The following is a 56,417-nucleotide window of genomic DNA, read 5'->3' as shown; positions in this document are numbered from 1 at the left end:
CCCTTCGAAGACCTCGCCAAGACAGCTCGCGCGCTCGCTGAGGTCATTGCCGCCAAGGCGCCGATCGGCCTGCGCATGGCGAAAGAAGCCCTCAACAAGGTCGAATTCATGCAGACCGAGGACGGCTATCAGCTCGAACAGAGCTATTCCACCACATTGATGGCGACCGACGACGCACGCGAAGCCACGCGCGCCGTGGTCGAGAAGCGTCCGCCGGTATGGGTAGGCCGCTGATCATGGAAGGCACATTCGTCCGCGACGGCGTGGCGCTGAACTACCGGATCGACAAGGCCGATCCGGCGGCGCCCTGGCTCGTGTTCGGCAACTCGCTGATGACCGACCTGTCGATCTGGGACGAACAAGTGGCGGCGCTTGCGAGCGCATGGAACATCCTGCGTTACGACCAGCGCGGGCATGGCCGATCCGGCGTGCCGCAGGCGGCTCTCGATATCCCGACGCTGGCTGAGGATCTGCTTGCGCTGATCGACTTCGTCGGTATCGGGCGCTGCACCTATGTCGGGCTCTCCATGGGCGTTCCGACCGGGCTTACCGCCGTCGGCGCGCGCCCTGCTCTTTTCGAACGCCTCATTCTGATCGACGGCCAGGCTCGCAGCGCGGCAACCGGACGCGCTTTTTGGGAAGAGCGGATCGCCTTTGCGCGCGAGCACGGCATGGCAGCACTTGCCGAGCAGACGGTGAAGCGCTGGCTTCGGCCGGCGCGTCATGCCTCCGCGCAGGCTGAACGGCTCCAGGACATGATCGCCACCACCCCGCTTGAGGGTTTTGTGGCCTGTGCCTCTGCCCTGCGAGAGTACGACCAGTCCGCCGTGCTGCCGCGGCTCGACATTCCCGTTCGGCTGATTGCCGGCGCCGAGGACGGCGCCATGCCGGCAACGATGAAAACGATGGCCGGGCAGATTGCAGACGCTGCGGTCGAAGCCCTACCGGATGCCGGCCACGTGCCCAACTTCGAGAAGCCGGCGGAGTTCAACGCCGCGCTCGCTGCGGCGTTGCGATGAGGACGCCCGAATGAAGCTTCTCTGGTCGCCGAAATCGCCTTTCGTCCGCAAGGTCATGATCGTCATCCACGAACTCGGGCTGGTGGACAGGATCGAGTTGGTGCGCGCTGTCGCGATGCCGCGCGGCGAGCCAAATCCCGTCATCCTGAAAGAAAACCCGCTCGGAAAAATCCCGACGCTTCTGGTGCCGGGCCTGCCGCCGATCTTCGATTCCGCCGTCATCTGCGATTGGCTCGCGAACCTTTCCGCCGACGGCGAAAGACTGATCCCGCGCGCCGGCGAACCGAGGCTCAGGCAACTGCGCTGGCAGGCATTGGGCGACGGGTTGACCGAGAATCTGCTGCTCTGGCGCATCGAGTGCCTAGGAGCAGACGGCGGCGATGCCGAGGTGATTGCATCCTATCGCGCGAAGGTGCGGGCAGCCCTTGCCGCGCTGGAAAATGAAGCAGGCGATCTCGCCTCCGCGTCATTCGGCATCGGCCAGATCGCCATCCTCTGCGCGCTCGGCCAACTCGACTTCCGCTTTTCGCAAAGCAGGTGGCGTGGCGCGCACCCGAAACTGACGGCGTGGAGCGAACTGCAAGCCGACCGGCCGTCAGTCGCCGCCACCGTCATCGTCAACGACCAGGGGGCGGACGAAGGCCCCATCATGAATCTTACTTTCGGAGAGGACTGACCTTTGGCCGGACCACTTTCACATATCCGCGTGCTCGATTTGAGCCGCATCATGGCAGGGCCCTGGTCTGGTCAGATCCTGGCCGACCTGGGTGCTGACGTCATCAAGGTGGAACGCACCAGCGAAGGCGACGACACCCGCAAATGGGGGCCGCCCTATCTGACCGGCAGCGATGGAAAGCCGACGAAGGAGTCGGGCTATTACCTGTCCGTCAATCGCGGCAAGCGTTCCGTCGAAGTGGATATCTCGACCGAACAGGGTCAGGCGGTCATCCGCGAGATCGCCAAGACTTCCGACATCGTTCTGGAGAATTTCAAGTCGGGCACGCTCGATCGTTACGGCCTGGGTTACGAGCATCTCAAGGCCGAGAATCCGCGCATCATCTATGCCTCCATCACCGGTTTCGGCACCACCGGGCCCAAGCGTGAGGATGTCGCCTACGACTTCATGGTCCAGGCCATGGGCGGGTTGATGAGCGTGACCGGCGAGCGCGACGATCTGCCGGGCGGCGGCCCGCAGAAGGTCGGCATCCCGATCATCGACATCATGACCGGCATGTACACGACGGTCGCCGTTCTTGCGGCACTCGCCAACCGCGACCAGACCGGCAAGGGCGACTATATCGACGTTTCCATGCTGGACGTCTCGGTGGCGATGCTGGCCAACCAGGCGATGAATTTCCTGGTGTCAGGCAAAACGCCAAAGCGTGGCGGAAACCGGCATCCGAACATCCAGCCGCAGGATGTCTTTGCGGTGGCCGACGGCCACATCGTGCTTGCCGTCGGCAATGACGAGCAGTTCCGACGCTTCGCCTCCGTCCTTGGCGCGCCGGAGTGGGCCGACGACGAGCGCTTTGCGACCAACGCCGCGCGGGTGACCAATCTGTCGATCCTGCATCCGATGATCTGCGAGCGTTTCGCGCGCGAGCCTCTGCAACACTGGCTGGCTAAGCTTGGCGCGGCGAAGGTTCCTTGCGGCCCCATCAACACCATCCCTATGGTTTTCGAAGAGCCGCAGGTGCAGCACCGCGAAATGCTGAGGGAACTGCCTCATCCGCTGGCGGGTTCCGTCAAGCAGGTGGTGAGCCCGATGCGCTTTACCGAAGCACCCCTTTCCTTCGATCGGCCGCCCCCGCTTCTGGGGCAGCATACCGACGAAATCCTCGCCTGTTTGGGCCTGACCGACGGAGCAACGACCTGATGTCCCAGCATACCCAGAACACATCGGCCGCACGGATTTCGCTTCCCGACACCGACGGCATGACGCCGGAGCAGCGCCGCGTCTTCGACGGCATCGTCACCGGACGCCGCGGCGAACTCGTGGGACCTTTGCGCGCGGCACTCCACAATCCGGAGCTTGCTGAACGGTGGAGCAAGCTGGGCGAAACGCTGCGTTACTGCACGCGCCTCCCGCCTCGCCTCTCCGAACTGGCAGTGCTGGTGACTGCGCGCGTCTGGAACAGCGAACTCGAATGGACCATTCACCGCCGTGCGGCAGAGGCGGCCGGGCTGGAAGCCGACATCATCGACGCCATCCGCGACGGCAAGGCTCCGCGCCTGATCAAGGAAGAAGACTGCGAAGTCTATCGCTTCGCCGCGGACATGCTCTCGACAGGCACCGTCTCCGACCGTGTCTATGAGGCGGTACTGGCGCGTTGGGACGAGGCCGGAACGGTCGAGCTTACCGCATTGGTGGGCTACTACTGCATGGTGGCGCTGACGCTCAACGTGCATCGCATCCCTCTGCCCGCTTCGATACGGCCGGACCTGCTTGGCGGAGGCACCCCGCCCGAAGGCCTAAGCCCGATCCCACAACTCGTGGATGCATGAGGCCGAGGACTTGGAAAGGCGGACAAAAACAGACATATGCTAGCATATAGCATTTTCACTCGGCTCGAAGGGCCCAGCGAAGGAGAACGTCTTTGTCTGCTTCTACCCAGGGAAACACAGCCGAAGCGCTGAAAAAGAGTGCGATTTCGCGGTATATCCAGCTCGCTTCCCTGTTCAAGCGGCGTATCGAGACCGGTGAGTGGGCGGTTGGCGGGCAAATTCCGACCGTTGAGATGCTGGCGAAGGAATGCGGCGTTGCGGCCATGACGATCCGCCATGCGCTCAACATCCTCGAAGCTGACGGCATGATCGAGCGATATCGTGCCAAGGGCACGTTCGTGAAGCAGCGTCCGGTCAACGACATGTGGTGCCAGGTCCAGACAGACTGGAGCGGCATGCTGCTTGCACGCGAGAATGCCAAAATCGAAGTACTGTCCGACGAGCGCAATGTTTCCCTGCCGGCACGCAGTTTCAAGATCGGCAAGCCGGCGCCTGCCTACCGGCATCTCCAGCGTCGCCACACGCGCGACGGCGAGGCCTTCCTGCTCGCCGATGTTTATGTCGCCGAGCGTATTGCATCCCAGATTCCCGAAGACGACTACAGCACCAAGACAGCCCTGAGGCTCGTTGCCGACGTGCCCGGGCTGGTCATCACCGACGCAACCCAGACGCTCACCATCGACAGTGCGGATCTCTATATCTCCGAGAAGCTCGACATCCCCATCAGCAACCCGGTGGCACGGGTGGAGCGCTGTGCGGTGGACAGCAACGGAGAGCTGGTTCTCGTCGCCGACGGCACCTATCGAGGCGACCGGGTGCGCATCGATTTCAAGCTCCGGTGACGTAAAGTATAAAAACATATATTATTGACTTATAGGGTTTCGCATGCGATGCCGTCGTCGCCTGCGCATGGCCGGCGGGAGGAGAAGAGCTTGCAATACGTTCAGTTGGGCCGCACCGGTACGCGCGTCTCGAACATCTGCTTCGGCACGATGTCGTTCGGCTCCTACAGCGACGCATCCACAGCCAGGGCGATGTACGACCACTGCCGGGAACTCGGCATCAACTTCTTCGATTGCGCTAATTCCTATGCCGGAGGCGGCAAGGCAGAAGCCATTCTCGGCGACCTGCTAGGCTCCGATCGCGACCGCGTGGTCATCACCACCAAGGTCTGCCGGCCAATGTCGCAGGACACCAACGGGTCCGGCCTGTCGCGGCGTCACATCATGCAGGAGGTCGAAAACAGCCTGCGCCGCCTGAAGACCGACCGCATCGACGTCTATTTCGCTCATCACTATGACCCTTACACACCGCCCGAAGAGACCCTGCGCGCCTTCGACGACCTGCAGCGCCAGGGCAAGATCATTTATGCCGGCGTTTCCAATTGGGCCGCCTGGCGCATAGCCGACGCCATCGGCATCTCCCGGCGCGAGGCGCTGGCGCGGTTCGACGTCGTGCAGCCGATGTACAATCTGGTGAAGCGCCAGGCCGAGTTCGAGCTGTTTCCGCTCGCCCAGGTCATGGGCCTCTCCGTCATGGTGTTCTCGCCCCTCGCCTCCGGCCTTCTGACCCGCGCGAACGCCAATACATCCGGCCAGCGCAGCGGCCGGCTTGCCGAAGCCCGCTATCTCAAGCGCTACGAGGACCAGCGCAATTTCGAGATCGCCGCCGAATTCTGCGCGATCGCGGATGAGGTGGGGGTCGATCCCGCCATGCTGGCGGTCGCCTGGGCTGCCTCGCACCCGGCCGTCACCGTTCCCATTATCGGCGCCGAAAGCGTCGAGCAGGTCGGCAACTATGTCGAGGCGGTGAATTTTGCCATGACCCCGGAACTGCGGCAGAGGATTTCCGACCTCTCCCCGCTCCCGACCTACGAAATCGAACGCACCATCGACTGATGGCGAAGGACGAGACGACCATGCAGACTTCCTCCCCAATCACCCTCGACCACCTGATCGGCAACAAGGATGTGACCTCGTCCTCCTATGCCGAACTGCGCGACCCGGGACGGCTCACCGATATCGTCGGCCTGATCGCGCAGGGGGATGCGGCGACCGTCGACGCAGCCGTTCGCGCCGCGCACGAGGCCTTCCAGAGCTGGAAGAAGACGAGCTATGAGGAACGCGCCGCACTTCTGCGCGCCGCCGCCGACCTGCTTGAGGTAGAGGCTAACGCGGTCGTCGAGATCATGGCGCGCGAGTCCGGCATGCTGGTCGGCACCAACAAGGCCGAGATCGGCATGGCGGCGAATATCGTGCGCGACAATGCCGAGGCGGGTGAAGAATTTCTCAAGCCGATGGAAGTGTCGGACGCCGAAAGCTGGGTCAGCGTCGAGAAGCGCCCCATCGGCGTGATTGCCGACATCGTTCCCTGGAATGCGCCGATCATCCTGACCATGCGCAAGGTTGCGCCGGCACTGGTCTGCGGCAACACGGTCGTGATCAAGCCCGCGCCGACGGCCCCCATCGGCCTGACCATGCTGCTCAAGAAAATGGCCGCGCTCTTCCCTGCCGGCGTGATCAACGTCGTGCATGGCGGTGGCGATGTCGGGCATACGCTCTCCGTCCATCCGCTGGTGCGCAAGGTTTCCTTCACCGGCGGTGGAGCCGTTGCACGGCAGATCATGAAGGCGGCGGCCGATGGCCTCAAGGGCGTGCAGTTCGAGCTGGGAGGCAACGATCCCTCCATCCTGTTGCCGGACGCAAATTTCGACGACGCCATTCCAAAAATCCTTGGCGGGGCGTTCCGCCGTTCGGGACAATTCTGCTTCGCAGTGAAGCGCGTCTACGTTCCTTCGGAGGCCTATGCCGATGTCGTTGCGCGCCTTGAGGCCGAAACCGACAAGTTCCGCATCGGCCATCCGCTCGATCAGGGCGTGACCTTCGGCCCGATAAACAATCGCGGCCAGTTCGACTTCCTCAAGGGCTTGCTCGAACGCACGCGCGCCAGCGGTGCGACAGTTCGGGAACTCGGCACGGTTGCCGATCCGGCGGGCTGGGACAACGGCTATTACATGCGCCCCGCGATCGTCTCCGACATCGCCATGGATGCGGAACTGGTCCAGATCGAGCAGTTCGGTCCAATCCTGCCGGTGGTGAAATACGATTCCCTCGACGAGGTCATCGAGAGCGTGAATGCGGGCGAACTGGGTCTCGGCTCAAGCCTGTGGACGCGCGACTTCGACGAGGCGCTGAAGATCGCGCGCCGTATCGAAGCCGGGATGACCTTCATCAACAATGTCGGGACATCGCGGCTCGGCCAGAAGAACATCCCCTTCGGCGGCGTCAAGCAGAGCGGCATCGGACGCGAAAGCTCACCCATCGGGCTTCGCGAATATGTCGAATACCACGCCCTCAACTATCACAAGTGAGGACTGCGCGATGACCTCTACGAAAACCCTCACCATCGACAATTTCATCGCCGGCAAATGGGAAGGCGGCGCTGACCGCTTCGAAGTCCGCGATCCCGGCCGCACCGCCGACATCGTCGCAACTGTTGCCGTCGCCGACGCAGGCGCGGTCGACCGCGCGGTGAATGCAGCACATGCCGCCCTCAAGCCCTGGTCCAACGTTTCCGTCGCAGAGCGCGCCGAAGCCGTGCTGCGCGCCGCCGACCTGATCGAGGCTGAGGCCGGCAAAGGTCTCGACGGTCTCGTCGGCGTTGTGGTTCGCGAAACCGGCATGCTGCCGGCAGAGATCACGATGGAGTTCCGCGGTGCCGCCTTCGCATCCCGCGACAATGTCGAGGCCGCCAGGATCGCGCTTGAACCCAGGATCATCGAGGACGAAGCCTCGATCGTGCGCATCGAGCACAAGCCCATCGGCGTGGTGGCGGCAATCGTGCCGTGGAACGCGCCCATCGTGCTGCTGATCCGCAAATTCGCGCCGGCATTGGTTGCCGGCGACACGCTGGTCATCAAGACGCCGCCGACCGCGCCAGCAGGTATCGCGCTGCTGATGGAAAAGCTTGCACCGCTCTTCCCCGAGGGTGTCATCAACGTGGTGCATGGAGGCGCGGAAACGGGTGCCGCACTGGCCGCCCATCCCAAGGTTCGCCTGGTGTCCTTCACCGGCGGCGGCGTGGCCGCCAAGGCCATCATGAAGACCGCTGCCGAGACGCTGAAGAACGTACAGTTCGAACTCGGCGGCAACGACGCGGCAATCGTGCTCGACGATTTCGACCTGGACGGGCAAATCCCGACGCTTGCGGCCGGCGCATTCCACCGGTCGGGCCAGTTCTGCTTCGCCATCAAGCGGCTCTATGTGCCGGATTCGATCTATGACGCGTTCTTCGACAAGCTCGCCGCCCATCTCGACAAGGTGCGCATCGGCCATCCGCTGCATCCCGAGACGACCTTCGGCCCGATCAACAATGGGGCTCAACTGAGCTATCTCAAGGGCCTTATCGAAAAGACGAAGCAAGCGGGCGGCGAACTGATCGAGCTTGGCACGCCCGTCTCTCCTGAGACCTGGGACGAAGGCAACTATCTGCGCCCGGTTCTGGTGAAGGATCCCGGCCCCGATTTCGACATCGTCACCTGCGAGCAGTTCGGACCTGTCCTGCCGGTTATGCGCTACACGGACGAGGACGCCGTGGTGGAACTGGCCAATGGCACCGACTACGGCCTCGGTTCTTCGGTGTGGACATCGAATTTCGAGCGCGGCGTCGCTTTTGGGCGGCGGCTTGAGGCCGGCATGACCTTCATCAACAAGAACGCTCAATCACGCCTCGGTCGTCGGCACATGCCGTTCGGCGGCATCAAGCAGAGCGGCATCGGCACCGAAAACTCGGAACTCGGCCTGGCCGAATTCACCGAGATCCACGCGATGAATTTTCACAAGGTGTGACGATGGCTCTGCCTGATTTTCCGACCAACCTGACTCCATCCCTTCTCGCCGGCAAGACTGCGCTAGTCACCGGCGGCGTCTCCGGCATCGGCCAGGCCATCGCCTCGCTGTTTGCGGCAAGCGGCGCGAAGGTCATCATTGCTGATCTCTCCCTGCCCGAGAGCGATGCGCCCGCCGATTGCGGAGTGGGTCCGGGCTGGCGCTGCGACGTCTCTGATGAAGCAAGCGTGGCGGTGCTGGCCGAGCGCATTGCGCGCGCGGAAAAGAAGCTCGACCTGCTGGTCAATTGCGCCGGCGTTCCGCAGTCAGCGACCCCGATCGACACGATGACGGTCGACGGCTGGGATCGCATCATGAACGTCAATGTGCGTTCGCTTTTCCTCACCACGAAACATTTCCTGCCCTTGCTCAAGACGGGCGGAAACGCGGCGATCGTCAACATCTGCTCGGTCGTCGGCGTGCGGCCGAAGGCTGGCCTCGCGGCCTATAGCGCCTCGAAGGCCGCAGCCATCGCGACCACCCAGTCGCTTGCGCTCGAACTGGCCAAGGACGGCATCCGTGTGAACGGCATCAATCCCGGCGCCACCGAAACGCCGATGCTTTCGGGTTTCACCCATGGGCAGCAGGTGCATGAGGTCGTCGGCAGCTTCGCCAGCCAGATTCCGATGGGCGAGATCATCCGGCCGAGCGATGTGGCTGGTGCAGCACTCTACCTGGCATCGGACCTCGCCAGGCTCGTCACGGGTGCGGTCATTAACGTCGACGGCGGCCGTTGCGTTTAACTGCCACGGCAGCCACCCGCCGGCGCTGACCCTTGCGCAAAAAGCCCCGCCACCCTTTCGGCGTAGACGGCTGATCGATCAGGGCTATGAGATCGGGCCTGTTGCCCGACTTTCCGCTGCGGTATCCTTGGAGGATGAAACTCAGCCAGAGCATACGGTTCTGCACCTCTGTCGACGGCACTCGGATTGCCGTCGCGTCGTGTGGAGAGGGACCGGTGATCCTGCGGGCGGCGCACTGGCTGAGCCATGTCGACTACGATCTCGAAAGCCCCGTGTGGCGGCCATGGCTCCAGGCGCTTTCGGCCCGCAACCGGTTTGTGCGTTACGATCCACGCGGCTGCGGCCTGTCGGACAGGCATGTCGCCGATCTGTCGATTGAAGCGTGGCATGCGGATCTGGAGTCCGTAGCCGCATCGATCGAGGAGCCGCGCTTCGTCCTCCTCGGTCTTTCGCAGGGCGGCGCCCTCGGCATCGCATATGCACTAAGGCATCCCGAGCGCGTGTCGCATCTGGTGCTGCTGAACGCCTATGGTCAAGGCGGGCGGGTTCGAGCGCAGACGGAAGCCGAGCGGCTGGAGGCAGAGACCCTTGTCAACTTCATTCGCATCGGCTGGGGTCGCGACAGTCCCGCGTTCTGCCAGTTCTTCACCAACCTCTTCATACCCGACGGGACGCCCGAACAGCATCGCTGGTGGGGCGATCTTGAGCGCGTAACGGCAACCGCCGACGTCGCAGCACAACTGCTTTCGCAGATGCAGGGGATCGACGTGCTGGACCTTGCAGCGAAGATCCGCGTCCCGACATTGATTGCGCATAGCCGCGGCGACATGCGTGTGCCGTTCAACGAAGGCTGCAAGCTGGCGGCCGCGATCCTGGGCGCGCGCTTCGTTCCGCTTGAGAGCAAGAACCATGTGCTTTTGCCGGACGAGCCGGCCTGGGCTGTGTTCCAGGCCGAACTTGCTGCGTTTCTCGGGCAGGATCGGCCATCGCCGCCGCGCGCGGTCCGTGAGGCTGGTCTCACGCCCGCCGAGGCAGCGCTTCTCGACCTCGTTGCAGAGGGGCTCGACAACCGTGCGATCGCAGAACGTCTCGGCAAGAGCGTGAAGACCGTGCGCAACCAGTTGTCGGTGATCTTCAGCAAACTTGGCGTGCACAGCCGCTCGCAAGCGATCGTCATGACGCTGTCTAAGTAGCCGACGGATCGCAGCGGTCTCCCGCCCTTTCCCGGCACGGATCGGGACATCTGTCCTCTCCGTTGCCTGATTTCCTCACCTGTTCGGGACAGCCGCCTCATGCTCACCGGCACGACTGGTCTCATCCTTGCACTGACGGAGGGGCAACATGCCGTCCGAAGGAGGAACCATGACACAACTCAACGAAACCACCCTCAATGAACTCGTGGGCCGCGTCCTTGGCGACCTTGGCGGAGCAGTCAGCGTGCCGCTGGTGAGGATCGGAGACGCGCTCGACCTGTACAAGACCCTGAAGGAGATCGGGCCGGCCAATGCCGACGAGCTTGCCGATGCCGCGGGATGCGCGACCCGCTACGTGCGCGAGTGGCTGTCAGCGCAGGCGGCCTCGGGCTATGTGCACTACGAGAACGGACGGTTCTCGCTGACGCCCGAGCAGTCGTTCGTGTTTGCAGAGCCCGACAGCCCGGTTAATCTGATCGGCGCGTTCGATACCGCTGCTGCGATGGTCGAGAACCAGCGGAAGGTGCAGGCGGCCTTCAAGACCGGCCGCGGCGTTGCCTGGGGTGATCAGGCCGGCTGCATGTTCTGCGCCGTGGCGCGGCTGTTCCGGCCCGGCTACGTGAATGCCCTGGTGCAGGAATGGCTGCCGGCGCTCGATGGAGTGATCGACAAGTTGAAGGCCGGTGCCACGGTGGCCGACGTAGGGTGTGGCCACGGACTGTCGACGGTCCTGATGGCGCAGGCGTTCCCAAATTCCCGGTTTACCGGCTACGACTTCCATCCGGCGTCTATTGCCGCCGCGACCGCGCACGCCCGAGCGCACGGCATGACGAACCTGCACTTCGAGGTTGGCCGGGCGCAGGACTTCGCAGGGCGTGACTTCGATCTGATCACCTGCTTCGACTGCCTGCACGACATGGGCGATCCCAAGACCGCGGCAGCGCACATCAGAAAGGCGTTGAAACAGGGCGGCACGTGGATGGTGGTCGAGCCCATGGCCGGCGATACGCTGGAAGACAACATCAATCCGGTTGGAAGGCTCTATTACTCGGCATCGACGATGATCTGCGTTCCCACCTCGCTGGCGCAGGAGACGGGGCTCGCGCTTGGCGCGCAAGCGGGTGAAAAACGGCTGGCCGAGGTGATCCGGTCAGGTGGTTTCACGCATGTCCGGCGGGCGGCCCAGACCCCACTCAACATGGTGCTGGAAGCGACCTGACGGCAAATGACGGCGCCCGTGTTCGACACCCGGGCGTCACTATTTGACCGGATAGAAGCGTAGATCGAATTTCCCGGCCTTGCATTGCAGGCTGTAACAAAGGTTGAGTGCCAAGGTCGCCGCACAGGACCGCACTTTAACCTTCGATTGACTCTTGGCCTTCATATCTCGTTCATGGATGACGAGCAGAAAACAGCCTCTGATTGGCGCGCGACGGTACTATGCTTGGTTCACGTCGCGATTTTGTTCGCCCCCATCGCGATCGCGCTGGGCGTGCTGGTGGGGCTGTCTACCAGCCAAGAGCGATTTGCCGGCAAACCGGACCCGATCGTCACGAGCACAATTCGGCAAAGATAGAGTCCACCCATCTGGGAGTTTCCGCGTCCAGAAGCAGGTACTAATATCGTGAGATACTGCGCCCTGACCAAGTGAGCTGAAACCTTCAGGAGGAAGTCCGTGGACAAAACCTCTCTAATCGCCGAGTTGAGCTGGCTGGCAGCACTTCCGTTTCTGGTGATCGCAATCCGGCTTCACGAATTCCTGGCCAGGACGGCCACTCCCTCGCCGGTAATTCGCCGATAAAGCCACTCCATGAAAAGGCGGCTCCTCAGAACCGCCCTTTGCTCGATTGACCTGCCGTCCGGTGTTAGCGACCGGCGGCGATGCCTGCGATGATACCGGTCGCCATTGAGATCAGCAGATAGTCGTTGTCGACCTTCACCCACTGCTGACCCCTGCCAGGACGCTTCAATCCGTAGCGGTGATAATCGCGGACATGCTGCTTTCGCTTCCAGTCGCTCATTCGGCTGCCCTTCGACCACCGCTGCTTCCCGGCGAACGGCTTGCGCGCCTCGTGCTTCTTGTTGAAATGCGACGGTCCACTTTGCTGCTGCATGCCCTGCGGAGGCCGATGGTACTGCTGTGCCTGAGCCATCGGAACTGCAAGCATGGAGATCGCCACTGCTGCGAGAACAATTCGTTTCATTGGGAGGGGTCCTTCTCATTCACGCCTGACTTCTACGTGTCGAAGGGTGAACCGGATATGAACACCAGCATTAACAATCCGTAATGTTTTCAATTACTTGTCATATGATTTTAATACGCGCTCACTACAATTCAGCGGCGGCGCACGCTTTCCTCTCCGCAGTGAGTGCCGCCGCAGATATCGCCGGGCCCCGCAGCGGTTGCAGCGTCGTGAATTTGCATGACGGCGTTTCGGCGGTTACCTTGCCGCCCTCACGGAGTGAAGCATGGATTATCGAACAGCCACTACCGCCGACCTTACCGCCATCTTTCGAGACCTCGCCAATCGAATGGCTGACCAGTATGCGACGGCCGGCCTGAATATCGACGAGGTGAAGGACGAATTCATGATGGCCCTGAGAGAGGGCCGCGGCCATACCTTGCTCGAGGATGGGAAACCGGTCGCAATAATCGCGTGGCGGGAGATCAATCACGCAGCTCAAACGGCTTTTGCAGCCCACGAGAGCTTCTTTTCCAGGTCTTCAGTCCGCTTCTGCAAAAAACACATCAGGCGCATCCAGGCACTCTGCGGGAACCTTCCAATCCATTCCTACAGCTGGTCGGACCGGCCGGAAGTCGCGAAGTGGTTCCGCATTCTCGGATTCAGGGAAGTGGAGCGCGGGAAAGGCTTCGTTATCTTCGAACTCGACCCTGAATGATCGTTCTACGTCTCAGATCGCCGTTGGCTACGCGAAGGAGATGCCCCAGATTATGCCGCCGAACTACTGGCTGCGCACGAGCCGGGGATTGATGATGCTCTAGCTATCTCACCAGAGGCTCGAGCGGAGCAATCGAGCGTGCGGATCGGCATCCGCCAGATTCCACCGCCTTAATCGCACAAAATTGCCTGGCGGTTTGCTCGGAAGAACTCGATTGGCAGCCAGAAACAAAGAAGCCAATTGCGAGCGTTGTGCAGATCGAAAGCCATTGCATTTGCGATACTCCACGTATGTTCTGCGCGAAGTCTATCACCGAGTGCCGGCAAGTCTAGAAAACAACCTGTGATCGGCGCTCTCATCTTGTCGGTATTGGCTGTGGATCTGGCCCCGGATCGGGCATTGGTCCCGGTGGCGTCGGGGGCATCGGGTCAGGCACTGGCCGCGGCGGTGTTGCTGCTTGTCTCGGTGGCACCCTCACCTCGTCGGGATTCGGTAGCGGCTCCTCGTCGGGCAACCTGTCTGGCTCCGGCTCCTCTATCGGGGGCTGTGCCGGCATCGGGTTCGGCAATTCTTCGTCGTCGTTTGGCCGTTTCGGTCCTGCCATGGTTTTCTCCATTCATGTCGAAGGACAACCCGGCTGCAGGCAGCATTGTTCCATAGCTAAATCGCCTGGATTGCTCTCACCCTGAAACGATCACATCGATACCGGCAGCGGAAAGAGCAGCCTGTATCGTGTCGCCAGGAGGGACATCGGTCACGAGAGTGTTTATGCGGGCAAGCGGCACGACCTCGAAGACTGCGCGGCGATCGAACTTGCTGTGGTCGGCAAGCACCGTCACACGGTCAGCCCGCTCGATCATGGCTTTTGCCACTTCGGCCTCCTGCAGGTCGAAATCCATGACGCAGTTTGCGTCGATCGCGCCGATTGTGATGACTGCATGGCGGACACGGAACTTGCCGATCTGCTCAAGGGCGAGAGGGCCGAGGCTTTCGCCGGCATCCGAGCCGTAGGCGCCGCCGATCAGAAAGACCTTGTGGCTGGGGTTGCTTGCCGCCGTCGCCGCGATCCGTGGTGAATTTGTGATGATGACGAGCGCCTCGAGCCCCACCAGCGCCTCGGCCATCGCAACCGTGGTGCTGCCCGTGTCGATAAAGAGCGAGTCATCAGCCTGGAAGAGACGGGCTGCTGCCTGAGCGATCTTTCTCTTGGCTTCGGCATTCTGCGCCAGCCGCAGGGCGTATGGCCCCTCCATTTCCATGGCCGATGTGGATATGGTCATCACACGCGCGCCGCCATGAAATTTTCGGACCTTACCTCGTGCGTCGAGACGGGTAAGGTCACGGCGGATCGTCTCGCGCGAAACCGCCAGCGCCTCCGCCAGTTCGTCCACCGTCATTTCACTTGCGCGGCCAAGCATCGCAACGATTTGATCCTGGCGTTCGGATGGCTGCATTTTGGTGCCTTCTGTCAGCGCGAATCGAGGCGAAGCCGCAATCTGCTACACAAACAGCGATATAGCGAAGAGACCGTTCGGTCAATATTTCCGACACAGCGTGACTGTTCGGTCAAATTTGGAAGAAAATATCGATCGTTCGGTCATATTTTTGAAAGTTTGGTCTTCACTTCCCTCAAAAACCGGCTAGAGTGCTCGCAGATGCGAGAAAGAGGCAAACTCGCGCGCATCTGTCGTTGAGGGCGATGCAAGGGGAACAACAATGACTGCTTTTCAGAAACGCTTCGTATTGCCGTAGCGGCGCTTAGCCGGCGGGATACTGCATCGCACCCAAGTGCGGCTGCACGTTTGTCGGCAAACCATCGGGTGAATTGAACGGACTCGGCCTGGCCGGCTCCGAATGATTTTTTGCGCCCAGATCTATGGCTGGCTTCCGCCGATAGGGCCATTGGCAAAGCCGACGGGGCAGCGTTCGCAAAGCGGGGAACGGAGTGGACATGAAACCAAAGAACATGAAACAGCCGATGGGAGAACGCCATTGCATCCGCTGATTGCCGGTTATGTCCGCTGGACGGATCGGATATCCGATTATGTCGGCTACCTCGCCGCGTCGCTCATCTTTTTCATGGGCGGTACGCTGATCTTCGATGCAATCACCCGCAATCTCCTCAAGATGCCCGTTCACTGGGCGGTAGAACTCACGCAGTTCACCCTTGCTGCCTATTATTTCATGGGCGGCCCGATCACGCTCAAGAACAACGATCACGTCCGCATGGACCTCTGGTATTCGGGGCTCTCCGAACGCGGCAAGGCCAAGGTCGATCTCGCCACCATCGGCTGCATGATCTTCTATCTCGGCGTGTTGCTCGCGGGCTCCATCTCCAGCCTGCAATACGCGCTAACCACCAATGAGCGGCGCTTCTCGATCTGGAATCCTTCGGTGATTCCCATCAAGTCGCTGATGGTGGTCTGTCTCGTGCTGATGCTGATGCAGGCGGTATCGCTTGTCTTCAAGCACATCGCCACCCTGCGCGGAGAGGACCTGCGATGAGCTACGAGATGATCGCACTTCTCATGTTCGCGTCGATGGTGATCCTGCTCGTATCCGGGCAGCGTGTCTTTGCCGCCATCGGTTTCGTGGCGGCCGGCGCGGCGTTGCTGCTTTATGGTCCAGGTGCTGCCGACCTGCCGTTCAACCAGGTGTTCAAGCTGTTCAACTGGTACGCGATGCTGACGCTGCCCATGTTCATCTACATGGGCTACATCTTGTCGGAGTCCGGCATCGCCGAAGACCTCTACAAGATGCTGCACGTCTGGTTCGGGCGCTTGCGCGGCGGCCTGGCCATCGGCACGATCTTCCTGATGGTGATCATCTCGGCGATGAACGGGCTCTCGGTCGCCGGCATGGCAATCGGCGCCACGATCGCGCTGCCGGAGATGTTGCGGCGCGGCTACGACAAGGTGCTGATTTCCGGCGTCATACAGGGTGGGTCGTCCCTCGGCATCCTGATTCCGCCATCGGTCGTGATGGTGCTTTACGGCATGATCGCCCGTCAGCCGGTGTCGAAGCTGTGGTTCGCCGGGCTTATCCCGGGCCTGCTCATGGCCGGACTTTTCGTCCTCTATGTCGTCATCCGCGCCAGGCTCAACCCGAAGCTTGCCCCGACTGTCGCCGACGAAGAGCTGAACATGCCGCTTGGCGAGAAGCTCAAGCTGGCGCGGGCGGGCATCGTCCCCTTTGCCATCTTCTTCTTCATGACCGGGCTGTTCGTGTTCGGCTACACCAGCCTGGTCGAAAGCTCCGCGGTCGGCGCGTCGGCGGCCACGCTGGCGGCCATTCTCAAAGGCCGGTTCACCTGGCGGCTGGTGCGCGAGACGTCGATGAAAACCCTCGCCGTCTCCTGCATGTTCCTGTGGCTCATCCTCGCCGCCCTCGCCTTCGGCGCGGTGTTCGACGGCCTGGGTGCGGTGAAGGCGATCGAAAGCGTCTTCATTCACCAGTGGGACCTCAATCCCTGGACCATCATCATCATGATGCAGGTCAGCTTCATCATCATGGGGATGTTCCTCGACGACACAGCCATGCTGGTCATCGTGGCACCCCTCTATATCCCGCTGGTAAAGCTGCTCGACCTCGGCTTCGACAACCAGCTGATCTGGTTCGGCGTGCTTTACACGATCACCTGCCAGATCGCCTACATCACCCCGCCCTTCGGGTACAATTTGTTCCTGATGCGCTCGCTGGCGCCGAAGGAAATCACCCTGATCGACATCTACAAGTCCATCTGGCCCTTCGCCCTGATCATGATGCTCACCATCGCACTGGTGATGATCTTCCCCGGGCTCGCGCTATGGCTTCCGGAACAAATGAGAGTGAAAGGCTGATCGCCAAGTCGGCCAGGAGTGTCCTTAAAAAACCAGAGGAGAACAAAGTGACCGAAGAAACGAAAAAACAAAGTGCTTCCCAGAAGATACTTTCCACGCGCCGTCATTTCCTGACCAACGCAGGGCTGGGCGTAGGCGCTGCGGTGGCGGGCTCGACGCTCGCCGCGCCTTATGTCAACGCCCAGAGCGGTCCGATCAAGTGGCGGCTCCAGACCTATTCGGGAGCACCGCTCGGCGCACATGTCATCAAGCCGCAAATCGATGCCTTCAACAAGGCCGCCAACGGCGAGATGGAGATCGAACTCTATTACGCCGATCAGCTCGTTCCTACCTCCGACCTCTTCCGCGCCCTTCAGAGCGGGACGATCGACGCCGTGCAATCGGACGAGGCCACAATGGCCTCGCCGGTCGATATCGCCGTGTTCGGCGGCTACTTCCCCTTTGCTACGCGCTACAGTCTCGATGTGCCGGCCCTGTTCCGCTACTACGGCCTGAAGGAGATCTGGGAAGAAGCCTATGCGGAAGTTCCCAACGTCACCTGGCTTTCCGCCGGCGCCTGGGATCCGCTGCAGATCTTTACCGTGGACAAGCCGATCCGCAGCCTGGCCGACATGCAGGGCCTGCGCGTGTTCGGGGTGCCGACCGCCGGCAAGTTCCTCTCGCGTTACGGCCTGGTGCCGGTCACCATTCCGTGGGACAATGTCGAAGTGTCGCTGCAGACGGGCGAGCTCGACGGTGTCGCATGGTGCGGCTTCACCGAAGCCTACGAGGTGGGCTGGGCCGATGTCTGCAAATACGCGCTCACCAACTCCCTCACCGGCGCGTGGTTCGGCAGCTATTTCGCCAATACGGCAAGCTGGGAAAAGGTGCCGCCGCATCTGCAGGAACTTTTCCGCATCACCATCGACCAGTCGCATTATTACCGCGATGTCTGGTACTGGGGCGGCGAGGCGAAGCTGCGCGTCGAGGGCGAAAAGATGGAGCTGACCTCGCTGCCTGCCGACGAATGGAACCAGGTGGCCAAGGATGCGGAAAGCTTCTGGGACGAGACCGCCTCATCCAGCCCGCGCGCCGGCAAGGTCGTCGCGGCTTTCAAGAAGTACAGCGAGACGATGCAGAAGGCCGGGTACCCGTACCGCTGATCGCGCATCGTAGAACCCAGAACGCTCCGCCCTCGAAGGGGCGGAGCAGGTGGTCGCGGGTGCCAGCACATCGCCCTCCAATTTGGGCGATCTTCCCTGCCGCGTGCCGTTCCGGCCTCCAGACATGACCATGAAAGGGAGCCGCCGATGCTCCAAACCCCACACCCGGAATTGTACGACGTCGCCATCATAGGCGCGGGCGTTGTCGGTTGTGCTGTTGCGCGGCGCTTCGCGCTCGCCGGGGCAAAAGTGGTGCTGATCGAAAAAGGCGCGGACATACTGTCCGGCGCATCCAAGGCCAACAGCGCCATTCTTCACACAGGTTTCGATGCGCCACCCGACAGTCTCGAACTTGAACTCATACGGGCGGGTCGCGAGGAATATCTTGAGATACGCGAAAGCCTGAACCTCGCACTGGTCAAAACCGGTGCGCTCGTCTGCGCATGGAGCGGCGAGGACGCGGAAAAGCTCGAAGAAATCGAGAAGCAAGGCCGGGTGAACGGCGTGTCTGAACTCAGGCTGCTTTCCGCATCCTCGGCGCGCGAGACAATGCCGGGACTGGCCGGCCGGCTCGTCGCCGCGCTTGAGGTGGAGGGCGAGCACATCATCGACCCATGGTCCGCCCCGCTCGCCTATCTTACCCAGGCCGTAGCCTTGGGTACCCATTTTCTGCGGGGAGCGGAACTTCTCAAAGGTACGTTCGGTGACGGCTGGACGCTCGAGACAACGAATGGTGCTGTCCGCGCCTCGGCCGTCGTCAACGCCGCCGGACTTTACGGGGACGTTGTGGATCAGCGACTTGGCTTTGCGGCCGAATTCCGGATCAAACCCCGGAAAGGTCAGTTCGTCGTGCTCGACAAGGCTGCCTGCCGCCATGTCCCACGCATCGTGCTGCCCGTTCCCACCGCAACCACCAAGGGCATCGTTGTCTGCCCCACGGCATTCGGCAATGTGCTGATCGGCCCCACGGCTGAAGAACAGGAGGACCGGGTTCGCGCGACCGTAGAAACCGGAACCTTGCAGACCCTGCTGCAGCGAGGCGCGGAAATCGTACCCGCACTTGCCGATATTCCCGTGACGGCCGTCTATGCCGGCCTGCGGCCGGCGACGGAAGAGAAGGCATATCGCATTTTTGCCAGGCCAGAAAAACGCGCCATCACGCTGGGCGGCATCCGCTCCACTGGTCTCAGCGCAGCGCTCGGACTTGCCCAGCACGCGATGAAACTCCATGCAGCCTTCGGTGAAAAGTTCGAAGCGCCGCCGTTGATCCCGGAAGTATCCGTACCCAACCTCACGGAAACCCTGGAGCGCGACTGGCAGCGTCCAGACCATGGCGAAATCGTCTGTCACTGCGAGTTGGTCACCATGCGTGAGATCGAAGCAGCGATGGCGAGCCCGGTTCCACCCGGCGATTTCGGCGGCCTGCGGCGGCGTACACGTGCCGGAATGGGCCATTGCCAGGGCTTCTACTGCAATGCGCGCCTTGCCGCCATGACGAAAGGGCAGCTTGTGACTTCCCTCGCCACTGGGGAGCAGGGCAAACAATGAGCACCGTCGCGGATGTGATCGTTGTCGGTGGCGGGCCAGCGGGCGTTGCCGCAGCCGTCGAATTGCGCCGGCGTGGCGTGAAGCATGTCACCATTGTCGACCGGGAACCGCATCTCGGCGGGGCAACACGGCATTGCAGCCATTCGCCCTTCGGCATGCGGGAATTCGGACGCCTCTATTTCGGCGCCGCCTATGGCCGCCGGCTCGAAAGATCGGCCGCTGCGGCTGGTGTCGAAGTGTTGACGGGACATTCGGTCGTCTCCCTTGGAGAGCAAGGCGCGTTGACGGTTACCTCCCCGCGCGGCGTTGAAACGATGAGCGCGAAGCGCGTGGTGATCGCCACCGGCGCGCGGGAAACGCCGCGTTCGGCCCGTTTCATCTCCGGCGACCGCCCGGTCGGGGTCGTTACGACAGGAACGCTGCAATCCTATGCGGCTTTCCATGGCCTGATGCCCTTCCGTCGCCCGCTGATCGTCGGGTCGGAGCTCGTCTCCTACTCAGCGCTGCTCACCTGCCTTGCGCATGGGGCAAGGCCGGTAGCGATGGTCGAGCCGAATCCTTACGCGCTGGCACGGGCACCCTTCACCTGGTTTCCGCGTCTTGCGGGTATCCCGTTTCATCGCGGCGCAGAGCTGATCGATATCGTGGGCCAGAACCGTGTCGAGGCGGCCACGATCAGGCTCGAAGATGGCACGGTGCAAACACTCGCCTGCGACGGCATCCTGCTGACCGGATGTTTTACGCCCGAATCAGCGCTCTTGCTGCGCTCTTCGCCGGGTGTCGCTCCGGGAAGCGCAGGGCCAGCCATCGACCAAGACGGACGGATGCAGAACCCGGCCTACTTTGCGGGCGGCAATGTGCTGCGCGCGGTGGAGACGGCTGGCTGGTCTTTCCGCGAGGGGCGCAGGGTCGGCGCAGCCGTCGCTGAAGATCTCGCTAGGGGCACCGTGGGAGAAGCACCCGTGACGGTAGGCTTCGACAGCCCCATAAAACTGGTAGTTCCGGGCCTTCTGCGCCGCAGCGGACTTGCCATTCCGGCTTTCCACGATTTCCAGCTGCGTTTCCAGCGCCGTGTCCGCGGTTGTCTTTCGCTCGAAATCGACGGACGGGAGGTGTGGAGCCGTAAAGCGCTCTGGTTGCCAGAGCGGCGCATTCTCGTGCCGATCCCGCCCGCGGCATTCAATGCGGGAAGCGTCCATTTCCGTTTCACGGAGGAAAGCTGATGCGTGTTGCGGCCGTCGATCAAGGCACGACCTCAACCCGCTGCCTAGTTGTCGAGGACGGCGGAAAGGCAAGGGTCGCCGCGAGCATTCGCCATGAGCAGCATCACCCCGCGCCGGGCCGGGTGGAGCACGACCCCGAAGAGCTTTTGCGAAATATCCGCTCCGTGCTCGATGCTGACGGTCCCGTCGATGCCATCGCCATTGCAAACCAGGGCGAAAGCTGCCTCGCCTGGGACGCCGAGACCGGCAAGGCGCTGCATCCGGTCATCGTCTGGCAGGATGCGCGAACGGCCAGGGAACTCGAAGCCTTAGGAGCGGCAGCTGAAGCGCGCTCGAAAGCCGTTTGCGGACTGCCGCTCGATCCATATTTCTCCGCGAGCAAGATGGCATGGCTGCTGAAGAATGTGCCCGCCGTGTCGGAAGCACACACCCAGGGCCGCCTGCGTCTCGGAACAACCGACGCCTTCTTCCTCGACCGCCTGTGCGGCTCGTTCAGAACCGATCTCGCGACCGCATCGCGCACTGGCCTGCTCGATCTCGCAAAGGGAGGCTGGAGCGCCGAGATGTGCGAGCTTCACGGCGTGCCGCGCGAATGCCTGCCGGAAATCGCTGCGGTCGATGGTGGCTTCGGCCTGCTCGGCGGCACACCGGTCAAGGTTTCCATTGTCGACCAGCAGGCCGCTCTCTACGGCCATGGTTGCCGTATGCCCGGCGACTGCAAGATCACCTTCGGCACAGGCGCTTTTCTGCTGGCCGTGAGCGGCAATGAACGCCCCGCGGTCGAAGGCCTCCTACCTACGATCGCCTGGAAAGAGCAAGGCAAGCCGGCAGTTTTTGCGATCGAGGGCGGGGTCTACGATGCGGGAGCTGCACTTGAATGGGCACGGTCAGCCGGCTTTTTCGCAGATGTCGGCGAGCTCGACGCCTTTGACGGGCCTTCCGCACTCAGCCGGGATCTTGTCTTCGTGCCCGCGCTCTCCGGGCTCGCCGCTCCTTATTGGGACCGCGAGGCAGCGCCACTTCTCATCGGGATGGATCACGCAACGAGCAGGCGTGATCTCGCGCGAGCGGTGCTCGAAGGCATCGCAATGCTGACGGTCGGCCTTATCGACGAAGCCGCCCGGTCGGCTGGCGTCGGCAAAACCATCTCCATTGACGGCGGCATTTCGCAAAGCGCCTATTTCGCCCAGTTTCTGGCCTCGGCCAGCCAGCGCACCATCGTCGTGCCGGAAATGTTCGAACTCACGGCGCTGGGCCTTGCCGAACTGGCCGGCATCGACTGCGCCGCCGGCCGCGCCATCGCCAGGACTTTTCAGCCCGATAGCACCGTTTCCGACGAAGATCGTCGCCGCTTCACCAAGGCGGTCGAGCGCGCACGCGGCTGGCGAGAATGAGTTGCTGGGGACTGGCCGCGCTCAAAAGCGAAACCTTTCTTTCGAAATTTTGCGCACCACTCATAAGGGTCTGATTTTTACCCTTCTCTTCGTCTGATCCACCATTGGCAGGGTTTTGCCGATTGTGCACGACGGAGGGAGTTCGAGTCCTAATTTTGGACTCGATACGAAAAACCAAATAAAATCAAATGGTTATATATATTCTGGTGGGCCCGGAGGGACTCGAACCCCCAACCAAGCGGTTATGAGCCGCCGGCTCTAACCATTGAGCTACAGGCCCCACGCGGGCTGGATAGTGTCTTTTTCACGCTGGCACAAGGCTTTCTCGGCAAACTCAACAAGGATGCCGCAATCAACTCATAATTGCGGCATAATCCGACTCGTCTAGGGACGACCGACATTGGAGATTTTTGAATGACGAAAGCCTATCTACCTTTGGCGCTAGCCGCTGCCCTTGCCGTTCCTGCCGTTGCCGCATCCGCGCAGTCCATGCCGCCGGCACCCCCGCGCATCATCGTGACCGGCGAAGGCGAAAAGGCTGTCGCGCCGGATCTGGCGCTGCTTTCGTTGAGCGTCATGCGCGAAGCAAAGACGGCGCGCGAGGCGCTCAGCGCCAACAACGACGCCATGGCCGCCGTGATTTCGGCGATGAAGGCAGCCGGTATCGAGGTTCGCGATCTCCAGACTTCCGGTATCCAGATTTCGCCACGCTACAACTACACCAACAAGCCGGATGGCAGCCAGGATGCCGAACTCGTCGCCTATCAGGTCACCAACACACTGTCGGTTCGCATCCGCGACCTCGACAAGGCTGGCGACATTCTCGACAAGTCGGTTTCGCTCGGCGTCAACCAGGGCGGCGGCATCACCTTCTCCAACAATGATTCGTCGGCCGCCCTCACCGAGGCGCGCAAGCTGGCAGTCAAGGATGCCATCGCCAAGGCCAAGGTGCTGAGCGAAGCCGCCGGCGTGCAGCTTGGCCGCGTCATCGAGATCGCGGACCAGAATTTTGCGCCGCCGCCGATGCCGATGGGCAAGGCCATGTCCTTTGATCGCGCCGAAGCGGTCCCGGTGCAGGCCGGCGAGAACTCATACCGCGTGCAGGTCAGCGTGACTTTCGAGATCAAATAACGGCTCTGGCGCAACAGAAGGTGCCTGCAGAAAAACCAGGCGCCTTCTTTTCAGAACGCGGCCGCTTGAATGGGCCGCGCTTCGACAAAAGAAAAAGCACCGGAGGACCACCCCTCCGGTGCTTTTTTTCATTCATGCACTGCGATCAGCGCAGAACCGGGCAACTCGGCGAGCGGCCGAAGGTGATAGCCATGCGCTCACCCCACTTGCGGCCACCGACTGTGATCGTGCGGCGGCTGACATCGACGACGCGGGCGCGGTGCAGGCCCATGCGCTCAGCCTTGTTTACGGCGCGATCCGGCGAGCAGGACGGGCGATCCCAACGGTCACGGCGATCCCAGCGATCGCGGCGTTCTTCACGGCGGTCCCAGCGGTCACGATGATGACGGCGGTATTCACCGTCGCGGACATAGACGCCGACCCGGCCGTCATCGCCGCCGCCGAAATTGAGATAGAGGCCATCGGCATGCGCCGCAGCCGGCATTGCAGAAATCGCGCCCAGCCCGATGAAGGCCGAAAGGGCGGCTGTCTTGAAAATGTTCAACATCGTTTTCTCCTCGTAGGCTGAACTGTTCGCCTCTTGCTGAAGCGATATGGCGACAATGCGCCGTCGAGCCTGAACCGATGTCGAACCGGCCATTCATTTCCGGTTCATGCGATAAATCATTGATATGGCTTGAAATAATCCGTGCTTACGAACTACCGACGTGGCCGCTCACGGCTCTTCCTCGAGCATGTAGTCGAAGTAGTCTTCAGGCTCCGAAAGGTCGCTTTCAAGAACCGGCACGCGCCCGCGCATGGAAATGCCCGCTTCGTGAACCGTCTCGGCGGAGCCGGAAAGCAGCGGATGCCACCAGTAGAGATCGTGACCCTCGGCAACGAGCCGGTAGGCGCAGGTTTGCGGCAGCCAGGAAATGGTTCGCACATTCTGCGGCGTCAGGCCGACGCAATCGGAGACCCGGGCGAGCCGGTTTGCATAATCCGAGCAGCGGCAGGTTTTGGCGTCGAACAAGCGGCAGCCGACATTTGTCCAATAGATATCGCCCGTATCCTCGTCCTCGAGTTTCGACAGGCAGCACTTGCCGCAACCGTCGCAGAGCGATTCCCACTGGGTGGAGGTCATGTCCTCCAGCGCCGTGGTTTTCCAGAAAGCCTTTTCCATAAGGTGCATGTGGCCCGCCCCGGCCGGAAGGTCAAGCAGACCGGCAAATCCGGGTAAATCACGAGAAAGCCGCGTTCTTGCCCGAATGCTGACAGGCAATTGCCGCTGCCCAGCCCAGTTGCAGGCCAGAGCGGAACAAATTCGCGTGATTGATGTTGGGGTCGGGACGGGACACAGTACAGGAGAATTCGAAGATGAAACGCCAGTCACGGATTTTGGCGGGGACTGCCCTTGGCATATTGATGGCGTCCGCACCGTTGAGCGCGTTTGCGTTCCAGATGGATGCCGGTACCCAGCTTGATCCTCGCCCTCAGTCGCCTGCGATCGTGCAAGCTCCGGTCATTCTCGCGCAGGGAGAAGGCCAGCAGTCGGGAGAAGAACCGCAGGTCGTACCCAAGAAGCGCAAGCAGGCTCAGGAACAGCAGGCACCGGATGAACAGGCCGCACCCGAAAAGCCGCAACGGCAAAAGCCCGAACGCGCCCAGAAGCGCCAGGCAGAGCCGGAACCGCGGGCTGAGGGCGGGGCCGCTTCCGGTGACGAGCCGGTGCGCAAGGTTCAGCGCAAGCAGCGCGAAGTCCAGGAGCAATCGGCCGAGCCTGCCCCCATGCAGGAGGAACAGCCACAGCGGCCGAAGAAATTGAAGAGGGCTTCGGAAGAGGCACCTATGCAAGCCGAGGAGCCGCAGGCTGAACAGCCGACCAGGCCGAAAAAGCAGAGGAAAGCTTCCGAGGAAGCGCCGGTTCAGGCCGAACAGCCGGCAGCCTCCGAGCCGCAGGCAGAGCAGCCGGCCAGACCGAAAAAGCTGAAGAAAGCCAGCGAAGAAGCTCCTGCACAGGCCGAGGAGCCAACGGCAAGGCCGCAACCCAAACCGGCACAGTCCGATAATGCGCCGGTCAAAAAGGCCTCCGAGCCGGAGACTGAGGCACCGAAGAAAAGGGCGAAGACGGAAGCGCCTGCCTCCGGTGAAGCAGCACAGCCTTCAGGCGAGGCAGCCGCTCCCTCGGCTGAACCGCAGCCGGCACAGCCCGACGGCAAGCCGGTGCAAGTGAAGCGGCCCGACAAGAAAGGTTCCGGCGAGACAGCCCCTGTCGAGGCACAGCAGCCCGTAGCACCCGGCGAGCCCGCTCCTTCGGGCGAAACCCAGGCGGAAGGCGCAAAGCCCGCACCGGGTAAGCGTCCCGTCGTCAACGACGGCAGCGCAGCCCCCGTGCTCGACAGCCAGAAGCAGAACCCGCAGGCCGCGACCGGAACAGACGGCCAGCGTCCGCGCAAGCGCCCGCAGGGCTCGTCGGACCAGCCGCAGCAGGGCGAGCAGACACAGGGTCAGGCCCGGCCACGGCCGGCACCGGTTGACGCCGGTCCGCCGCCTGCGGACGACAAGGCAGCCCAAGAGGACTTCCAGCGCGAAGACATCCAGCCGGTGCGAGAAGAAAAGGGCGTGCGCGTCAAGGAGCGCAAGTTCGACATTGCCAAGCGCGAGCGTCCGGAAGGATCGCAGATCGTCAAGCAGTTCGGCGACCGCATCATCCTGCAGTTCAACAACCAGACCATGGTGGAAAGCAACGAGCGGCCACGCATGCGCCATGGCGCGCGAGACGTCTACTACGAGGATCTTCCCCGCGGACGTACCCGCGAGACGATCGAGCGTGACGACGGCACGCAGGTGGTGACCATCCGCAACTCATATGGCGATGTCATTCGTCGCTCGCGCGTCATGCCGGACGGTCAGGAATATGTGCTGACCTATGTCGACGAGCAGAACTACGACCGCGTCCGCGACTGGCGCGATCCGGGCGACGACCTGCCGCCAATGCAGCTGGATATCCCCGAGGACGAGTACATCATGACCTCCGATCAGGTCGAGGATCCTGATTCCTACTACACCTTCCTCGACCAGCCGCCGGTGGAACGCGTCGAGCGCCTCTACTCTATCGATGAGGTGAAGCGTTCGGCCCGTATCCGCGACAAGACCCGCCGCATCGATCTCGATACGATCACCTTCGAGTTCGGCGCGGACTCCATTGCCGAAAGCGAAGTCCCGCGTCTCGACGGCGTGGCCAAGGCGATGGAGCGCATCCTCAAGGACAATCCGGCCGAAACCTTCCTGATCGAGGGCCACACCGACGCCGTCGGCTCCGACCTCGCCAATCTGGCGCTGTCGGACAAGCGCGCCGAGGCGGTCGCCGAGGCACTCACCAATGTTTTCGGCATTCCGCCGGAGAACCTGACGACTCAAGGCTATGGCGAGCAATATCTGAAGGTGAACACCGAAGCGCCCGAGCGCCAGAACCGCCGCGTCGCCATCCGCCGCATCACGCCGCTGGTGGCGCCTGTGGCAAGCGCCAATTAGCTTCGGAAAGAACGACCCGTTTTGGACAAAATCTTGGACGATAATGGGTAATAATCACGGTTTCGCGAGTTTAACGCGCATCCATTGACTCGCGGAACCAGCCTCACCAATTCTTTCTGGTGAATGGTTCCCTGCCCCATCCCCCTTAGCCGGGGGACTGTGGCGAAAGCCCGGCCGGTCCCCCTCCCCGGCCGGGCTTTTCATTGCGTCTCAAGGCTTGATGCTGCGACGCGAAATTTCCCCTTGCAAACCAATCCTGCCTCGTTGAAAAACAGCCTCCCATCGACCGGAACCACCTGATGAAACGCCTCGAACACGCCATCGAATCCATCATTCTCGCCTCGCGCTGGCTGCTGGTCATTTTCTATCTCGGATTGGCCATCGCACTGGCCATCTACGCCTTCTCCTTCGGCAAGAAGCTGTTCGAGTTCGTCTCCATGGTCATGGTGCTGGACGACACCGACACGATCCTGAAAATCCTCGGCCTGATCGACGCCGCCCTCGTGGCGAGCCTAGTCGTCATGGTCATCATCTCGGGCTACGAGAACTTCGTCAGCCGCTTCGACAACCACGACGGCGAAGTCCATTGGCTCGGCACGATCGATGTCGGCTCGCTGAAGATCAAGGTAGCCTCGACCATCGTCGCAATCTCCTCGATCCATCTGCTGCAGATCTTCCTCAACCATTCGACCTACACGGCAGAACAGCTGATGTGGCTGACCATCATGCACCTCGCCTTCGTCGTCTCGGCGCTGATCCTCGCCTATATCGACCGCCTCACCGGCTTGACCAAGATCGGCAAGAAAGGCGACGAGGCGGAAGGGCCGAGCCTTTAATCCTCCAAGCAGCCCTATCCGCAACATCGCTAATTTGACAGTCCGGCCAGCCGTTAATACTCCTACGCATGGGGGTGGCTTTCCTGGAGGCCAACGCGATGACTGACATTTCCACCAGCACAACTCACGGCTCGCCTCCGGTCGAGCCCAGTCTCCACCGCGTGATGGGCCCCTGGCTCCTTCTTCTCTTCATCGTCGGCGATATTCTCGGCACCGGCATCTATGCGCTGACCGGTCAGGTCGCCAAGCAGGTCGGCGGCGTCGTCTGGCTGCCCTTCCTGGTGGCCTTCGTCATCGCCGTGGTCACGGCCTTCAGCTATCTGGAGCTGGTGACGAAATATCCGAAAGCAGCCGGTGCCGCGCTCTACGCGCACAAGGCCTTCGGCATCCACTTCATCACCTTCATCGTCACCTTCGCCGTCATGTGCTCGGGCATCACCTCGGCCTCGACCGCCTCGCGGGCCTTCGCCGCAAACATGTCGCATGCCTTCAATCTCGGCCTGGAAAGCGGCATGGGCATCACGCTGATCGGCCTCGCCTTCATGGCGATTGTCGCCGTGGTCAATTTCCGTGGCGTCGGCGAAAGCGTGAAGGCCAATGTCGTACTTACCTGCGTCGAGTTGACTGGCCTGCTCATCATCATCTTCATCGGCCTGTGGGCGATCGGCGCTGGCGAAGGCGATGTTTCGCGCATCACCCAGTTCAGCACGGCACCGGATCGCACCGCCTTCTGGGCGGTGATCGGGGCGACCACGCTGGCCTTCTTCGCCATGGTCGGCTTCGAGGACTCCGTGAACATGGCGGAGGAAACCCAAAATCCGACCCGAATTTTCCCGAAAATCCTGCTGCTCGGCCTGCTGATTACCGGCGTCATCTATGTGCTGGTGTCGATCTCGGCGATCACCCTTGTGCCGCCGGAACAGCTTGGCGAAGGCGAGACGCCACTGCTCAAGGTGGTGCAGGCCGGCGCGCCGAACTTCCCGCTCGAAATCTTCGGCTTCATCACAATGTTTGCTGTCGCCAACAGCGCGCTCATCAACATGCTGATGGCGAGCCGGCTGGTCTACGGCATGAGCCGCGAGCATGTGCTGCCCGCAGCGCTCGGCAAGGTCCACCACTCTCGCCGCACGCCCTATATCGCAATCGGCTTCACCACGCTGCTCGCCTTCGCGCTGATCACCTTCGTCGGTGAAGTGCCGGCCCTCGGTGGCACGACCGCGCTGCTGCTGCTCTGCGTCTTCACGGTGGTGAACATTGCCGTGCTGGTGCTGCGCAAGGATCCCGTCAAGCACGAGCATTTCCGCACGCCGACCTTCCTGCCCGTGGTCGGCGCACTCGCCTGCGCCTTCTTCGCCGGCCCATGGACCGGCCGCGACCCCATCCAGTATACGATCGCGGGCGTTTTGATCGGCGTCGGCGTGTTGCTGTGGTTCGTGACCGTCGCCGTCAACCGCGCCACCGGCGTAAGGCCGGCAGAACCGACGATGGAAGATCTCGGCGGTAGCGGTCCGGTTAACTAGGCGGAAGCTACCCGCCCAGCCCCACCACCTTCGTGTCGGTCTGCGCAAACACCGCGTCCGGCACGAAGAAATCGCCGGCCAGCGGACCTTTCGCTCCGGGCGCGTATTTGGAAAAGTCGCTCACGCCTGCCTCGCGCAGCAGAAGCTCGTCGATGAAAAAATTGCCGGTCGTCTCGCGCGACGGCCGGGTCAGGATGGCATGTGCTGCATCGGCCATGATCTCGGGCGATCGGCTCATCGATGCGACCGCCTCGCCGCCGAGCAGATTGCGGATGGCCGCGGTGTCGATCGCCGTCAGCGGCCACAGCGAATTGACGGCAATGCCGTCTTTGGCGAACTCCGCGCTCATGCCCAGCGTGCACATCGACATGCCGAACTTCGCCATCGTGTAGGCGACATGGTTCTTGAACCATTTTGCTTCCATGTCGAGCGGCGGCGCCAGATTCAGAATGTGAGGGTTTTGTGCTAACTTCAGGTACGGAATGCACATTTTCGAAACCAGAAACGTGCCGCGCGTATTGATCTGGTGCATCAGGTCGTAGCGCTTCATGTCCGTTTCGAGCGTGCCGGTTAGCTGGATCGCGCTGGCATTGTTGATGCAGATGTCGATGCCGCCGAATTTTTCGACGGTCTTTGCAACGGCTTCCGCCACCTGCGCCTCCTCGCGGATATCGCAGATCACCGGCAGCGCCTTGCCGCCCGCCTTCTCAATCTCTTCGGCCGAGGTGTAGATCGTGCCGGGCAGCTTTGGATGCGGCTCTGCGGTCTTGGCCGCGATGGTGACATTAGCGCCGTCGCGCGCAGCCCTCAGCGCAATCGCCAGCCCGATCCCGCGCGATCCACCCGAAATGAAAATCGTCTTGTTCTTCAGCGACATTTTTATCCCTCCCCTTATGCCTGCATGCCTAGTTGGTCGTCACGACGGTATCGGTCGACCCCGCCGTAACGCCGGACGTTCCCACGCCCACCGACCCGGTCTTGACCCGTGTCGTCGCAGTGCCGTCGGCGATCGTCGTGCCGAAGACCCCGCCGCCCATCGCGCAGCCCGACAGGACTATCGCCGTAAGGGCACAAGACAAAGCATTTCGAACCCAGCGCATGACATCACCTCTCTACCATTCTTTTTTCGAAACGGCAGAAGGGATCAAGAATTCGTCGTTTTCGCGGATTTTACCGATCGACCCGATCTCAACCAACAGCACCCTCCAGATACTGCGCGGCGAATTCCTCGCTCGGCGGGATCGGCTTGATCACATCGATCAGCACGCCGTTCGGATCGGCGATGATGAAATGGCGCTGGCCGAAAGGCTCATCCCGCAGCGTTCGCAGGATCGGCAGGCCGGCCGCGAGAATGCGCGCATAGATCGCGTCCGGGTCCTTCACCTCGAAATTGACCAGCAGGCCGGCAGCACTCTTGCCCCGCGCCGGCTCGGGGATAGTCTCGTGATCGGCCTCGACGATGCCGAGATTGACGCGCTTGTCCTCCGACGACTGGAGATGCACATACCAGTCGCTCTCGAACAGCGGCGCAAAACGCAGATGCTGCGTGTAGAAGCTAGCGGTGCCGGCGACATCGTCCGTCATGATGACTGGATAATAGCTGGTGGTTTTCATGGCTTCCAATCTCCTCTGAAAATACATACAGTCTGCATGTAACTTTGAAATAACATACAGGCTGCATGTATGCAACAAGAAACCGGCCGCCGCTCCAACCGCGAACGCACCGAGGCAACGCGCACGGACCTGATCGCCGCCGCGCGAAGGCTTTTCATCGAGAAATCCTATGCCGAAACCGGAACGCCGGAGATCGTCGCTGCCGCCGGTGTCACCCGCGGCGCGCTCTACCATCATTTTTCCGACAAGCAGGCGCTGTTCCGGGCCGTGGTGGAACAGGAAGCGCAGGCCGTGGCCGAAGAAATCGAGCGCGCCTCCCCCGAAACACTGTCCGCCCGGGAAGCCCTGGTAAAAGGCGGCGAGGCTTTTCTGGTCGCCATGAGCGCAGCCGGCCGAACGCGATTGCTGCTGCTCGACGGGCCGGCAGTGCTTGGCCGCGCCGTGATGGACGAAATCGACGGCCAGAACGGCACCCGCACCCTGCGCGCCGGCCTTGCGATCGCCATGCGCGAGGGTGCGATGAGGAAACTTCCGCTCGACGCCATAACCGCGCTGCTATCGGCAGCCTTCGACCGCGCAGCCCTCGCCATCGAGACCGGCGCATCGAGGCAGGATCACACGGTCGCCCTTGCCGCAATGATCGATGGCCTTATGACCGACGGCTTCACGCCACGAAACACGTGAACTGGACGCAACTGGTGGTTTTGTTCGCGCCTTGCGGCATGTACAAAGAACAAGCACGCGCGTTCGGGAATCGGACGAGAATGACCGGAGAATGAAATGGCCCGCGAAGCGCTGAATACGCCTGCCGAAATCCCGGCCGAACTCGATCGCTGGAACTGGGGCGCGTTTTTCCTCAACTGGATCTGGGGCATCGGCAACAGCACCTTCATTGCGCTTCTCGCCCTGATCCCCGGTGTCAACATCGTCATGATCATCGTGCTCGGATTGCGAGGAAGCCGCTGGGCCTGGCGCAACCGATACTGGCGCGACGCCGAGCATTTCCGCAGCACCCAGCGCAAATGGGCGATCGCCGGCCTGATCATCTGGGTACTCGGCATCCTCGCCGCAGCAGCCATGATCGTCGCAGTTCCCATGACGATGAAGAACAGCGACGCCTATCGCATCAGCATGGATGCCGTGCGCGCCAACACCGAGGTCCAGAATGCACTCGGCAACAACGTCACGGGCACGTTCTGGACAAGCGGCAGCATCGACATCCAGGCCGGCGGAACCGGATCGGCCCAGCTGAGCATTCCCGTTCAGGGCGACAAAAACACCGGCACGGTAATCTCAAAGGCCATTCGCACCGGCGGCCAGTGGGACGTTCGCCTTCTGGTCGTGATGACCGAGGGCGCCGATGGCCCAATCGTCCTGGTCAACAAGGACAACCAGTCCATCCCGAAAACCACGATCGGGATTTAGGATCTGGCCGGAGAGTTCGCAGAGGTCAACAACCTCTAGCCGAAGATCTTGTCGCCCTGTTCTTCGATCAGCTGCTTGCCCTTCTTGAAGGCGACGTCGATGGCATCATCCAGAGACGCAAAACGGTCGGCGCGGATGAAGCGGTGTTCCTTGACCACGCCGTCGATTTCCTTGGAGACGACGCCGCAGGTCTGGAACTGCCCGCCTTCCTTGAAAGGCGTTGCCTGGATACGAAATCCGTTGTGCTCGATCTCCTTGCCGGCGACCGGCGCCACTTGACCGGTCTCACCACCGCCACCACCGAAAAGACGCTTCAGAAAAGACATGCACACCTCGTTTCTTGCCTGGCGGTCAGGTTAACCCGTTCGGGCAAAGCAGTCGAGACGGTTGAAGCGATGCTCCTATCCCAGCGAGGCGATGATCTCGCGATAGGCGGCTTCCGGAAACGCCTTGAGCGTGCAGCTGCGCACATTGCCGCCCATGCCGAGCTGCAACGCGAAACGCGCCGCGACCGCATCGTCCGGCGCCTCGCAGACCGCAACCATATCGTAGTCGCCCATGGTCATGTAGAATGCCTTGAAGGAACCGCCCATGTCGGCGAGCTGCTTTCTTGCGGCGTCGAGCCGGCGCGGCGATTCGCGCACGTTTTTCACACCCGTTTCCGTCCAGTTCAGAAGCATGATGTAGGTCGTCACGGTACACCTCCCTCCGGTGCCGTGACTCGGGTCAGCGCCGTGTCAGGCGGCCGGGTTCACAGCCCTCCGCTTCTGCCACGCATAGTATGAGCCGATGCTAAAATACCGGCAAGCTAGCTCAACGGTGGATGGCAACGAAAAAGGGCGGCCTGAGCCGCCCTTTTCATGTCGTGCTTTCCAGCGCGATTTAGCTGTCGAGGAAGCTGCGCAGCTTGCGCGAGCGGCTCGGGTGCTTGAGCTTGCGCAGCGCCTTGGCTTCGATCTGGCGGATACGTTCGCGGGTAACCGAGAACTGCTGGCCGACTTCTTCCAGCGTGTGGTCGGTGTTCATGCCGATGCCGAAGCGCATGCGCAGCACGCGTTCTTCACGCGGCGTGAGCGAAGCCAGAACCCGCGTCGTGGTTTCGCGAAGGTTGGCCTGAATCGCGGCGTCGATCGGCAAGATCGCCATCTTGTCCTCGATGAAATCGCCGAGGTGGCTGTCTTCCTCGTCGCCGACCGGCGTTTCGAGCGAAATCGGCTCCTTGGCGATCTTCAGGACCTTGCGAACCTTTTCGAGCGGCATTGCCAGCTTTTCGGCCAGCTCTTCCGGCGTCGGCTCGCGGCCGATTTCGTGAAGCATCTGGCGTGACGTGCGCACGATCTTGTTGATCGTTTCGATCATGTGCACCGGAATGCGGATCGTGCGTGCCTGGTCGGCGATCGAACGGGTGATTGCCTGCCTGATCCACCACGTCGCATAGGTGGAGAATTTGTAGCCGCGGCGATATTCGAACTTATCGACCGCTTTCATCAGGCCGATATTGCCTTCCTGAATGAGATCGAGGAACTGCAGGCCGCGATTGGTGTACTTCTTGGCGATGGAAATCACGAGGCGAAGATTTGCCTCGACCATTTCCTTCTTGGCGATCGCGGCTTCACGTTCGCCCTTCTGCACCTGGTTCACGATCTTGCGGAACTCGGCGATCGAGATCGCGGTTTCGGTGGCGAGATTCTGGATCTCGGCGCGAAGGTCGCGGATCGTATCCTTCTCGCGCGTGGTGAATTCCTTCCAGCCACGCGACGTGAGATTGGAGATCGAGCGCGTCCAGTTCGGATCGAGCTCCGAGCCGTGGTATTCCTTCAGGAACTCCTCGCGGCGCACGCCAAAGCTTTCGGCCAAGCGCAGCAGCTTGCCTTCGTTCTGCACCAGGCGCTTGTTGATGTCGTAGAGCTGCTCCACCAGCGCCTCGATGCGGGCGTTGTTGAGCGACAGCGACTTCACGGCGGTGATGAGCTGATCCTTCAGCTCCTTCAGGCGGCGGTCCTGGCTGGGCGACAGGGTACCCTGCGCGGCGAGGCGGTTTTCCACCTGCTGGTCCTGAAGCTTGCGTAGCTTCTTGTAGGTGTCGGCGATGACGTCGAGCGTCTCCATGACCTGCGGGCGAAGCTCCGCTTCCATGGCTGCCAGCGACAGGCTGGCCTCGTCCTCGTCCTCGTCTTCTTCTTCCGAGCGGTTTTCGCCGCCGACATTGGTGATGTCATCATCGTCGCGCGAACGGCGCGGCGGGTTGCGGTCCTCGGGCGTCTTCGGGCGTTCCAGCTCTTCCTGGCGCTCCAGCGTCGGCGCCTGCCTGGCCTCGGGGCCGGCATAGGTGGCTTCGAGATCGATGATCTCGCGCAGCAGGATCTTGGCCTCGTTGAGCTCGTCACGCCAGATGATGATGGCCTGGAAGGTCAGCGGGCTTTCGCACAGACCTGCAATCATCGTCTCGCGGCCGGCCTCGATGCGCTTGGCGATGGCGATTTCGCCTTCGCGCGACAGAAGCTCCACCGAGCCCATCTCGCGCAGATACATGCGGACGGGATCGTCGGTGCGGTCGGTCGGTTCTTTCTTTGTCGTGGTGGCGGCAACGGCCGTGCCGGTCTGCTCGGCAAGCTCGTTGGCGTCCTCCTCGGCGTCGGCAGCATTATTGCTTTCGCCTTCGGCCTCTTCGCCGGCCTCGTCATCCTCGACGACATTGATGCCCATGTCCGAAAGCATGGCCATGGTGTCCTCGATCTGCTCGGAGGTCACTTCCTCCGAGGGCAGCACCGAGTTCAGCTCATCCATGGTCACATAGCCGCGCTTCTTCGCGACCTTGATCATCTTCTTGACAGCATCATCGGAAAGGTCGAGCAGAGGGCCATCGGTGGCGCCTTCGCGTTCGGTCTCGACCTCTTCCTTTTCCTTTGTCGCCATTCTTTTGCTTTCTCCAAGCCGGATGTTGCGAAGCCTTCGAGACTCCGATAACCCGGGCAAATCAACACACGCTTTACTGCGATTCACGAGCCAGTAGCAGCGCGTGTCTTAAGTCCTGATTAACCCTGATAACTGGGGCGGGTTGCCTGCGCCGTCCAGATCAGTACTCCGTTTTGTCATGTTTGGGTGCGGACGTGCCCGCGCATTAACGTTTCGAATCGTTCTGATTCCGCCAATCCGACGGAAGGTCAAGCGCCTGTCGCATGATTCGCGTTAAAAAAGCGAATCAATTGAAGGATTGCGACCTTCCTGCCTCACCGGCTTCCACACAGCTTTGCCAACCACGCCGGCAAAATAGTGCATCAAACCAATTCATCAAGCACGGCCGGCACGACCCGACGATATACCAAAGCCTTCGATCAGCGCTTCGGTCGCCTGCACGTCACGAAATTGCGCCTGGATTTCCACCAGGTGGCGGTAGTTTTCGTCTGTGGGGTCAGTCGCGAGAGCCGTCTCAGCTACTTTCAGCTCCTTATGTAGAGTGCGCGCGCTGCGGTGCAAGTGCAGCACCTGGACAAAGGCGTCGCGGGCGTCCTCGATCGCGGCGTCTTCCAGCGCCGGCCATTGCCGCGCCCGCTTCGTAAGCGTCACCGCACGCTCCCACACATCGATGCACCCGGCGCGGCCAATCGTCTCGATCACCGCGTCTCTGCTATTTCCCGCGCCATGCGCTAGGGCGTCGATCAGCGCAGTATGGAGTTTGCGCAGGTCGGCATTGGCCAGATCGAGCCGCTCGACATGATCGAAATGCTCTTCGACAAGTGCTGGATGGTTGACCAGCGCCACGATCAGCACCGCCTCGCGAACCGACATGACTTCGCCTGCCCGCTTGACCAGGGACGACCGGCCCAGGCTCTCCGAGATCGCAGTGCGCCCGTTGACGGCGGCACCACCGCGCGACCATTGGCCGCCCTGCCCGCCGCCGAAGCGCCCCTTGTCGCGGTCGCCCGGCCGCTGCTGTCTGTTGCCGCGCTGCGAGCCGAAGAAACTCAGCACGCGCTCGCGCATGTTCTGCGCATAGTGGTAACGCACGCTCTCGTCCTGAATACGCGACGTCAGCTCCCGCAGCGTCTTTTCAAGATCGGCGCGGCGCTCGGGCGTGTCGAAGACGCCGCCCGAGGTCTCGCGCATCCACAAAAGCTCTGCCAGCGGGCGCGCCTCCGACAGCACCGCCTTGAACGCCTCCGGCCCCTCGGCCTTGACCAGATCGTCAGGATCCTTGCCTTCCGGCAGAAGCGCGAACCGCGCCGTGCGCCCGGCCTGCACCATCGGCAGCACCATGTCGGCGGCGCGCCAGGCGGCACGCAGGCCGGCCTGGTCGCCGTCGAAGCACAGCACCGGCTCGCCGGTCATGCGCCAAAGCAGATCGAGCTGATTTTCGGTCAGCGCCGTGCCGAGCGGTGCCACCGCATTCTCGAATCCCGCCTGCGCCAGCGCGATCACGTCCATATAGCCTTCGACGGCAATCACCGTGCCGTCCTTGCCCATCGCCTTGCGGGCACGGGCGAAATTGTAGAGCACATTACCCTTGTGGAAGAGCTCGGTGTCGGGCGAATTCATGTATTTGGCGAGCGCATCCGGCGCGAGCGCCCTGCCGCCGAAGGCGATGATACGGCCCCGCGAGTCCGGGATCGGAAACATGATGCGGTCGCGAAACCAGTCATACGAGACCGGAATGTCGTCGCCGTGCCGGACAAGGCCGCAGGCCTCGATCTGCGCCTTCTCGACGCCCTTGCTGGCCAGATGTTCCTTCAGCGCATTGCGGCTGTCCGGCGCAAAGCCCAGCCGGAAAGCCTGCTGCGTCGCCGGCGTCAGACCACGATCGCGCAGATAAGCCCGCGCCTTGGCGCCATCCGCACTTTGCAGCCGCTCCTCGAAGAACTTCGTCGCCATTTCCATGACGTCGTGCAACGAGGCCCGCTCGCGCTCACGCCGCTCCTCATTGGCGTCGCGCGCCGGCATCGGCACGCCGGCCATGTCGGCGATGCGCTCGACGGCTTCGGGAAAGCTCATGCCGTCGAGTTCCGTCAGGAACTTGAAATGATCGCCCGAAACGCCGCAGCCGAAACAGTGATAGCGGCCCTTCTTGTCCTCGCAGTGGAAGCTCGGCGACTTTTCGCCATGGAACGGACAGCAGGCCCAGAAATCGCCACGCGACGCGTTGGTCTTCTTCCTTTCCCACGACACGCGCATACCGATCACGGACGAAATCGGCACGCGATCGCGTATCTCGTCAAGGAATGAGGGCGGGAAGCGCATGGTTCTGGCTCACTTTCCATTTCATATAACCATGAGCGCGGCGCGATGCGACTGCCGACTTGACCAATACCCGCTTTTCACAGGGCAAATCAGGCCGATCGCTTCATTTCCGACACTTTGCGTCGGCAGGGAACGGCCCATGACCATGGACGAAAAATATTATCCGGCTAAACTAATGCCGGACAGATCATGACTACGATTCGTATCACAGACGACCCTCCAAGGCGCCTCGCGAAGGCGCCGGTAGCCGCTTGCGTTGAAAGTGCGCGCCCATGAGCGGATCGGTCGTCCTTCTCCACCTTGCCGGCGCGGTTGCGCTGATGCTGTTTGCCACCCGCATGGTGAAAACCGGCGTCGAGCGCGCCTATGGCGACGTCCTGCGCCATCGCCTGCGCGCCACCATGCGCAATCCCTTCCTGGCCGTTCTGGCCGGCACCGGGCTGGCGATTGCCTTTCAAAGCTCGACGGCTGTCACCCTGCTGGTCAGTTCCTTCGCCGGATCCGGCATCGTCTCGGGTGCCGCCGGCCAGCTTGCCGTGCGCGGCGCCGAGATCGGTTCGGCCCTGGTAGTCAAGCTGCTGACATTCGACCTGACGCTGCTTGTGCCGCTGTGCCTGGTCTCGGGAACGGTCATGTTCATGGCGACCGAGCGGCGCGACTGGCGTCAGATCGGCCGCATACTGGTCGGCATCGGCCTGTTGATCCTGTCGCTGGAGATGATCGGGCAGGCATCCGAGCCGCTGCGCGAAAGCCGGCTCATGCCGGTCATCATCAACTATTTCTCCACCGACCTGATCACGGCCTTTCTTCTGGCCGGGCTCGTCACCTGGCTGTTCCAATCCAGCATCGCCGCCGTGCTTTTGATGGCGACGCTGGCCGGCCGCGGCTTCATCACGCCTGAGCTCGGCATCGCGCTGGTGCTGGGCGTCAACCTCGGCTCCTCGCTCATCGCACCGCTGCTCACCCGCACGGCCGAGCCCGCTGTTCGCGTCGTGCCCATCGGCAACCTGTTGATGCGCGGCATGGGCTCGGTGGTCATGCTGATCCTGTTCATGACGTTCAAGCCAACCGTCGCTTTTCTCGGAGCCACGGCGCCAGACCAGATCGTCAATGCGCATATCCTCTTCAACGTCATCATCCTGATCGCCGGCATTCCGCTCGCCGGGCTCGTCTACAAGGCGTCGGAGCGCATCGTCGCCCTCGGCACACCACCGGAATCGGCGGAGTCACTTGCCACCGTCGAGCTCAGCGCGCTCAACGAAGCCGCTCTCGATATGCCGAGCCAGGCGCTCGCCAATGCCACGCGCGAGGTGGTGCGCGTTTGCGAGACCGTCGAGATCATGCTGAAGCGCATCATCGAGCTCTACGAAAAGGCCGACCCGGAAAAAATCAGGGCGTTGGCCGCATTGGACGACCGTGTCGACCGCAAGCACGCCGCGATAAAGCTCTACCTCGCCAAGGCGACAGCCCGGCCGATGACCGAGGATGAAGCGCTACGCTGCCAGGAATTGATCGGCGCCTGCGTCAAGCTGGAGCAGGTCGGCGACATCATCGTGCGCAACATGCTCGTCCACGTACAGAAGAAGTTCGACCGCGGGCTGGAGTTCACCGACGAAGGCTGGCGCGAACTGACCGCCTTCCACGCCTCGGTGCTGGCCAATGCCCGGCTCGCCTTCAACGTGCTGATATCGCGCGACGCCACCACCGCGCGCCAGCTCGTGCAGGAAAAGGACCGGCTGCGCGATTTCGAGAAGGAAACCAGCAACAGCCATTTCGTGCGCCTGCGCGACGGCACCGCCAAGAGCGTCGAGACAAGCTCCATCCACCTCGACACCATCCGCGACCTCAAGCAGATCAACTCGCTGCTGGCGTCGATGGTCTATCCGGTTCTGGAGGAACAGGGTTTGCTGAGCGGGTCACGGCTGAAGACCGGGTAATATGCGCTGCCTCTTCCTTCTCCCCTTGCGGGAGAAGGTGGCCGACCCGAAGGGGAGGTCGGATGAGGGGTGTTGGAAGAAACGAGGCGCTTCAATGAGGCTGCCAAGGTGCCAACCCTGCCACGACGCACTCCGTCCAGCACCCCTCATCCGTCTTGGCGCTACGCGCCAATCCACCTTCTCCCACAAGGGGAGAAGGAAAGGGCGTTCTCACAACACGATCCGAAACCGCAAGCTCTCCTCGCCGCCATAGGCGGCATCCTCGAAGAAGCGCTCCACCAGCACGCCGCCATTGGCGGTGATGACTTTCTGCGAAGGCAGATTGTCCGGCTTGGCGGTGATCTCGACATAATCGAGCCCCAGCGCCCGCGCTTCCGGCAGAAGCAGCGCCAAAGCCTGCGTGGCATAGCCGCGCTGCCGCCTCCACGGCACCACCGCATAGCCGATATGACCAAGCACATGCGGTGGCAGCTCTGAAGTGCCTTTCTGCCAGCGAAAGCCGATGGAACCGGCCAGCTCGCCGTCCCACATCCAGCGGCGGTATCCCGGCAGGCGCGGCACCTGCCTGCCGTCGGGCAATGTGATCGACCCGCCCTTGGCCTCGGGATCGTCGAGGCTTGCCACGAAGGCTGCAGCATCGCGGTCGATCGCGTCCAGCTGCGCGCGGATCGTCTCGGCCGGGCGCACATTGTCCGGCGACCAGCCGCGCTCCAGCGCCTGCATATAGGTCGGCAGATATTCGAGCGACGGTTTTACCAGCTTTATAGTCATGAAATGCGCTCAGTCAGAAAGCGGGAACGCAGCACGCATTATTTGCAGCAGGCTTCCGCAGAAACGTAAAGGCGCACCGTTCGCTTCCTCAGTGCGTGGTCTGCATCTGGCCCGGCGCCGGCTGCGTGCGCATGTTGACGATGGGATCGACTTGCGCCGCCGGCGGCTCCAACCCGGTGGCCACGACGGACACCTTGAACTGACCCTTGAGCGTTTCGTCGAAGATAGCGCCAACGATGATGTCGGCCTCGTCGCCCGCTTCTTCGCGGATACGGGTCGCGGCTTCGTCCACCTCGAACAGCGTCATGTCCAGGCCGCCCGAAATCGAGACCAGGACGCCTCTTGCGCCCTTCATCGAATTCTCATCCAGCAACGGATTGGCGATGGAGGCTTCGGCAGCCTTTCTGGCGCGGCCCTCGCCAGTACCGACGCCGGTGCCCATCATCGCGCGGCCCATGTCCTTCATGACGGTTTTCACGTCGGCGAAGTCGAGATTGATCAGGCCTTCCTTGACGATGAGATTGGTGATGCAGCTCACGCCCGAATAAAGAACCCGGTCGGCGATGCCGAAGGCATCCTCAAAACTGGTCTTTTCGGTAGCGATCCTGAACAGGTTCTGGTTCGGAATGACGATGACCGTATCGGCAGCCTGGCGCAGCAGCTCGATGCCGCGCTCGGCCATCTGCATGCGGCGCTTGCCCTCGAAGGTGAACGGCTTGGTCACGACGGCCACCGTCAGAATGCCGGCGTCGCGCGCAGCTTTGGCGATCACATGGGCAGCACCCGTTCCGGTGCCGCCGCCCATGCCGGCCGTGACGAAGCACATATGCGTGCCGGCAAGATGGTCCATGATCTCGTCGATGGATTCCTCGGCCGCCGCCTGGCCGATCTCGGGCAGCGATCCAGCCCCCAGACCCTCGGTCACCAGCGCGCCCAACTGGATCAGCCGCGGCGCCTTCGACATGGTCAGCGCCTGCGCGTCGGTGTTGGCCGCGATGAAGTCCGTGCCCTCCAGGCCTTCGGCGATCATGTTGTTGACGGCGTTGCCGCCGCCACCGCCGACGCCAATGACCGTCAGCTTCGGCCGCATTTCCGAGATTTCCGGTTTCTTGGAGGTGCTCATATTGTCATTTCCTCTGCAGCGCCCCTGCCCCGAATCGGATCAACAACAGGGAATCAGATACTAGGGGGTGGTGCAAGGCATTGAGCCGGAACGAGCCGCCTAACAGGCCTTTCTTCACAGGTCAGCCCGGCTCTTCAGGTTGAAGAGCCGGGCTGATATCGACTTTTACGGGAGTGCACTCCCTGACTGCCGGCTATTGCAGCATCGTCTTGACGATGCCGCTGGCCTTGGAGAAGTCCATCTTGCCGGCATATTTGTCCTTCAGCGCGTTCATGCAACGGCCCATATCGCGCAGGCCGTCGGCGCCGACCTCGTCAATCACCGCCTGGCAGGCCTTCTTCACGTCTTCATCGCCAAGCTGCTTGGGCATGAAATCGCGAATGATCTCGATCTCGTCGCGCTCCTGGGCGGCAAGCTCCAGCCGGTTGCCTTCCTCGAAGGCCTTGGCCGACTCCTCGCGCTGCTTCACCATCTTGGCCAGGATCAGCATGATCTCCTCATCGCTCACCGGGTCCTTGCCGACGCCGCGATGCGCAATGTCGCGATCCTGGATGGCGGCATTGATCAGCCGCAGCGTCGAGGTGCGGCGCTTGTCCTGCGCTTTCAGCGCGGTCTTGAGGGCCTGGGCGATGATCTCGCGCATGGCGGTAACTCCTTCGTAGCGGCGGCGAACAATAGACCATGTTCCCGAGACGTGGGAACCGGTTTTCGGCGGCTCGAAGACACCTCAAAGCCGCATCCCGATTCCTCGGGAAGAATGCAGCCTCTAATGCCGTCGAGTAAACATTGCAAACCAATGCATGCGGTCAACTCCCTGATATCGTTAGGGAAAATATTTAACCGCAATCGTTTGCGCGCTCATTGACCGCGTCAACACCTTCGCCTATTGTCCGCGCCTTGCATGGACTAGTTTTCGGGTTGTGCACGGGGGGTTTGCGATTATCGCGGCAGCCCGTGCTTTTCGTTGCGCCATATGGCCCTTGCCGGGCCATCTTGCAAGGGCGCGGCACTGCCTCCACCCGCTGACGATGCCGACAGAGATGAACGTTATACGGAGTAGCTGACATGGCCGCGACCACCGCCCCCTGGGCAACCGAAGTGCCGACCGCAGTGCTGGTTCTGGCCGACGGAACGGTCATCGAGGGCCGCGGCCTCGGCGCGACGGGTTCGGCGGTCGCCGAGGTCTGCTTCAATACCGCACTCACCGGCTACCAGGAAATCCTCACCGACCCATCCTATGCCGGCCAGATCGTCACCTTCACCTTCCCGCATATCGGCAACATCGGCACCAACAACGAAGACATCGAAGACCTCAATCCGGCCGCGCGCAACGGCGCCGTCGGCGCGGTGTTCAAGGCCGATGTCACCAACCCGTCGAGCTACCGCGCAGCCGGTGATCTCGACGCGTGGCTGAAGAAGCGCGGCATCGTCGCCATGTCCGGCATCGACACCCGCGCGCTCACCGCGCTCATCCGCGAAAAGGGTTCGCCCAATGCGATCATCGCCCATGCGCCGGACGGCAAGTTCGATCTCCCCGACCTGAAGGCCCGTGCCGCAGCATGGTCCGGCCTCGTCGGCCTCGACCTCGCCAAGGAAGTCACCTCCGGCCAGTCCTCGGTCTGGCGCGAGACGCCCTGGGTCTGGAACGAAGGCTACGCCGAGCAGGATGCCCCGACCATGCACGTCGTCGCCATCGATTACGGCGTGAAGCGCAACATCCTGCGGCTGCTCGCCGGCCTCGGTGCGAAAGTCACCGTCGTGCCGGCCAAGACCGGCGCTGACGAAATCCTCGCCATGAAGCCGGACGGCATCTTCCTGTCCAATGGCCCCGGCGATCCCGCCGCCACCGGCGAATATTCCGTGCCGGTCATCAAGGACCTGCTCAAGACCGAGATCCCGGTCTTCGGCATCTGCCTCGGCCACCAGATGCTGGCGCTGGCGCTCGGCGGCAAGACCGAGAAGATGCACCAGGGTCACCACGGCGCCAACCACCCGGTCAAGGACCACACCACCGGCAAGGTCGAGATCGTGTCGATGAACCACGGCTTCGCGGTCGACGCGAAATCGCTGCCGGAAGGCGTTGAAGAGACTCACGTTTCGCTGTTCGACGGCTCGAACTGCGGCATCGCGCTCAAGGGCCGCCCGGTGTTCTCCGTCCAGCATCACCCGGAAGCCTCCCCCGGCCCGCAGGATTCGCACTATCTCTTCCGCCGCTTCGTCAACCTCATCCGCGAGCGCAAGGGCGAACCGGCATTGGCCGAGCGCTGAGACCTTATCGATCTCAGAAGCAAATATCGAAAAGGCCACCTACAGGGTGGCCTTTCTGTTACTATGGCTGCCACTGGCTTTTTGCCGCATGACGCCTATGTCACAGGGGTAGACGCGGCAGACAGGCTTATATCTCAGGCAGATCATGAGGTCCGCCATGGAAAGCACCAGCTTTACCCCCACCACCAACCCGGCCAAGACGGGCATTCTCGGGCTTTGTCCGCGCTGCCAGAAAGGCCATCTGTTTCAGGGCTTCGTGAAACTTGCGCCGCGATGCGAAGTTTGCGGCCTTGACTATTCCTTTGCCGATCCGGCCGATGGCCCGGCCTTCTTCTCGATGACGATCGTCGCGGTGCCGGCCCTTCTCTTCGCGCTCTGGCTGCAACTGACCTATGAGCCGCCGATCTGGGTTCATCTGCTGACCACCCTGCCTCTGACCCTTCTTGCCTGCACCGCGCTGTTGCGACCGTTGAAAGGCTGGCTCGTCTGCTCGCAGTTCTTCCACAAGGCAGAGGAAGGTTCGATCGATCGCGAATGGCATGCCAAGGCAGTGCGTGACCGCGACGCCGGCAAGGTGTGAATCAAAAGGCCCGCCCGGTCAGCCGGGCAGGCCTTTTGAATATCTCTCAGCGATAGATCAGATGGGGTTGTTGAACGTATCGCAATCCGCCAGCTTGCCGCTCTGGAAGCCACGCTTGAACCACGTCACGCGCTGTGCCGAGGTGCCGTGGTTGAAGCTTTCCGGCACGACATAGCCTTGCGTCTTGCGCTGTAGCGTATCGTCGCCGATCTGCTGGGCGGCATTCAGCGCCTCTTCAAGGTCGCCCTGCTCGAGCAGGCCCTTCTGGGCGGTGAAATGACCCCAGATGCCGGCGAAGCAATCGGCCTGCAGTTCGACGCGTGTCGACATCTGGTTGGCCTGCGCCTCACCCATCTGTTGGCGCATCTGATTGAATTTCGGCAGGATGCCGGTCAGGTTCTGCACATGGTGGCCGACCTCATGCGCCAGCACATAGGCCTGGGCGAAATCGCCCGAAGCGCCGAACTGCCGGTCGAGCTGGTCGTAGAAGGCGAGGTCGATATAGACCTTGCGGTCGCCGGGGCAATAGAACGGACCGGAAGCCGCAGAAGCGAAGCCGCAGGCCGAACGCGTCTGACCTGAAAACAGCACCATCGTCGGCTCTTCGTATTTCAAACCCTCGGCCTGGAATATGCCGCTCCAGACGTCTTCCGTTTCGGCAAGCACGGTGGAGACGAACTGCTTCATCTCGTCATTGGATTTCGGTTCGGTCTGGCTGATCTGGCCACCACCGCCGGGGATAGCACCATCGCCGCCTGCCAATATCGCCATCGGATCGATGCCGCAGGCCTTCAGCGCGAAGAACAGCACCACCAGGATGATGATGCCCGAAAGTCCGCCACCGCCTGTCGCACCGCCGATCGGAATGCGGAAGCCGCCGCCGCGTCCAAGCCCGCCACCGCCGAAGCCGCCGCCCTGGCCGCGCTCGTCCTCAACATTCTCACTCTGCCGACGACCTTTCCAAAGCATGCCAACCTCTTCCCTGTTTCGCCGCGCCCATGCATGCCCGCTACCGCGAGCTGACCTAAACAGACAATTACTCCAACGGTTGCATCAAGTCACAAGAAATTTGGAACGCATGGGCAATCCCGATACGCACAACTCACAGCGATCTTCGTTTTCAAGCAGATGAAAAAGGAGTAGCTTCAATGCGATAAACCCAGCCGGCTTTCAGGCGAGGTCAAATATGACCACCGAGGAGGACGTTGCGAGGCACTACAGTCACGGCGCGCTTGAACGCGCGATCCTCGACGCGCTGAAGACAGCCGGGAAGGATGTTGACCGCCTCGACCCCGCAGACCTTTCCGGCGCCGACGAGTTCCATCTCGGCTGGCTCGCCGCCACCGTCGATCTGGCCAACGACCTTGCCATCTCCCCGGGCATGAAACTGCTCGATGTCGGCGCCGGCATCGGCGGACCGGCGCGCTATTTTGCCGAGCATCACGGCTGCACCGTCATCGGCGTCGACCTCACCGAGGAGTTTGTCAGCGTTGCAACCTCGCTAACCGGGCGCTGCGGGCTTGCGGACCTTGTCTCGTTCCGGCAGGCGAGCGCGCTTTCGCTGCCTTTCGAGGACGCCAGCTTCGACCGCGCCACCCTGATCCATGTCGGCATGAACATCGGCGACAAGGCCGGCGCGTTCCGCGAGGTGCATCGCATTCTCAAGAAGGGCGGCGTGTTCGGCGTCTACGACATCATGAATATCAGCGGCCAGGACCTACCCTACCCGATGCCCTGGGCCGACACGCTGGAAACCAGCTTCGTCGAAGCGCCTGCGACCTACCGCAGGCTGCTGACGAAAGCCGGCCTCATGATCGTCACGGAGAAGAACCGGCGCCAGATGGCGCTGACGCTCGGTCGCGAAATGCGTGAAAACGCCGCCAAAAACGGCGCACCCATGCTCAGCCTGCACACGCTGATGGGGCCGGCAACACCACAGCGGCTGGGTAATGTCATGACTGCCCTTGCCGACGGCACGATCGCACCTATCCAGATGCTGGCCCGCAAGTTGTGATGAAGCTGGTCTTCCTCGTAGCAGCCGACGCGGAACCTCGCCGTCTCTTCAGCCGTTGCAGATGATCGTTGTCAGGAGGAGTTGACCCAATGCCGTATGTCGATGGTTTCATTCTTGCAGTGCCGACCGAGAAGATGGAGGACTACAAGAAAATGGCGCAGACGGCCGGCGAGATCTGGATAGATCACGGCGCACTTTCCTTCGTCGAGACTGTGGCAGACGATGTGCCCTATGGCGAAGTCACATCCTTCCCGCGCGCCGTGCTGCAAAAGGAAGGCGAAACGGTCGTCTTCTCCTGGATCACCTATGAATCGCGCGAGGCCCGCGACGAAATCAACAAGAAGGTGATGGCCGACCCACGCCTCAAGATCGACGATCCGCACAGCATGCCCTTCGACGGCAAGCGCATGATCTATGGCGGGTTCAAGACGCTGATCGAACTCTAGCGATCGTTTGATGCCGCCGGCGCAAGGGCCATACCGTTTACTTCTGCTTCGTCCCCGCGCTCTTGCCGTCGGAACTGCGTGAGCGTTCCTCGAAGCGCTTTTCGCCCTTCTTCAGGTCGCTGCCTGTCTTCGCCTCCACCTTGCGTTCTTCCTTGGCAGTGGCCTGCTTGAGGCCCTTGGCGGCTGCCTTGCCTTTTGCGGTCGGTGCTTCCTTCACGCCCATGATTTTTCCTCCACGTTGACGCCGGTACATTCCGGCTAGCACCAACGCGCCATCTTCCCCGTCGTTCCGGGCAATTGCAGAACCAGCAACGGCATTGCCGAAGCATGTTCTGCACCGCGCCAAAATATTCCGCAGCGCACCACTTGCGCTTGCGGCAATTCCGCGCCATTTTGAGAATGATTTGCAATTGCAAGAATTCTCAGCCATAGAGCCAGGAATGGATTTCAAGCCCCGCACGATGGAAGACCTCACCGGCTGGCGTCAGCCGCGCGGCGAGGCATCCCTTTCGGACGTCCATCGTTCCATCGCCATCAGAACCAGCGGTCCCGGCTGGCGCCGGGCGATTTCCTTCGTCGGCCCCGGCTACCTCGTCGCCGTCGGCTATATGGACCCCGGCAATTGGGCCACCTCGCTCGCCGGTGGCTCGAAATTCGGCTACGCCCTGCTCACCGTCGCGCTCGTCTCCAACATCATGGCGATCGTGCTGCAGGCGCTTTGCGCGCGCCTCGCCATCGGCTCGGGCCGCGATCTCGCCCAAGCCTGCCGCGACGCCTATGGCAAGCCGGTCGCCTATGTCCTGTGGTTCATGGCCGAGATCGCCATCGTCGCCACCGACATTGCCGAGGTCATCGGCACGGCTATCGGCCTCAACCTGATCTTCGGCATCCCGCTCGAGATCGGCGTGCTCATCACCGCGCTCGATGTTTTCCTGATCCTCTATCTCCAGAAACTTGGCTTCCGCTGGGTCGAGGCGCTCATCATCACGCTGCTCGGCGTCATCGCCGCCTGTTTCGCCGTGCAGATCGCGCTGGCCGATCCTGACTGGGGCGGCGTCATCCGCGGCTTCGCCCCCACCACCGAGATCGTCACCAACCCGGAAATGCTCTATCTGGCGCTCGGCATCCTCGGCGCCACCGTCATGCCGCACAATCTCTATCTGCATTCCGGCATCGTCCAGACCCGCGCCTATGGCGACACCGTGCCGGAAAAGCGCCAGGCGCTGAAATACGCCACCATCGATTCCACGGTCGCGCTGATGTTCGCGCTGCTCATCAACGCCGCGATCCTGATCCTGGCGGCTGCGACCTTCAACAAAGCCGGCCAGACCGACATCGTCGAGATCGGCCAGGCGCACTCCCTGCTCGCACCGCTGCTGGGCCTCGCCATCGCGCCGACCCTCTTCGGCATCGCGCTGATCTGCTGCGGCATCAATTCGACGGTCACCGCGACGCTCGCCGGCCAGATCGTCATGGAGGGTTTTCTCCACATCAAGCTGCCGCCATGGCTGCGCCGCCTGATCACACGCGCCATCGCCATCATTCCCGCCGCCGGCGTCACCATCTGGTACGGCGACAGCGGCACGGCCAAGCTCTTGATCCTCACCCAGGTCGTGCTCAGCCTGCAGCTTTCCTTTGCCGTGTTTCCGCTGGTTATGTTCACCGCAAACAAGGCCAAGATGGGCGCGCTAGTAGCACCGCGCTACCTCACCGCCTTTGCAATGCTGATCGCGGTCGTCATCGCGCTGCTGAACATAAAGCTGCTGTTCGATTTCGTTCTCGCCTGAGCCGCTGACATTCCCGATTGCGGCGGCTAAAACATAGCCGGCATCTGGAGTCGGCTCATGAAAATAGCAGTCATCGCAGACATTCACGGCAACGTCGTTGCACTCGACGCCGTCCTCGCCGACCTTGAAAAACGTGGCGGTGCAGACCTGATCGTCAATCTCGGCGATTGCGTCGCCGGACCTCTCTGGCCGCGCGAGACTTTCGAGCGCCTCGAAAAGCTCGGCCTGCCGACCGTGCGCGGCAATCACGACCGCCGCGTAGCCGAGGAGGTCTCGGAAGACATGTGGCCCTCCGATCGCTTTGCGCATGAGCAGCTTACGCCGCAACAGCGCGATGCACTGGCCGCCCTGCCCCTCCAGCTGGAGATCGCGCCTTCGGTGCTCGCCTTCCACGCCCGGCCCGATCATGACGAGCGCTACCTTGCCGACGCCATCGTCGACGGCCATCTCGTGCGCGCACCGCTGGTGGCGATCGAGAAACGGCTTGGCCAGCTCGATCCTGCTTACAGGCTGCTGCTCTGCGGCCACTGAACTTGTGCGGCTTTCGGACGGCCGGATGATCTTCAATCCCGGAAGCGTCGGCGAGCCCGCATATTTCGACGACACCGAACCGGCGCACGCTTCGCAACAAGGTTCGCCGCACGCGCGCTACGGCATGGTCGAGATCGACCCCGAGGGCGCGATGCACTTCGAGTTCTTCGCCATCACCTATGATTGGGAAAGTGCTGCGCGACAGGCCGAGCAAACAGGCCGGCCGGAATGGGCCCATGCTCTGCGCACAGGCTTCATGCCGGCCTGATGTAGTTCCCTATTCGGCAGGCGTCGCAGCCATGAAGCGGCGATGCGAGCGCAGGCCGGCATAAAGCACTGCAAGTGCCGCAACAGGGAACAAGGCAGCGACGAAGCCGAGATCGGCCGGCGCCGCATATTCCAGCACCCGCCCGCCGAGCGCGGTGCCTGCGGCAATGCCGAAATACATCGCCGAGGCATTGAGCGAGAGCGTCAGATGCGCAACCTCGGGTGCATAGCCGACAATGCGGCTTGCCTGTGCAGGCGGGAATGCCCAGCCGATGATGCCCCAGGGCAGCATGATGCCGATCAGCAGCGGCCCGGCAAGGTGATGCGGCAGGAGATGCAGGCCGAATGCGATGGCCAGCGCAATCGCCACCGAAGCCACGAGCGAACCCACGACCATCCGCGTCGCGCCGATTCGGTCGGCCAGGTAGCCGCTGGACAGATTGCCGATCACCGCACCGACGCCGAAGGCGAGCAGCAGGCCGGGCAAGGACAGCTTGGACAGCCCCGCCCCATCGATCGCCAGCGGCGCCAGATAGGAAATGATCATGAAACCGCCGGCAAGATACAGGAAGGTCACCACCAGCGACGGCGCAATGCCGGCACGGCCGATGATGCTGAAGCGCTCGCCAAGCGTCAGCTTCGTTCCCGACAGCCCGCGCGGCAGGCGGAACCACAGCACGGTCGCACAAGCCAGCGCCAGCAGCGAGATCGCACCGAATGTGCCGCGCCAGCCCCAGACTGCAGCAATCAGCGCACCCAGCGGCGCGCCGAGCGCCACCGCAAAGGTCGTACCGCCCACCACCACCGATATCGCCAAAGCGCGATGCTCGGGCCCAGCCAGCGAGACGGCGGTCGCCTGTGCGGTGGCGGCGAACAGGCCGCTCGCCATGCCCATGACGATCTGTGCAAGCAGCAATGTCGTGAACGATACACTGGTGGCGGCAATCGCGTTGCCGGCCACGAAGGTCAGCATCGCCGCCGTCAGCACCCGCCGCCTGTCGGCAGCGCCCGCAAGGGCGGAAAGCAGCGGCGCGCCGATGGCATAGGAAAGCGAGAAGACCGTGATGAGGTAGCCGGCCTTGGGTATGGTCGTGTGCGTGTCGGCGGCGATGAACGGCAGCAGGCTCGAAAACACGAAGCCGACCGTGCTCATGGTAAACGAGCCGACCGCCAGCCAGATAAGGCGCTTGTCCATGGGACCAATCCTTAGTTCAAATATTATTGAACTATTGAACTTGATTGCGCGCCATGTCAATGTAGTCGCACATGCTTCCTGTCAGCCTGATGTCAGGAAGACGCATTGAACCCGAACGCCTGCGCAGCTAGTTTTCAGCCATGACCTTGCCCCATCCCACCGCCGACCAGATTTCGCTGCCCAACGTGCTGGCCGTGCTTGGCGACCAGACGCGCCTCGCCATCATCGGCTATCTCGCGCTGCGCGAGGGCCAGCCGACGATGTGCATGCAGTTCACCGATTTCGGCTCCAAGACCAATATCAGCTACCACCTGGCCAAGCTGCGCGAGGCCGGCATCACCCGCACCGAGGCCGTCGGCACCATGCGGCTGATCACGCTGCGCCGCGACGACCTCAACGCCCGCTTCCCCGGCCTGCTCGATTCGATCATTACGGCGGCGGTCGACCTGCCGATGGTGCAGAAGATAGCTGAAGCGCAGGATGAGATGCTGGCGGTCGAGCAGGGTTGACCTGGCATTTCCACCCCGCATCACGGGTGGCTGGAAATGGCGGCGGTTTCCCAGTAACAGCGTGACATGAAAACTTTTCAGACTGGCTTAGTGGCCGCACTCGCATCTTCGTGTTTCATCAGCTTGGCTCACGCCTATACCGATGAGGACTCTTACGTCGCAGTGAGCAACACCGCGATGAGCGTGACCGGCGACATTCAATTCGATGACTTCAGCATTACCTTTGAGAACGGTAAGACGCTGAACTTCTCGGGCCTCGTAAGTGACACCTTCATCGTTGATGGCGAGGAGGTTCCGGCATCTGTCTATCAAGTCAGCCGCCCGGGCGACCCGGTACTCGAAAACGGCAACCGCCTATGCGGGTCCGGCGCAGTCACCTACATCGCAAACTGGGACGATAACGGCCGCTCTCTCGTAGCTGTCTTCACCGGCGACGAAGCCCCGTCGAGCAATGAAGAAATGTGCGCCTCTTACACCTACGAGCAATGATGCCGTACGGGGCGCTGGCAGTGAAGAGACAAATCACCTTCCTTATGGCGCTTTTCTTCCTATGCGTCGGCTGCCTTTCAGCGTTCTGGCTTTATGATGTGATTGGGACAGCTCTTACGATAGACGACGATATTGACCGATGCTTGGACGATACGAATAACAAATACATCCGAGATTTCGATGAGCGCCTGAAGGCTTGCGGCCCTACTCCGTCTTGAAGCCCACTACCCGCGCCTCGCCTTCCCGACGCTCTCCGAGTTATGAATCAGGCGGGAAAACCACTTCCCCACATTCGCAAACCGCCATCACCTGAATATCGATGCATTCTCGTGATTTTCGGGGTTACAAGCGCGCAATCATTTGCCTATAAGGCGCCCTTAGCCTGACAACAGACTCTGATGCGCACCGGCCGGGCATTCCCGCGCCGGTCTTTTGCGCAGAGCGACCACGAACGGACCGAGCAAAAATGCCAAAACGCACCGACATCAAGTCCATCCTGATCATCGGCGCCGGTCCCATCGTTATCGGGCAGGCATGCGAGTTCGACTATTCCGGCACCCAGGCCTGCAAGGCGCTGAAGGAGGAAGGTTTTCGCGTCATCCTGGTCAACTCCAACCCGGCCACCATCATGACCGATCCGGAACTGGCCGACGCAACCTATATCGAGCCGATCACGCCGGAAGTCGTCGCCAAGATCATCGCCAAGGAGCGCCCCGACGCGCTGCTGCCGACCATGGGCGGCCAGACCGCGCTCAACACCGCCCTGTCGCTGCGCCGCATGGGCGTGCTCGACCGCTACAATGTCGAGATGATCGGCGCCGATGCCCACGCCATCGACAAGGCCGAGGACCGCTCTTTGTTCCGCGAGGCCATGGCCAAGATCGGGCTCGAGACGCCGAAATCGATGCTGGCCAACGCTTCCGACGTCAAGGACGCCGACCGCAAGAAGCACGAGGCCGAGCGCGCCGCGCTGAAGGCTTCCGCTCCCGCCGATCTCGACGCCGCGCTGGACGCGCTCGAAACCGCCTGGAACCTCGGCGAAGGCGACCGCAAGCAGCGCTACATCAACCACGCCATGGCGATTGCCGCCCAGGCGCTCGACCATGTCGGCCTGCCCGCCATCATCCGCCCGTCCTTCACCATGGGCGGCACCGGCGGCGGCATCGCCTACAACCGCACCGAATTCTTCGACATCATCGGCTCAGGCCTCGACGCCTCCCCCACCACCGAAGTTCTCGTCGAGGAATCGGTGCTCGGCTGGAAGGAATACGAGATGGAGGTGGTTCGCGACAAAGCGGACAACTGCATCATCATCTGCTCCATCGAGAACCTCGACCCGATGGGCGTCCACACCGGCGATTCGATCACCGTCGCCCCGGCGCTTACGCTCACCGACAAAGAATATCAGATCATGCGCAACGCCTCGATCGCGGTGCTGCGCGAGATCGGCGTCGAGACCGGCGGTTCCAACGTGCAATTCGCCGTCAACCCGGCCGACGGCCGCCTCGTCGTCATCGAAATGAACCCGCGCGTCTCGCGCTCGTCCGCACTTGCCTCCAAGGCCACCGGCTTCCCCATCGCCAAGATCGCGGCCAAGCTTGCCGTCGGCTACACGCTGGACGAGCTTGAGAACGACATCACCGGCGGCGCGACGCCGGCCTCGTTCGAGCCGTCCATCGACTATGTCGTCACCAAAATCCCGCGCTTTGCCTTCGAAAAGTTCCCCGGCGCCGAGCCGACGCTGACCACCGCCATGAAGTCGGTGGGCGAGGTCATGGCCATCGGCCGCACCTTCCAGGAATCGCTGCAGAAGGCGCTCCGCGGCCTCGAAACCGGCCTCACCGGCCTTGACGAGATCGAGATCCCCGGCCTCGGCCACGGAGAGGACAAGAACGCCATCCGCGCCGCCCTCGGCACGCCGACGCCCGACCGCCTGCGCATGGTCGCCCAGGCGCTGCGCATGGGCACCTCGCTGGAAGACGTGCACGCCATGTGCAAGATCGACCCATGGTTCCTCGAGCAGATCGCCGGCATCATCGACATGGAAGCGCGCATCCGCGAGCACGGCCTGCCGGAAGACGCCGCCAATCTGCGCATGCTGAAGTCGATGGGCTTTTCCGACGCCCGCCTCGCCTCGCTGGTGAAGAAAGAGGCGCAGGATGTCCAGAAGCAGCGCCAGAAGCTCGGCGTTCACCCGGTCTACAAGCGCATCGACACCTGCGCGGCCGAGTTCGCCTCGCCCACGGCCTACATGTACTCCACCTACGAAGTGCCCTTCGCCGGCGAGACGCGCTCCGAGGCCCAGGTCTCGACCGCCAAGAAGGTCGTCATCCTCGGCGGCGGACCCAACCGCATCGGCCAGGGCATCGAGTTCGACTATTGCTGCTGCCATGCCGCCTTCGCGCTGCGCGAGGCCGGCTATGAGGCGATCATGGTCAACTGCAACCCGGAAACCGTGTCGACCGACTACGACACCTCCGACCGGCTCTATTTCGAGCCGCTGACCGCCGAGGACGTGCTGGAGATCCTGCGCGCCGAACAGACCGCCGGCACGCTGCACGGCGTCATCGTCCAGTTCGGTGGCCAGACGCCGCTGAAGCTGGCGGAAGCGCTGGAAAAGGCCGGCATCCCGATCCTCGGCACCTCGCCCGACATGATCGACCTGGCCGAAGACCGTGACCGCTTCCAGAAGCTCTTGCAGAAGCTCGACCTCGCCCAGCCCAAGAACGGCATCGCCTATTCGGTCGAGCAGTCGCGCACCGTTGCCGGCGAGCTCGGCTTCCCGCTGGTCGTGCGCCCGTCCTATGTGCTTGGCGGCCGCGCCATGCAGATCATCCATGACGAGCAGATGCTGCAGACCTACCTGCTCGACACCGTGCCCGGCCTGGTGCCGGAAGACATCAAGCAGAAATACCCCAACGACAAGACCGGCCAGATCAACACGCTTCTGGGCAAGAACCCGCTGCTGTTCGATACCTATCTCACCGACGCTATCGAGGTCGATGTCGACTGCCTTTGCGACGGCAGCAACACCTTCGTCTCCGGCATCATGGAGCATATCGAGGAGGCCGGCATCCATTCGGGCGACAGTGCCTGCTCGCTGCCGGTCCATTCGCTGAGCGACGAAACCGTCGACGAGCTGGAGCGCCAGACGGCAGCGCTCGCCAGGGCGCTGAAGGTGGGCGGCCTGATGAATGTGCAATACGCCATCCAGGACGGCACCATCTATGTGCTGGAAGTGAACCCGCGCGCCTCGCGCACCGTGCCTTTCGTGGCAAAAACCATCGGCAAGCCGATCGCCAAGGTCGCCGCCCGCATCATGGCCGGCCAGACGCTGGATGACGCCTTCGCCGCCTACGGCGAAAAGCCCAACCCGCGCAACCCCGGCCACATCGCCGTCAAGGAAGCCGTGTTCCCCTTCGCCCGCTTCCCCGGCGTCGACATCCTGCTCGGGCCTGAAATGCGCTCCACCGGCGAGGTCATGGGCCTCGACCGCGACTATGCGCTGGCCTTCGCCAAGGCGCAGCTCGGCGCCGGCGTCGACCTGCCGCGCTCGGGCACGCTGTTCGTGTCGGTGCGCGACGAAGACAAGAAAGGCATACTGCCCGCCGTCAAGCGCCTCGCCGAACAAGGCTTCAAAGTGCTCGCCACCGGCGGCACCCAGCGCTTCCTCGCCGAAAACGGCGTCGCCGCCGAAAAGATCAACAAGGTCCTCGAAGGCCGCCCCCACATCGAAGACGCCATCCGCAACCGCCAGGTGCAACTCGTCTTCAACACCACCGACGGCCAGAAAGCCGTCTCGGACTCCAAGTCACTGCGCCGCGCGACGCTGATGCAGAAGGTGCCGTACTATACGACGCTGGCCGGCATGGCTGCGGTGGCGGAGGCGATTGCAGCGTTGAGGGCTGGGAGCTTGGAGGTTCGGCCGTTGCAGGAGTATTTTTGAGGGGGAACTGCGTCTCTCCCCGTTTACGGGGAGAGACGTCCGGCAGGACAGTGAGGGGCAGCGGCGACCTTCAATAAGCAGACACCATCGGTAACCTGCATCATGCGCAAGCCCCTTCGGCATCCTCGTAAACGCAGCGATGAAGGGCCATTACACAATGTGCCCAACTTGTTCCCTCAGCCAATCCTGCACTACGGGGCCGTATGATATCTTTTCGATGGCAGATTCGTTTCGCTCTTTGGTTGGTTTGATCCGGTCCAATGCAATGCCTCTGGAGGCAAACTCTTTCATTAGGTGCGAAGTCGTTTCCATTAGCTTGCTGATGCCCTCTTTCGGGACTTTCATTGGCGGTGATCTGATCCCTGAAAACTGGACCGTTCAGAATTGGAGTTTTCCGCTGTAGTTTCCCGGCTGGGAGAGGAGCGGAGACGATGAAGGCATCGAAGTTTTCGGACGCACAGAAGGCGTTCATTCTAAAGCAGGGAGCGGACGGCATTCCGGTGGCGGAGATCTGCCGCCGCGCGGGGATCAGCCAAGCAACCTACTTCAACTGGAAAAAGAAATATGACGGGCTGCTGCCGACGGAGATGAAGCGACTGAAGCAGCTGGAGGATGAGAACGGCAAGCTGAGGAAGCTGGTCGCCGACCTGTCGCTGGACAAGGAGATGCTGCAGGACGTGATCCGCCGAAAACTGTGAGGCCTGGTCGCAAACGCGAGCTGGTGGCGGACACCTGTACTGAGTGGAACGTGTCGATCCGGCGAGCCTGCCGGGTTCTGGAGTTCGACACCTCGACCTATCACTACAAGTCCCGTCGCTGCGATCAGGCCGGCATCGAAGCTCGGATCAAAGACATCTGTGCCACGCGGGTTCGTTATGGCTACCGGC

At 62.1% G+C, this 56,417-nt stretch carries 54 protein-coding genes, 1 tRNA gene and 1 pseudogene (1 of these 56 running past the window's edge); 38 read left to right on the top strand and 18 right to left on the bottom strand.

Features of this window, described 5'->3' with window-relative positions:
• The 13 genes from WBQ96_RS05930 to WBQ96_RS05870 all read left to right on the top strand — a co-directional run.
• Positions 1 to 234: the final stretch of an enoyl-CoA hydratase-related protein gene (locus WBQ96_RS05930; protein ID WP_336548314.1), read on the top strand. Its footprint begins 528 nt before the window's first position; the window shows 234 of its 762 coding nt (coding positions 529-762); its start codon lies off the left edge, out of view; it ends in the stop codon at positions 232 to 234.
• A gap of 2 nt (positions 235 to 236) precedes the next feature.
• Positions 237 to 1,019 carry an alpha/beta fold hydrolase gene (locus WBQ96_RS05925; protein WP_336548312.1) on the top strand — a complete coding sequence of 261 codons (783 nt, stop codon included), beginning with the start codon at positions 237 to 239 and terminating at the stop codon, positions 1,017 to 1,019.
• A 10-nt stretch (positions 1,020 to 1,029) separates the two neighbouring features.
• Complete coding sequence (locus tag WBQ96_RS05920; RefSeq protein WP_336548310.1) at positions 1,030 to 1,695, top strand: glutathione S-transferase family protein; 666 nt, start codon at positions 1,030 to 1,032, stop codon at positions 1,693 to 1,695.
• Between the two features lie 51 nt (positions 1,696 to 1,746).
• Positions 1,747 to 2,895: a CaiB/BaiF CoA transferase family protein gene (locus WBQ96_RS05915; protein WP_442920918.1), complete on the top strand. Its 1,149-nt coding sequence runs from the start codon at positions 1,747 to 1,749 to the stop codon at positions 2,893 to 2,895.
• Entirely contained in the window at positions 2,895 to 3,524 is a 630-nt protein-coding gene (locus WBQ96_RS05910) for a carboxymuconolactone decarboxylase family protein (protein WP_336548306.1), read from the top strand. The genes WBQ96_RS05915 and WBQ96_RS05910 overlap by 1 nt, the downstream gene beginning before the upstream one ends.
• Positions 3,525 to 3,616: 92 nt before the next feature.
• Complete coding sequence (locus WBQ96_RS05905) at positions 3,617 to 4,366, top strand: GntR family transcriptional regulator (protein WP_336548303.1); 750 nt, start codon at positions 3,617 to 3,619, stop codon at positions 4,364 to 4,366.
• Positions 4,367 to 4,456: 90 nt separating this feature from the next.
• Positions 4,457 to 5,422 (top strand): aldo/keto reductase, encoded by a 966-nt coding sequence (locus WBQ96_RS05900; protein ID WP_205826578.1) that lies wholly within the window; start codon positions 4,457 to 4,459, stop codon positions 5,420 to 5,422.
• 20 nt (positions 5,423 to 5,442) lie between these two features.
• The gene (locus WBQ96_RS05895) at positions 5,443 to 6,894 is read left to right on the top strand and encodes an aldehyde dehydrogenase family protein (RefSeq protein ID WP_336548300.1); all 1,452 of its coding nucleotides are present in this window, start codon (positions 5,443 to 5,445) and stop codon (positions 6,892 to 6,894) included.
• A gap of 10 nt (positions 6,895 to 6,904) precedes the next feature.
• Complete coding sequence (locus tag WBQ96_RS05890) at positions 6,905 to 8,371, top strand: aldehyde dehydrogenase family protein (RefSeq protein ID WP_336548298.1); 1,467 nt, start codon at positions 6,905 to 6,907, stop codon at positions 8,369 to 8,371.
• A gap of 2 nt (positions 8,372 to 8,373) precedes the next feature.
• A complete protein-coding gene (locus WBQ96_RS05885) occupies positions 8,374 to 9,153 on the top strand; it encodes an SDR family NAD(P)-dependent oxidoreductase (protein ID WP_336548296.1) in 780 nt (259 codons plus the stop codon).
• A gap of 134 nt (positions 9,154 to 9,287) precedes the next feature.
• Positions 9,288 to 10,346 carry an alpha/beta fold hydrolase gene (locus WBQ96_RS05880; protein ID WP_336548294.1) on the top strand — a complete coding sequence of 353 codons (1,059 nt, stop codon included), beginning with the start codon at positions 9,288 to 9,290 and terminating at the stop codon, positions 10,344 to 10,346.
• Between the two features lie 169 nt (positions 10,347 to 10,515).
• Entirely contained in the window at positions 10,516 to 11,565 is a 1,050-nt protein-coding gene (locus WBQ96_RS05875; protein WP_336548292.1) for a class I SAM-dependent methyltransferase, read from the top strand.
• 456 nt (positions 11,566 to 12,021) lie between these two features.
• Positions 12,022 to 12,147, top strand: a complete 126-nt coding sequence (locus WBQ96_RS05870; RefSeq protein WP_336548290.1) for a hypothetical protein — start codon at positions 12,022 to 12,024, stop codon at positions 12,145 to 12,147.
• 64 nt (positions 12,148 to 12,211) lie between these two features.
• Here WBQ96_RS05870 and WBQ96_RS05865 read toward each other — a convergent pair whose 3' ends face one another.
• Positions 12,212 to 12,550: an RcnB family protein gene (locus tag WBQ96_RS05865; protein ID WP_336548288.1), complete on the bottom strand. Its 339-nt coding sequence runs from the start codon at positions 12,548 to 12,550 to the stop codon at positions 12,212 to 12,214.
• A gap of 265 nt (positions 12,551 to 12,815) precedes the next feature.
• On the opposite strand from WBQ96_RS05865, the gene WBQ96_RS05860 reads away from it, so the two are divergent.
• Positions 12,816 to 13,247, top strand: a complete 432-nt coding sequence (locus WBQ96_RS05860; RefSeq protein ID WP_336548286.1) for a hypothetical protein — start codon at positions 12,816 to 12,818, stop codon at positions 13,245 to 13,247.
• Between the two features lie 680 nt (positions 13,248 to 13,927).
• Here WBQ96_RS05860 and WBQ96_RS05855 read toward each other — a convergent pair.
• Positions 13,928 to 14,701, bottom strand: coding sequence for a DeoR/GlpR family DNA-binding transcription regulator (locus WBQ96_RS05855; RefSeq protein ID WP_336548284.1), 774 nt, complete (start codon positions 14,699 to 14,701; stop codon positions 13,928 to 13,930).
• Positions 14,702 to 15,239: 538 nt separating this feature from the next.
• Here WBQ96_RS05855 and WBQ96_RS05850 point away from each other — a divergent pair.
• The 6 genes from WBQ96_RS05850 (at position 15,240) to WBQ96_RS05825 (ending at position 22,393) form a co-directional block, all read left to right on the top strand.
• Entirely contained in the window at positions 15,240 to 15,752 is a 513-nt protein-coding gene (locus tag WBQ96_RS05850; RefSeq protein ID WP_336548282.1) for a TRAP transporter small permease subunit, read from the top strand.
• Positions 15,749 to 17,086 carry a TRAP transporter large permease gene (locus WBQ96_RS05845; protein WP_091913117.1) on the top strand — a complete coding sequence of 446 codons (1,338 nt, stop codon included), beginning with the start codon at positions 15,749 to 15,751 and terminating at the stop codon, positions 17,084 to 17,086. The genes WBQ96_RS05850 and WBQ96_RS05845 overlap by 4 nt, the downstream gene beginning before the upstream one ends.
• Before the next feature lie 47 nt (positions 17,087 to 17,133).
• Positions 17,134 to 18,228 (top strand): twin-arginine translocation signal domain-containing protein, encoded by a 1,095-nt coding sequence (locus WBQ96_RS05840; protein ID WP_336548279.1) that lies wholly within the window; start codon positions 17,134 to 17,136, stop codon positions 18,226 to 18,228.
• A gap of 147 nt (positions 18,229 to 18,375) precedes the next feature.
• A complete protein-coding gene (locus WBQ96_RS05835) occupies positions 18,376 to 19,776 on the top strand; it encodes an NAD(P)/FAD-dependent oxidoreductase (RefSeq protein WP_336548277.1) in 1,401 nt (466 codons plus the stop codon).
• Entirely contained in the window at positions 19,773 to 20,999 is a 1,227-nt protein-coding gene (locus WBQ96_RS05830) for an FAD/NAD(P)-binding oxidoreductase (protein WP_336548275.1), read from the top strand. The genes WBQ96_RS05835 and WBQ96_RS05830 overlap by 4 nt, the downstream gene beginning before the upstream one ends.
• Positions 20,999 to 22,393, top strand: coding sequence for an FGGY family carbohydrate kinase (locus WBQ96_RS05825; protein ID WP_336548274.1), 1,395 nt, complete (start codon positions 20,999 to 21,001; stop codon positions 22,391 to 22,393). Before WBQ96_RS05830 ends, WBQ96_RS05825 begins: the two co-directional genes overlap by 1 nt.
• A gap of 204 nt (positions 22,394 to 22,597) precedes the next feature.
• Here the strand turns inward: WBQ96_RS05825 and WBQ96_RS05820 are convergent.
• Positions 22,598 to 22,673, bottom strand: a tRNA-Ile gene (locus tag WBQ96_RS05820).
• 134 nt (positions 22,674 to 22,807) lie between these two features.
• On the opposite strand from WBQ96_RS05820, the gene WBQ96_RS05815 reads away from it, so the two are divergent.
• Entirely contained in the window at positions 22,808 to 23,524 is a 717-nt protein-coding gene (locus WBQ96_RS05815; RefSeq protein ID WP_336548272.1) for an SIMPL domain-containing protein, read from the top strand.
• Positions 23,525 to 23,669: 145 nt separating this feature from the next.
• Here the strand turns inward: WBQ96_RS05815 and WBQ96_RS05810 are convergent, their stop codons facing one another.
• Both WBQ96_RS05810 and WBQ96_RS05805 read right to left on the bottom strand, forming a co-directional pair.
• The gene (locus WBQ96_RS05810; RefSeq protein ID WP_165116387.1) at positions 23,670 to 24,071 is read right to left on the bottom strand and encodes a hypothetical protein; all 402 of its coding nucleotides are present in this window, start codon (positions 24,069 to 24,071) and stop codon (positions 23,670 to 23,672) included.
• Positions 24,072 to 24,239: 168 nt separating this feature from the next.
• Positions 24,240 to 24,686: a YcgN family cysteine cluster protein gene (locus WBQ96_RS05805; RefSeq protein WP_336548921.1), complete on the bottom strand. Its 447-nt coding sequence runs from the start codon at positions 24,684 to 24,686 to the stop codon at positions 24,240 to 24,242.
• A 194-nt stretch (positions 24,687 to 24,880) separates the two neighbouring features.
• Here WBQ96_RS05805 and WBQ96_RS05800 point away from each other — a divergent pair, with 194 nt between their 5' ends.
• From WBQ96_RS05800 to WBQ96_RS05790, 3 genes are all read left to right on the top strand, one after another.
• Positions 24,881 to 27,037, top strand: coding sequence for an OmpA family protein (locus WBQ96_RS05800; protein WP_336548270.1), 2,157 nt, complete (start codon positions 24,881 to 24,883; stop codon positions 27,035 to 27,037).
• A 299-nt stretch (positions 27,038 to 27,336) separates the two neighbouring features.
• Entirely contained in the window at positions 27,337 to 27,873 is a 537-nt protein-coding gene (locus WBQ96_RS05795) for a TIGR00645 family protein (RefSeq protein WP_336548268.1), read from the top strand.
• A 98-nt stretch (positions 27,874 to 27,971) separates the two neighbouring features.
• The gene (locus tag WBQ96_RS05790) at positions 27,972 to 29,393 is read left to right on the top strand and encodes an APC family permease (protein ID WP_336548267.1); all 1,422 of its coding nucleotides are present in this window, start codon (positions 27,972 to 27,974) and stop codon (positions 29,391 to 29,393) included.
• Positions 29,394 to 29,400: 7 nt separating this feature from the next.
• On the opposite strand, the gene WBQ96_RS05785 is transcribed toward WBQ96_RS05790, so the two are convergent.
• The 3 genes from WBQ96_RS05785 to WBQ96_RS05775 form a co-directional block, all read right to left on the bottom strand.
• The gene (locus tag WBQ96_RS05785; protein WP_165116395.1) at positions 29,401 to 30,270 is read right to left on the bottom strand and encodes an SDR family oxidoreductase; all 870 of its coding nucleotides are present in this window, start codon (positions 30,268 to 30,270) and stop codon (positions 29,401 to 29,403) included.
• A 28-nt stretch (positions 30,271 to 30,298) separates the two neighbouring features.
• Positions 30,299 to 30,493 carry a hypothetical protein gene (locus WBQ96_RS05780; protein ID WP_165116397.1) on the bottom strand — a complete coding sequence of 65 codons (195 nt, stop codon included), beginning with the start codon at positions 30,491 to 30,493 and terminating at the stop codon, positions 30,299 to 30,301.
• A gap of 88 nt (positions 30,494 to 30,581) precedes the next feature.
• Positions 30,582 to 31,007, bottom strand: coding sequence for a VOC family protein (locus WBQ96_RS05775; RefSeq protein WP_336548266.1), 426 nt, complete (start codon positions 31,005 to 31,007; stop codon positions 30,582 to 30,584).
• A gap of 69 nt (positions 31,008 to 31,076) precedes the next feature.
• Between WBQ96_RS05775 and WBQ96_RS05770 the strand changes: the two genes are divergently transcribed.
• Positions 31,077 to 31,691, top strand: coding sequence for a TetR/AcrR family transcriptional regulator (locus WBQ96_RS05770; protein WP_336548265.1), 615 nt, complete (start codon positions 31,077 to 31,079; stop codon positions 31,689 to 31,691).
• 96 nt (positions 31,692 to 31,787) lie between these two features.
• Positions 31,788 to 32,432 (top strand): cytochrome c oxidase assembly factor Coa1 family protein, encoded by a 645-nt coding sequence (locus WBQ96_RS05765; protein WP_336548263.1) that lies wholly within the window; start codon positions 31,788 to 31,790, stop codon positions 32,430 to 32,432.
• A 35-nt stretch (positions 32,433 to 32,467) separates the two neighbouring features.
• Here the strand turns inward: WBQ96_RS05765 and WBQ96_RS05760 are convergent, their stop codons facing one another.
• From WBQ96_RS05760 to dnaG, 4 genes are all read right to left on the bottom strand, one after another.
• Entirely contained in the window at positions 32,468 to 32,758 is a 291-nt protein-coding gene (locus tag WBQ96_RS05760) for an HlyU family transcriptional regulator (RefSeq protein ID WP_336548261.1), read from the bottom strand.
• Between the two features lie 75 nt (positions 32,759 to 32,833).
• Positions 32,834 to 33,127, bottom strand: a complete 294-nt coding sequence (locus tag WBQ96_RS05755) for a GYD domain-containing protein (protein WP_336548259.1) — start codon at positions 33,125 to 33,127, stop codon at positions 32,834 to 32,836.
• 187 nt (positions 33,128 to 33,314) lie between these two features.
• A complete protein-coding gene (gene rpoD, locus WBQ96_RS05750) occupies positions 33,315 to 35,348 on the bottom strand; it encodes an RNA polymerase sigma factor RpoD (RefSeq protein WP_091913150.1) in 2,034 nt (677 codons plus the stop codon).
• Between the two features lie 375 nt (positions 35,349 to 35,723).
• On the bottom strand, positions 35,724 to 37,667 hold the full coding sequence (gene dnaG, locus WBQ96_RS05745; protein WP_336548256.1) for a DNA primase: 1,944 nt from the start codon (positions 37,665 to 37,667) through the stop codon (positions 35,724 to 35,726).
• Between the two features lie 272 nt (positions 37,668 to 37,939).
• Here dnaG and WBQ96_RS05740 point away from each other — a divergent pair, with 272 nt between their 5' ends.
• Positions 37,940 to 39,604: a Na/Pi cotransporter family protein gene (locus WBQ96_RS05740; RefSeq protein WP_165116409.1), complete on the top strand. Its 1,665-nt coding sequence runs from the start codon at positions 37,940 to 37,942 to the stop codon at positions 39,602 to 39,604.
• Positions 39,605 to 39,814: 210 nt separating this feature from the next.
• On the opposite strand, the gene WBQ96_RS05735 is transcribed toward WBQ96_RS05740, so the two are convergent.
• From WBQ96_RS05735 to WBQ96_RS05725, 3 genes are all read right to left on the bottom strand, one after another.
• Entirely contained in the window at positions 39,815 to 40,375 is a 561-nt protein-coding gene (locus WBQ96_RS05735) for a GNAT family N-acetyltransferase (RefSeq protein WP_336548253.1), read from the bottom strand.
• Positions 40,376 to 40,463: 88 nt separating this feature from the next.
• Positions 40,464 to 41,498, bottom strand: a complete 1,035-nt coding sequence (gene ftsZ, locus WBQ96_RS05730; protein ID WP_336548252.1) for a cell division protein FtsZ — start codon at positions 41,496 to 41,498, stop codon at positions 40,464 to 40,466.
• Between the two features lie 193 nt (positions 41,499 to 41,691).
• Complete coding sequence (locus WBQ96_RS05725; protein ID WP_336548249.1) at positions 41,692 to 42,141, bottom strand: GatB/YqeY domain-containing protein; 450 nt, start codon at positions 42,139 to 42,141, stop codon at positions 41,692 to 41,694.
• Positions 42,142 to 42,563: 422 nt separating this feature from the next.
• Here WBQ96_RS05725 and carA point away from each other — a divergent pair, with 422 nt between their 5' ends.
• Positions 42,564 to 43,766, top strand: coding sequence for a glutamine-hydrolyzing carbamoyl-phosphate synthase small subunit (carA, locus tag WBQ96_RS05720; RefSeq protein WP_091913164.1), 1,203 nt, complete (start codon positions 42,564 to 42,566; stop codon positions 43,764 to 43,766).
• 157 nt (positions 43,767 to 43,923) lie between these two features.
• Positions 43,924 to 44,346, top strand: a complete 423-nt coding sequence (locus WBQ96_RS05715) for a DUF983 domain-containing protein (RefSeq protein WP_091913170.1) — start codon at positions 43,924 to 43,926, stop codon at positions 44,344 to 44,346.
• A gap of 57 nt (positions 44,347 to 44,403) precedes the next feature.
• Here the strand turns inward: WBQ96_RS05715 and ypfJ are convergent, their stop codons facing one another.
• The gene (gene ypfJ / locus WBQ96_RS05710; RefSeq protein ID WP_336548245.1) at positions 44,404 to 45,315 is read right to left on the bottom strand and encodes a KPN_02809 family neutral zinc metallopeptidase; all 912 of its coding nucleotides are present in this window, start codon (positions 45,313 to 45,315) and stop codon (positions 44,404 to 44,406) included.
• A gap of 217 nt (positions 45,316 to 45,532) precedes the next feature.
• On the opposite strand from ypfJ, the gene WBQ96_RS05705 reads away from it, so the two are divergent.
• Together WBQ96_RS05705 and WBQ96_RS05700 are read left to right on the top strand one after the other, a co-directional pair.
• The gene (locus WBQ96_RS05705; protein WP_336548243.1) at positions 45,533 to 46,360 is read left to right on the top strand and encodes a class I SAM-dependent methyltransferase; all 828 of its coding nucleotides are present in this window, start codon (positions 45,533 to 45,535) and stop codon (positions 46,358 to 46,360) included.
• Between the two features lie 89 nt (positions 46,361 to 46,449).
• Positions 46,450 to 46,806: a DUF1428 domain-containing protein gene (locus tag WBQ96_RS05700; protein ID WP_165116429.1), complete on the top strand. Its 357-nt coding sequence runs from the start codon at positions 46,450 to 46,452 to the stop codon at positions 46,804 to 46,806.
• 37 nt (positions 46,807 to 46,843) lie between these two features.
• Here the strand turns inward: WBQ96_RS05700 and WBQ96_RS05695 are convergent, their stop codons facing one another.
• The gene (locus WBQ96_RS05695; RefSeq protein ID WP_091913178.1) at positions 46,844 to 47,029 is read right to left on the bottom strand and encodes a hypothetical protein; all 186 of its coding nucleotides are present in this window, start codon (positions 47,027 to 47,029) and stop codon (positions 46,844 to 46,846) included.
• Between the two features lie 238 nt (positions 47,030 to 47,267).
• Between WBQ96_RS05695 and WBQ96_RS05690 the strand changes: the two genes are divergently transcribed.
• Genes WBQ96_RS05690 through WBQ96_RS05680 form a run of 3 tightly spaced genes read left to right on the top strand, consistent with a single transcriptional unit; the run spans position 47,268 to position 49,392 of the window.
• Entirely contained in the window at positions 47,268 to 48,593 is a 1,326-nt protein-coding gene (locus WBQ96_RS05690; protein ID WP_442920805.1) for an Nramp family divalent metal transporter, read from the top strand.
• A 57-nt stretch (positions 48,594 to 48,650) separates the two neighbouring features.
• Entirely contained in the window at positions 48,651 to 49,124 is a 474-nt protein-coding gene (locus tag WBQ96_RS05685; RefSeq protein WP_336548234.1) for a metallophosphoesterase family protein, read from the top strand.
• Between the two features lie 25 nt (positions 49,125 to 49,149).
• Positions 49,150 to 49,392 carry a hypothetical protein gene (locus WBQ96_RS05680; RefSeq protein WP_336548232.1) on the top strand — a complete coding sequence of 81 codons (243 nt, stop codon included), beginning with the start codon at positions 49,150 to 49,152 and terminating at the stop codon, positions 49,390 to 49,392.
• A 9-nt stretch (positions 49,393 to 49,401) separates the two neighbouring features.
• Here WBQ96_RS05680 and WBQ96_RS05675 read toward each other — a convergent pair whose 3' ends face one another.
• Complete coding sequence (locus tag WBQ96_RS05675) at positions 49,402 to 50,586, bottom strand: MFS transporter (RefSeq protein WP_165116437.1); 1,185 nt, start codon at positions 50,584 to 50,586, stop codon at positions 49,402 to 49,404.
• 140 nt (positions 50,587 to 50,726) lie between these two features.
• On the opposite strand from WBQ96_RS05675, the gene WBQ96_RS05670 reads away from it, so the two are divergent.
• The 4 genes and pseudogenes from WBQ96_RS05670 to WBQ96_RS05655 form a co-directional block, all read left to right on the top strand.
• Positions 50,727 to 51,095, top strand: a complete 369-nt coding sequence (locus WBQ96_RS05670; protein WP_165116439.1) for an ArsR/SmtB family transcription factor — start codon at positions 50,727 to 50,729, stop codon at positions 51,093 to 51,095.
• A gap of 66 nt (positions 51,096 to 51,161) precedes the next feature.
• Entirely contained in the window at positions 51,162 to 51,584 is a 423-nt protein-coding gene (locus tag WBQ96_RS05665) for a hypothetical protein (protein ID WP_336548229.1), read from the top strand.
• Positions 51,585 to 52,050: 466 nt separating this feature from the next.
• Positions 52,051 to 55,530 (top strand): carbamoyl-phosphate synthase large subunit, encoded by a 3,480-nt coding sequence (gene carB / locus WBQ96_RS05660; RefSeq protein WP_336548226.1) that lies wholly within the window; start codon positions 52,051 to 52,053, stop codon positions 55,528 to 55,530.
• Positions 55,531 to 55,961: 431 nt separating this feature from the next.
• Positions 55,962 to 56,417 (top strand): annotated as a pseudogene (locus WBQ96_RS05655) (transposase); the annotation flags it as partial.

It is taken from the genome of Mesorhizobium sp. CCNWLY176 (assembly GCF_037153935.1).
GTDB classification, from domain to species: domain Bacteria; phylum Pseudomonadota; class Alphaproteobacteria; order Rhizobiales; family Rhizobiaceae; genus Mesorhizobium_M; species Mesorhizobium_M zhangyense.
This window is presented reverse-complemented; position numbering and strand designations above follow the sequence as displayed.

Bases quoted from the DNA above. Each gene is read 5' to 3' on its own strand.
- WBQ96_RS05855 (WP_336548284.1), bottom strand. From the start codon at position 14,701: ATGCAGCCATCCGAACGCCAGGATCAAATCGTTGCGATGCTTGGCCGC.
- dnaG (WP_336548256.1), bottom strand. From the start codon at position 37,667: ATGCGCTTCCCGCCCTCATTCCTTGACGAGATACGCGATCGCGTGCCG.
- WBQ96_RS05740 (WP_165116409.1), top strand. From the start codon at position 37,940: ATGAGCGGATCGGTCGTCCTTCTCCACCTTGCCGGCGCGGTTGCGCTG.
- WBQ96_RS05675 (WP_165116437.1), bottom strand. From the start codon at position 50,586: ATGGACAAGCGCCTTATCTGGCTGGCGGTCGGCTCGTTTACCATGAGC.
- WBQ96_RS05875 (WP_336548292.1), top strand. From the start codon at position 10,516: ATGACACAACTCAACGAAACCACCCTCAATGAACTCGTGGGCCGCGTC.
- WBQ96_RS05670 (WP_165116439.1), top strand. From the start codon at position 50,727: ATGACCTTGCCCCATCCCACCGCCGACCAGATTTCGCTGCCCAACGTG.
- WBQ96_RS05795 (WP_336548268.1), top strand. From the start codon at position 27,337: ATGAAACGCCTCGAACACGCCATCGAATCCATCATTCTCGCCTCGCGC.
- WBQ96_RS05705 (WP_336548243.1), top strand. From the start codon at position 45,533: ATGACCACCGAGGAGGACGTTGCGAGGCACTACAGTCACGGCGCGCTT.
- WBQ96_RS05690 (WP_442920805.1), top strand. From the start codon at position 47,268: ATGGAAGACCTCACCGGCTGGCGTCAGCCGCGCGGCGAGGCATCCCTT.
- WBQ96_RS05845 (WP_091913117.1), top strand. From the start codon at position 15,749: ATGAGCTACGAGATGATCGCACTTCTCATGTTCGCGTCGATGGTGATC.
- WBQ96_RS05915 (WP_442920918.1), top strand. From the start codon at position 1,747: ATGGCAGGGCCCTGGTCTGGTCAGATCCTGGCCGACCTGGGTGCTGAC.
- WBQ96_RS05770 (WP_336548265.1), top strand. From the start codon at position 31,077: ATGCAACAAGAAACCGGCCGCCGCTCCAACCGCGAACGCACCGAGGCA.
- WBQ96_RS05735 (WP_336548253.1), bottom strand. From the start codon at position 40,375: ATGACTATAAAGCTGGTAAAACCGTCGCTCGAATATCTGCCGACCTAT.
- WBQ96_RS05800 (WP_336548270.1), top strand. From the start codon at position 24,881: ATGAAACGCCAGTCACGGATTTTGGCGGGGACTGCCCTTGGCATATTG.
- WBQ96_RS05885 (WP_336548296.1), top strand. From the start codon at position 8,374: ATGGCTCTGCCTGATTTTCCGACCAACCTGACTCCATCCCTTCTCGCC.
- carA (WP_091913164.1), top strand. From the start codon at position 42,564: ATGGCCGCGACCACCGCCCCCTGGGCAACCGAAGTGCCGACCGCAGTG.
- WBQ96_RS05865 (WP_336548288.1), bottom strand. From the start codon at position 12,550: ATGAAACGAATTGTTCTCGCAGCAGTGGCGATCTCCATGCTTGCAGTT.
- WBQ96_RS05895 (WP_336548300.1), top strand. From the start codon at position 5,443: ATGCAGACTTCCTCCCCAATCACCCTCGACCACCTGATCGGCAACAAG.
- WBQ96_RS05715 (WP_091913170.1), top strand. From the start codon at position 43,924: ATGGAAAGCACCAGCTTTACCCCCACCACCAACCCGGCCAAGACGGGC.
- WBQ96_RS05680 (WP_336548232.1), top strand. From the start codon at position 49,150: ATGATCTTCAATCCCGGAAGCGTCGGCGAGCCCGCATATTTCGACGAC.
- WBQ96_RS05790 (WP_336548267.1), top strand. From the start codon at position 27,972: ATGACTGACATTTCCACCAGCACAACTCACGGCTCGCCTCCGGTCGAG.
- ypfJ (WP_336548245.1), bottom strand. From the start codon at position 45,315: ATGCTTTGGAAAGGTCGTCGGCAGAGTGAGAATGTTGAGGACGAGCGC.
- WBQ96_RS05810 (WP_165116387.1), bottom strand. From the start codon at position 24,071: ATGTTGAACATTTTCAAGACAGCCGCCCTTTCGGCCTTCATCGGGCTG.
- WBQ96_RS05880 (WP_336548294.1), top strand. From the start codon at position 9,288: ATGAAACTCAGCCAGAGCATACGGTTCTGCACCTCTGTCGACGGCACT.
- WBQ96_RS05890 (WP_336548298.1), top strand. From the start codon at position 6,905: ATGACCTCTACGAAAACCCTCACCATCGACAATTTCATCGCCGGCAAA.
- WBQ96_RS05815 (WP_336548272.1), top strand. From the start codon at position 22,808: ATGACGAAAGCCTATCTACCTTTGGCGCTAGCCGCTGCCCTTGCCGTT.
- WBQ96_RS05665 (WP_336548229.1), top strand. From the start codon at position 51,162: ATGAAAACTTTTCAGACTGGCTTAGTGGCCGCACTCGCATCTTCGTGT.
- WBQ96_RS05920 (WP_336548310.1), top strand. From the start codon at position 1,030: ATGAAGCTTCTCTGGTCGCCGAAATCGCCTTTCGTCCGCAAGGTCATG.
- WBQ96_RS05765 (WP_336548263.1), top strand. From the start codon at position 31,788: ATGGCCCGCGAAGCGCTGAATACGCCTGCCGAAATCCCGGCCGAACTC.
- WBQ96_RS05910 (WP_336548306.1), top strand. From the start codon at position 2,895: ATGTCCCAGCATACCCAGAACACATCGGCCGCACGGATTTCGCTTCCC.
- WBQ96_RS05925 (WP_336548312.1), top strand. From the start codon at position 237: ATGGAAGGCACATTCGTCCGCGACGGCGTGGCGCTGAACTACCGGATC.
- WBQ96_RS05700 (WP_165116429.1), top strand. From the start codon at position 46,450: ATGCCGTATGTCGATGGTTTCATTCTTGCAGTGCCGACCGAGAAGATG.
- WBQ96_RS05785 (WP_165116395.1), bottom strand. From the start codon at position 30,270: ATGTCGCTGAAGAACAAGACGATTTTCATTTCGGGTGGATCGCGCGGG.
- WBQ96_RS05725 (WP_336548249.1), bottom strand. From the start codon at position 42,141: ATGCGCGAGATCATCGCCCAGGCCCTCAAGACCGCGCTGAAAGCGCAG.
- WBQ96_RS05835 (WP_336548277.1), top strand. From the start codon at position 18,376: ATGCTCCAAACCCCACACCCGGAATTGTACGACGTCGCCATCATAGGC.
- WBQ96_RS05695 (WP_091913178.1), bottom strand. From the start codon at position 47,029: ATGGGCGTGAAGGAAGCACCGACCGCAAAAGGCAAGGCAGCCGCCAAG.
- ftsZ (WP_336548252.1), bottom strand. From the start codon at position 41,498: ATGAGCACCTCCAAGAAACCGGAAATCTCGGAAATGCGGCCGAAGCTG.
- WBQ96_RS05830 (WP_336548275.1), top strand. From the start codon at position 19,773: ATGAGCACCGTCGCGGATGTGATCGTTGTCGGTGGCGGGCCAGCGGGC.
- WBQ96_RS05760 (WP_336548261.1), bottom strand. From the start codon at position 32,758: ATGTCTTTTCTGAAGCGTCTTTTCGGTGGTGGCGGTGGTGAGACCGGT.
- WBQ96_RS05860 (WP_336548286.1), top strand. From the start codon at position 12,816: ATGGATTATCGAACAGCCACTACCGCCGACCTTACCGCCATCTTTCGA.
- WBQ96_RS05775 (WP_336548266.1), bottom strand. From the start codon at position 31,007: ATGAAAACCACCAGCTATTATCCAGTCATCATGACGGACGATGTCGCC.
- rpoD (WP_091913150.1), bottom strand. From the start codon at position 35,348: ATGGCGACAAAGGAAAAGGAAGAGGTCGAGACCGAACGCGAAGGCGCC.
- carB (WP_336548226.1), top strand. From the start codon at position 52,051: ATGCCAAAACGCACCGACATCAAGTCCATCCTGATCATCGGCGCCGGT.
- WBQ96_RS05825 (WP_336548274.1), top strand. From the start codon at position 20,999: ATGCGTGTTGCGGCCGTCGATCAAGGCACGACCTCAACCCGCTGCCTA.
- WBQ96_RS05805 (WP_336548921.1), bottom strand. From the start codon at position 24,686: ATGGAAAAGGCTTTCTGGAAAACCACGGCGCTGGAGGACATGACCTCC.
- WBQ96_RS05685 (WP_336548234.1), top strand. From the start codon at position 48,651: ATGAAAATAGCAGTCATCGCAGACATTCACGGCAACGTCGTTGCACTC.
- WBQ96_RS05780 (WP_165116397.1), bottom strand. From the start codon at position 30,493: ATGCGCTGGGTTCGAAATGCTTTGTCTTGTGCCCTTACGGCGATAGTC.